Here is a 57,671-nt window from a genome sequence, read left to right as displayed (position 1 = left end):
CCAATGCGTCCAAACGGCGGTTCATCGGTGTAACGATCCGTATCTTGGACGCTTCTACGCTCGGTTGAAACAGCGGAAGAACCACCAGATAGCGATCGTCGCAACGGCGCGAAAACTGCTCGTGTCGATCTTCCATATGCTGGAGCGTGAGGAGGTGTACGATCCACCAGAGGTGAGTGCCTGAGGGCCGCCGAGCCGGCGGCCCTCATGGGCCGGTCGCAGCAGGTATGAGCCACAGCTAACGCGTTCACGTTCTGACCGCCTGCCGGCTGGTCCCTGAGTCATCACCGTTCCTGCTTGTGATTTTCTCTCGTGACCAAGCTCGGCCTCGATCCCGGCGAAAAATATAGTATCTCAGACGTGGTTTGTTGCGCTAGCAGGCTTTCATAGGTGTTGAAATCCTCAGGATTTGATATTTTCACACTCCAAATCGCTCAGTACAGGGGACTCACGTACCGATCTCGGACGCCGATCTCTCCACAATATGTCAGTAGCGGCGTGCAAGATACAGAGGTTGTAGTCATCACAAAAGATTCATCGGTTCAATACACGTTCCGCTGAATCAGTTTCGTAGCAAAGTTCTCACGAGGCCACCCAGTGCATCATCTTCACAGCGACGATGCCAGTCAGCTATCCTGTGTGGAGACATCGGCGGGGTCAGAAATATCTGCGGCGTCCTCACCAGCGCGGAGGAGGATCGCCTCGTCTCGGCCATCGGGACCGAGCGTAACGCCGAGCATCTCCGCGCCGGTGTCTGCTATGTTGACCATCTCTTCCGTACTCGTGGTGTCTTCAATATCCGTGTTCGTGAGTTCGATGCTGACCTCGTACTCCCCCGCATCGGTCCAGACATCATTGTATGCTATCCCGGAGTTCTTCGCATCATCACCCGCTTCCGAATCCTCGGGTGGCACCAACTCGAACGTCTTCTTGAGAGCGGTGTCGCCGTCAGGACTGATGATTTTAATCGATCCGCTGATCTGCTGGTCGGTTTCGTTGAAGACGTTGACCTCTCCGAGAATTAACTCGCCGGCTAGTTCACCGATAGCCGAACATCCGGCCACTGCTGTTATGATTGCTGATCCGCCTGCCGCCAGAAGACGCCGCTTGGTGGTCGATATTCCACCTGAGGGATTCCGAGACGTCATCGTTGACGCTTGGATATCAAGTCCGTAGTGGCTAAGATGGTGCGCTGTGTTTTCAGCTTGAGAAACACCGTGAGGTAACCGTTGGTGTCCGGGCCGCCAAGCAAACGGTGCCGGTAGCCTTGACCGATCCGCGCTTTGTATCTCGCACGGCTGGCGAGACATCTCCCTGAAATGGCAGAACCGTCGGTGTTCGATACGCACTCTTCAGCGACTGCCCGTTTCAGACGAGAATATGTCTGAAGAATAGGATTTCAACAGAGCCTTTTAAGCCCAATCGCTCAGTACAGGGGTAACGCGGATACCGGCCATGGAAGCACTTATTCTTTTAGTGATGCTTAGGTGAGACGATGGCCGATGGCTTTCGAGTTCTACTTAATTCGCTCCACGAGCGCGGATATAGTACGATTACTCGGGACGAGGGTTACGATAAGGAGGCTAGCGGAGTAGTTCCACTTGATCAAGAAGACTGCCTTGAGAAACCCTCTGGTTGGCGTCGATTTCTTCCACAGATATACGATGCTGGGGACATCGACCTTGTGCCGAGTGATATTCGGTACATCGTTGACGCTCATGGATTCCGAGTTGAACCAGTTGGCCGCGACGCAGATTCATTGACAATACTGATACAGCCAGATCTCGCTCAGTAAGCAGGCACATTCTCTCGGTTGGTTCAGGATCTAGGTGGAGAAAATAACGTAGTTCCCGTGCTGACTACAGCCTCTATATTCAGCACGCGGCTTGGGATATCAGCGTCGAAGGATGTCAACAGAGCCTCGTGAGTACATCCCCGTCGCTGACAACCTGCTAGCCGGAAGCTCGTATAGGATTGTGGTCAGTCGGCCGCCAGATACGTCCGACACTCCTGCCGGATCACGTCAAGGGCGACCGGGGGCTCAACCTCGATGACAGAGCCAAACACCTCATGCCAGAGGTGCTCGTGAACACGTGTGGTCAACTGTTCAACTGTCACTGGGGGAGCAATTGTGGCTGCGATCCGATCGAGACACGCTGGTGTTACGAACTCTGTGACAAGCGTCTCAAGCTCTGTCTCATGCGGGACGTTACCGGTCGGGGGAGTGTCAGGCCAGATAACGCCCCGACCGGTCGTCTTGTTGCGGACAACGACACCCGCAGCGGTCCTGTCACCCCACGCAGATGGCGGGACTGTGTAGGTCGTCGGATCAAAATCGCGAGCACGTCGCTCCCGGGCGATGGTGTTGACAGCTTCGAGCCCGAGTGTTTCGAAGATTGTGTCGACAGCATCTGGGGGCCGGTACTGCTCGGCGTCGCTAACCCACACATCGTGGCCCACAAACGGGGGAAGCCGATCCCAATCGTAGGCGAAACCGGTGGTAAACGTTGCGACACCATGAAAGACAACAGCGGACGGGTCAATGTCGGCCGTACGAAACGCCTCCCGATCGAACTGCTCGCGGACGGAGCGGACGGCGAGGCGGTACTGTGGTGGAAGCGCCTCCGGATCGTCATACACCGTGGTTCGGTCGCCGAACTGTAGTAAGCCGGACGGCTGCATCCGAAAGCGCAGGTGGCCGCCAGCAAGATATTCGGTAAGCCAAAGATGGCCCGTGAGCACGCTGTCAGCAACCGCCGCAAGCGACGGAAGCGAGCCGAACTGATGCATAGCTCCGTGTTCACGCACGAGCGCCTTAGTGTACCCACCTCCTACGTCTCTTTAGGGGGTGTCATCGAACTGTTGCTATAGTTTGGCTCTGTTAAAATCTCATTCTTCAGATAGATTCTTAGCTGAAACAGTCGGTCGATGAAGCCTGCGAATTCAGAAATAGGACTTAATAACAGGACCTAGTGGCTGGCCATCATCCAAGTGTACTATCCCCTGCTTCACTACAACAAATCCCGTCTGAAACTGCTGTAATTGTAACGAACCCCGTATCAATACACTACTGACCAGAGTGCGAAATATGTACACTGTACTGACCGCAGGGGAGACAGAAAATATCACTTTCTAAGGATTTCAACAGAGCCGCACGAATCGAATCGACGGTCGAAACACCAGTTCGTGTGTCAGAAGTGCGAGTACGAACTGAACGCGGACTACAACGCGAGCAAGAACATCGCTCGCAAACTTCTCAAGAAACTCCACTCGGGGCAGAAGTCTTCGGGTGGAGGCGCACCCTGTCAGTGTGCGCTAACGTCAGGGACGTTGAACCTGAACGGCGATTTTCACGCCTCCGTTAAATCGACGGGAGAAGGGGAGTTCACTGACAAGCCCACGACTTCAGTCCTGTCTCTTACCCACAAGTTCACTGAGTCCCAAACAGACGTTTCAGACGCTGTCGAGCCCAATCTATTCTCGGAAGATCGAGGTAAGGAGTGATTCGGGCGGTGATATCGACAGTGGGGGGGTTGCTGAATGTGGTAAGTGAGATCAGCAAAAATCGTCCCATAGAAGTGTTAAGCCTGTAGATATCGAGGCTTCGGTCGGATTTATTGACCGCAACAACGACTCGATTTGTGGGTAAGAGACAGGACTTCAGTCGTGGGTCACTGACTTCTGCTGTCGTTTGAGGAATTCGAGGAGCGTCTCGATGTCGTCGGCTGATGCCGACGATTGGCCGAACATGCTCTTGAATCGGTGATCCAGCCCACCTTCTTCGATGAAGGCTTGGGCCTCACTGAGCTGCGACCGGAGGGCATCAGCATCGCCGCGGTGGAGATGCGACTCGACGCCATCGAGGTCGATCGCTGGGATAGCAGCGAGGACATCAACAAGATCCGTCTTCCGGCCGCTATGGAGTTTCGCGGCGACGAGGATTTCTCCATCAGCTGCTTGTGCGGTCGTCGACCGGGTCCCGCCCGAAATCATCGTTTCAGTACTGTGGTCACGTAGATAGTCGAACGACCATTCCGCCTCGGTTTGCCGACAGCCAAGCCCATTCACGAGAATGTCGACGCCGACCGGGTGGGGGAGTCCTTCGGTCCGTTCAAAGACGTCGATTTCCCGATTATAGATGGTCTCTTCCGGTGGAACTTCGAGCTCGGCCGTCCGTTCGAAACGGCGTGCTTCGAGGAATGCCACGACGTCGTCGTAGTCATCCGGGGCGATGACGAGATCTAGGTCGGTCGAGAACCGCGGTTCGAACTGACTGATCGCGTACCCACCAACGAGGACGAATCCGATGTTGGACTGTTCCAGTTCTTCGAGTACTTGGATGAGTGCCTCACTGCGGTCTTCTTGGCTCATGCTCAGGCAGGCTCCATACGATAGTTCGCATCTGTATCGACATCGTCGTACATCCGACCGAGCATGTCGAGTGCGGACTCGAAGGTTGCGTAGTATTCGTTTGCGAACGCCACGGTTTCTTGCAGCGGGATGACGGGTCGTCCATCGACCATCTCGGCCTCGATTTCTGAACGAGGCTCGAGAACGATCTGGATGGCACCGTCGAATTCGTCGGCAGGCTGGCGTTCCTCCGCAGTCGGGATCCCAAATCGGTCGAAGAACGCCGTCCAGGCGTCAAAATCGGACTCGTGGACGGCGATGAACAGCGGATAGTCACCCGGCTCGCGAGCGACCTGATAGCCACCGCGAGTCCAGACGTAGACTGCATCGATAGCGGTGAATGTGTAGTCCATGCCGGCGAACTGCGGAAGGACGTACGCCTCCGGGATTGACGGCGGTGAGGTAGCTGCTGCTGCGACCAGGAACTCGAGCCCGACATCCCGAATCGTCTGATCAAGGAACTGGAGACCATCATCATACGCGACGTAGCCGGCCTCCTCGAGACGGTTCACGACGCGCCGAATCGTCTCCCGGTTCTCGTCGATCTTCCGCGCGACGCCGGAGATGGAATCGCCTGGGTCGAGCGCGAGGAGGACCTTGAATTCCTTCTCACCGCACATTTCATACATTCTATATCTACACAAACTTGTGTAACAGACAAAAGTATTACTCTTTGTGTGGAGTTGCTGGCTGGATCTGGCGAGTGTCCTCAACGAGGTCGTGGATGTACGCTCTGAGTATTTCCATGTCCTCGCGGGCGTCTTCGAGGGTCTTGCCTTTCGCTTTCGCGACGATTTTGTCCTGATCACGGGTGCCAGTTCCGCGAGTGAGTTTCACGGTAATGGAGACGCCGACGTCACTCCGTTCGACGTACTCCGTTCGTGACGGCTGCTCACTGGATCCGGTCGGTTCGTCATTCGAACGAGATGGCTGGGTCTGTTCTGACATAGGTTGCTCTCGGTGATTGCTGTTTAGATGGTTGGTGCGACCGACTCGTCAGGCGTTTCGTGAAGAACTGCGTCGATGTCGCTGCTGGTGAGCCGCCAGCATCCGTTGGGACCTGTACATTCGAGCTGGCTCACGACCTCGGTTTTGAACTCTTGGTAGTGATCGAGGGCGAACGCCTCATCGCCCGTGTAATCGAGCAGAAGAGCGGGTGCGAGTTGGGCCGGTCCGCTGCCACAGTATCCCCATTCGAATCCCGAAGGACTGTGATTCGCCAGCTTGAGACTCCGCTCTGGCGTGAGTTGTTCTTGATCCGATTGCTTCTCGACGATGGCGGTGCCTCGACGGCGGTAACCGACGTAGATGACATCGGGATCAGCCGAGGTCCGTGACTGTACATGCGATCGTGGGTCGCTGATTCCACTCATTGGTTGGTTCGCGGGAGGCTCGTTCGATCACCCCCGCACCCCTCTCGGGGGGCTCAAAAACAGGACGGGCTGCGTTCGACAACGTATTTGGCAGTTGCTACGTACTCTCCAGTATATTCGGATGGCTGTACTGGACGACCTCTCGGGGTTCGAGTTCGAAGACGTGATGGAGGATGTCTTCCGGAACCTCGGCTACGAAAACGTCCGCCAGGCTGAGAAGACGGCTGACGAGGGCCGCGATGTCCTCATGGAAGAGGTCGTCGACGGACAGCGCCGCGCGATCGTCGTCGAGTGTAAGCATACGGACACCGTCGGGCGACCCGTCGTCCAGAAGCTCCACTCGGCGATCGCGACCTTCGACTTCGACGGCCCGAAACGCGGGATGGTCGTCACGACTGGCCGATTCACGAACCCGGCTCAAGAGTACGCCGACCGCCTTCAGCAGAACGACGACCCCCATCCAATTGAACTGCTCGACGGCGAGGACCTCCGAGAGATCGCCGACGAGATCGGCCTCGACCTCTACAACGGGCGCATCGAAATCCTCTGTGACGAAACGCTCCGCCCGTACGATCCGGCCGGCGACGTCGACGCGCCAGTCACGGAGGCGTTCCGCGACATCGAGAACATCGAGGCCGCCGACCTCCCAGAATCCCACTCATCGGTGACGTTCCGCCCGGTGGTCGCGGTCACCGCGGACACGAACGCCGTCTTCGAGACGTCGGTGGGCGTCATCCACCGGATCAACGACCGGACGCGATTCGTTGCCCACGCCGAACGCGGGCAGCCGCAGGTCGTCGACGAGGACGTCGCGACGCTGGTCACCGAGAACCTCCAAGCGACGGTCGAACTTGACTCGGAACAGTTCGGAGAGGTGTTCGACGGCGTCGAGGAGCACCGCTTCGGCCAGACTCAAACGGAGTACAAGGGGTGGGCCGTCGAGCGGCTCCAGCAGCACCACACGACGACGGTCACCTACACCGGCGACAACAACGTCACCTACAACAAAACATGTGAACCGAATCTCTCGGACATCTCCGTCCAGTCGATCGAACCAGTGTACCTCCCCGAAGTTCGACAGACCACCGACATCCAAGAGTACACCTACTCCTACGAGTACTACGCAGCGGGCCCGTCACGAGTGACCGTCGAGGACGGTATCCATCGATGCGTCCACTGTGACACGAGCGGCGTCGACGAGACGTACACGTACTGTCCGAACTGCGGGGCGATCGCCTGCTCCAGCCACACCAAAACGGAGCGCCTGGAAGGCGAGCCGGTCTGTACGGGGTGTGCAGTCACCGAGCGGTTCACACTGAAGACGAAGTACTTCTACGACGACCAGAACCTCGAGACGTTCCGCGAGGAGTACGCTGATATGCCGCTCCACGAGAAAGCGATGGAGAACAAGTGGCTGGCCGGGGGGAGCCTGGTCGCGACGCTGTTGACTCTCATCGGTCTCCTCATTATTGGCGGCGTCATCTGAATTGACTGATTCTCACATCGCTTTCCCAACGAGCAGACTGTTGGACTTGGAGACGACACCTCATCGGAGACTCCATCGTGGCCAATCGATAACGAGCAGATGATCGAGTACCTCGAACAGTACTTTCGGTCACAACAACGGGGGTCAGCTGCGGAGACCACCCTCCAGTCAAAGCGCTCACGACTCGGTCAGTTCCTCCGCCACTACGAAGAGATCCACGGGACGTCCGCAATCGTCTCTCGTATCACCGATGTCGCTGACCAGCCCGAAGAGATTCAGCGCGTCACAGCCGTCTTCGATGTCCTTGATGGCGAACTCGAAAGCAATGATTCGAAGCGCCAGTACCGGTCTGACATCGACGATCTCTACGGCTGGCTTGTCGATCGCGGCTACGGCGCGTTCAATCCCGTCCGTTACGACCACGAATGGGATGTCGCCAAACGCGACAACCCTGCTCTTGCGGGTGCGACTGAGAACATCGAAGAGCAACTGATCGTCTTGGGGCTGTGTGCCTGGGGCCTACGACGGAGTGAATTAGCAACCCTCCACGTCGAGAATGTTGAACTTCAGACTGAGTCACCGTACCTCTCGTTCGACACGAGGAAGAATGGCCCCGGAACAGTGGCGTTGATCTACGGCCAAGATGTCCTTGCGGACCGGATCGCACAGCTGTCGGATCGCCAGGGGTGGGATGGATATCTGTTCCCCTCACCGGATGTTCGCCGTGAGCACGTGACAGGAGAGACACTCAATCGCCGGTTCAAGTCGATCGCTACGCGTGCAGATGTGCGTGTTCGCGGTGAGCTCCCGGCCTCGAAAATGGGACGCCGGTTCTGGTACAGCGCGTACGCTGACGCCGTTGAGATTGTGATCGAGCGCCTCCAGAGTGTCGCTCATGAACAGGGGAGCAGTGACCCAATGGTCGTGTTTCGGAACTATCTATCCGAAGAGAAGCGCCGTGAGTATCTTCGAGACGCAATGTATGACCGGCTTGCTGAGGCGTTTGAGGATGCTGCTAATCAATAGTCTGGAGTTATGGTACCATTCTGCCAATTAGGCTCGGCTCAATGAAATCCACCGCAGATGATGGCTTTCTATTTCCAATCGCTCAGGCCAGAAATTCTGTTTTCCTCTAGAGAAATATAATTCTGACAACATCTTATTCAGGACGGCTACCCGCTTGCCCTGCTGTTGACGTTTCAGCAAATCACAACTTTTCTTTAAGTTGCTTGTGCGCAGTAGATTCTATTGTCGTGGGTTCCGTTCGCTGTAATGAGAGTTGGTGTGGTTGGCCCTCCGTGAGAGACTGTTTGTATCCACCGATTGGAGTGAGTGAATAGCGGATGATCCATCCCATCGCAGAACTCACGCAGTCTGATGAAGGCGATGTGGTGTTTACCAAGGTCCGGCCTTCGTATTCGCCTACGTCGAAGATCGCTGTTGATAGGACAGCCCAGTACCGAAAAGGAGCAAAGACCGATCTGTTTGCCCGCGATGCTGGCACGGCCGACCAATACGGCCGGCGAGGCGAGCGTGCCGAAGCGTACTACGCCCGTCTCTGGCGGTATCACCACCAGTGGGACGCCGATCGACATGGTCGTCGCACATACAAAGATAAAATCGCCGTCACACAGGCACTTGCAGGGGCGCTCCCAGTATCCGTTTATGAACGCCGCGAGGCAGTTGTGTTCGTTTGCTCGCATAGTGGTCGACGGTTTAACCAGTATGGCGGTCTCTCCGCGATGGCACTTGGAGCGTTCGCTGCGATACGTGACGAAGAGATCTCGGCTCGGTCGACGCAAGTGAGCGACCAATTGGAAAATCCGCTTGAGCGACGATTGTCGGCGTCTGACTGTTTCATCGATCTGTGTGAACAGCACGATGTTGATTGGTATGCGGCATATACGAAAGCGAAGGAAATTCGAAATCGCGAGTGATTGTTTATAGCTCCCGACTGAAGTGAGGTGAGAGTAACTGGCGCGGCCGCCATGATGACATGGTGAGGCCAGCCTGGCTCACCTCGGATCTCTTGTGTACCTGCTAACCCCAACCCACCAGTGGCGACGCATAGCCAACCGCACGCATCGACAGCCCGATCAGTCCATGGTCTCGCTCCGAGGACCACAATGACTGGGGATGAGGTCCCCGACGACGGAGCGACAGCTCGGGAAGCACTCGAGATGCATCTCGCCCAGGCACTGACGCGGTGTGAGTCGGCGGCAGTCCGTGATCATCTGGAGGCAGCATTACGGCACTGTCGCGATCTCCCACCGACACCGCTGGTTGAGTGCCCGCTGTGTGGCTGCGTCGGGCTCCCGGAGCGAATCAGGATCCACGACTGTTCAGGGTGTCCCAGCCACGACTGACAGCCGGGTCCCCAGCCGTGTGGTATTTTTGATTGTGTAGTGCTATTAACTAGTACTACTGGCTGTTTTCGGAAGAGAAGATGGCAGTTATTGAGCTGTCGAAACCCCAATCGCCCACTACCTACAAGAAAGGGCTAAAACACCCCTGTCGCATCTCCACACACGATGAATGTCTCACGCGACGAACTCCTCACGCAATTACGGGCGCTTGATTCATACGCATTCGAGAAGTTGATCGCCGATATCTGGGAATACAGAGGGTGGGACACCACCGTCACAAGCCCGTCCAGAGACGGTGGCATCGACGTGATCGCCAGAAAGGACCTCCCCTTTGCCCAAAAGCAGTTCATCCAAGCCAAGCGGTACGCCAGAAGCAACAAGGTCGGGGTTGAGGATGTCCAGCAGTACAGCAGTCTCTACTTGGATAAGAGCCCGGATCGTGACGTCGACGCCGATGTCGTCGCACTCGTGACGACAAGCAGTCTGACCGCGCCCGCCAGAAAGAAGGCGGCCGAGCATAACCTCCGGATCGTCGACGGCGAAACACTCACCGAGATGATCCTCGAATGGGACCTCTCGGAGATCGTCTCTGAATACGTCGATTCTGACGCCGAGTCCGAGTCGGCGTTTCACGACGATATCGACACATCCGTCGAAGCGTACGAAGGTTCGCGCAATTGGACGATGGTCGAAGAGTTCAACGAGATGGCGATGGCCTCAAGTGAGGATATGAAACTCACCGCCACCGCCGACGGCAGCGTGGCCTACACCGTGTTCCACGGGCGGTCACACCAGAACAACCTCGAGGAACGGCGGAACATCCACCATCTCGCCGACCTCGATACAGAGCAACTTGACCGACTGAAGTATCTCGCCAACGACCTCGGGATGCGGTTTTTAAGCGGGGACGGCCCAGACGAGTGGAAAATCTACGACAAAGGCGAAGGGGCAATCGATCCCCACCGGACAGTCGAGATCGGAATGCGAATTTTGAACGGCATCTTCGGGTCGGCGTTTGGTGACGCCAACATCGACGTCGCTGTTGGCAACCGGTAGAGGGTTTCTAGCTCCCGTTTGAGGTGAAAGATGGCGTTCATAGACACCGAAGAGAACCAGTACTCTCGATACATCGAAAACCGACACAGCCAACTCGCAAGCGAACACGGTCGCGACAACGTCTTCATCACCGAAGTCGACGGCGAGGTCGTCACGCTAGTCGGCGACGGCGTCGGGCTGATCGAACCGCTCGAGGTCGCGAGCACGCAGTTCAGCGAGGGCATCGAGATTGACGGCTACCCCGTCGAGCCGGCGCTCGTCCCGCTGTTCGAAGAGCCAGTCTCGTGGTTCGAAGGCAACCACGACCTGTTCGAGCTCGCCGCAGGCGGCACCGGACGGGTGTGTTCGCTTTCGCCTTCCGGTATCGTCTTTCTCGACTTCGGCGATCGCCGGTTCTACGAGGAGCGGGTCGACCGGTATGCGACCAGCGAGACGATTGGGGGCGTTCCCATCGTCGCGACCGAGGCCGACGCAATCGCTAGCGGTAAGCACAGTACGTGGATCTCCACGGACAACACGAGTGTCTGGACGTACGAGTACGTCCCGTTCGTCGAGCCCGTCCAGACGACGGCCCAACTCAGAGCCCAACTCGGATCGATCTGCTCGAACACGCCAGAGTGGGACGACCTCTTCGAGGCGACTGAGTCGGTTTACGAAGACGAGCTGGCAGAAGAACCCAGCGCCGTCGTATGAACACCGAACTGAAAGACATCCTCCACAGCAGTAGCACCTGTCCGTTCTGTGGGCACGAACCGGTCGATTCGAGACTGATCGGGCTCAACGCCGTCGTCTGTGAAGTGTGTAGCGAGAACATCCACCTCCACAGCGCGGCGTACGCAACGATATTCGCAGACGGGACGGCGATCGAACTCTGGGACTATCCGCCGCAAGCAAAAGCGTGGCGCGAGTCGGGGAGCAACAATGTCGTGTTCACCGAACCGAACTTGAGTATCGACGAGCTCACAGAGCAACAACAGGCGGCCATCGCCGCCTTCGTGAACAGCACCCACAGAGACGTGCTCGAACGCCGACCGGTCGAAGATATCGAAACGAAGTACCTCAAAGCGATCCGTCGCGACCGAACCTACGGGGACAGGGGTTCGAGCGAGCGGCAGGTCAAACAATCGATCGACGGTCCGGTGGTCTTAACGAGCCAGCATCTGTACGCGCCAGATCCAGATGTGTTTTGTGAACCAACGGAGACGCAAGCGACCTTGTTCTGAGAGAGCCAAGAAACGGGACAAGCCCGTCATCGCGGCCTCTGACAGTATAGTGTATATCGGATGAAATAAAAATCGTTTCGAAATCGAGTGATAGTTTGTAGCCTCCGAGAAACGTGAAGAGATGTACTCAAAGTTAATTCCGGAGGGCGGACTGGACATCACCCAGCGCCGGCACATCCAACGCGACATCGCCCGGTGGAAGTTGGAGTTGGAGATGGCGAATTCGTTCACAACCAGCGAGTTGAGCCACTACATCTCCGAACTCCAGGAAATGGAGGACACGACGTTGGTCCGGTGGTGGATGGACAACGTGGGCGAATGGGTCGCTTCGCGACGAGACCTCGATGTGCCGCCCGACGTGGACATGGAAGACTGGATCGAAGACCAGTTTGCGGTCCTGATCGACGGCGAAGCGACTGAGTACGGGTTCGTCGTGGATGTTGAACTCCCAGAAGCGTCGTAGAACTCACACAGAGGAATTGGGCGAACAACGACACCACCAACACCATGAATTCCGACAACACACCGACGACCAGCAGCACCGACACCGAACTGTATTTCGACGAGGCGGAGGCGCTCGCCCAGCAGTATCGAGAAGAACGAAACGCGATCAAGCGGAAGGAGGCGGCACTCACAACGCTCAGCAACCGTCTCGAAACAATCGACTGCGATATCGGTGGCGCGACTCTCGATATCGACGCCGACGGCATCATCACCGTCTCGATATCGACTCCACAGTTCCCGGAGGAGGTCAAGTCGATGCTCCACGACTTCCAGTGGCCGCGAAAGTTCGCCACCGGGTACGACACGATGTCCCGCTGTCTCACCTGGAGCCTGAAAACTGATATCGAGACGCTGATCGAAGACCACGAGCGAATCCAGCAGCCGCAGGCTCGCGCCGCCCCGCAGACGGCCTGAGAGTGTTTCTAGACTCCGGGTGAGAGAGATTAGAGTCATGCAAGAAGATGTGAAACAACGGATCTTGGCGAATCGGAGTGCCGTCGTCGACATCTACCTCTCGGGAGGTAACGGTCGGATGTTCTGGCCGTGTCGGCTCCAACCGTTCGACGAGTCGATCCCCACCGTTCGGCGCAGCTCCTCGAAGTACATTATCGACTCCGGCTTCCAAGAGGCAGAATCGAACACCGACGCCCCGATCAACGCCACGCTGGGCGATTTTGTGGGCGAAAACACGTCACGGAGCGAGCCGTCGCGAGACGCCTCGCTTTCGGGACCGGAGATCAAGGAACTCGTCGACGCCGCCTACGAACGACGGGCCGGCTACATTATTCCGAACGACACCGTGAACACGCCGAACGTGGCGATGCGGACGGCGATCGAAGAGACCGCCGAGAAGGTCGAAGCCTTCCTCGACTACGTCGATGAAACCACGTTCCCAGCAACGGTGATCGTCCCCCTCCAACCGAACCACGCGCTCCACTATGCGTATCTCGCCGAACACTACCCCCGACAGGCGAAACGGGGCCACTTCGCGCTCGGCGGCATGAAGAATCTTACACCACACGAGCAGGTCGCGTGTATTCGAGGGTTCCGCGAGGTTGCGGGCTACGAACCGTACGTTCACGCTTTCGGCGTGGGCTCCTCTCGCGTCCTCATCGAGGCTCTGCGAGAAGATCCGGCGTTGCTCCAGTCGGTCGACTTTTCCACACCACAACACCACGCAACTTCCGGCCGCATCGCCGGGACGTCACGCATTCCGATCTACGTCGGGACTGCCCAGGGGACCGACAGCGCCAGTACCTGTGCTCAACTCATGTCGGCAGAGTTGATGGACATCGCTCGGATGCTTTCACCGACGATGACGAGCGACGAGGACGTGCGGGTTCGGTGGGACCAGTTCGAGAAGTACCACAAACGGCTCGAGAAGAACATCCTCGAAGCCAATCCAGAGTTCGAGTGGGAGTTGCTCAAAGAACGACACAACTCGTTCGATCAGCTAGTCGCCTCCAGCAGCGACGACCAGATCGACACAGAGTTGCTCGAGGCCTTCCGGGACAAACTCTCCGACCACCTTAGCCAAGAGACGCTTGGCGGGAGTGGCCCGCAACACACCGGATTCGGAACCGCTTGAGAAGTTTATATCCACCGAGAAAGGTGAAATGGAGCTCAAAGAAGAGAAAGTCACGAGAGTCCAGACAGAAGGTCGGATCGAAGGCATCCTCGACGCCCACCTGTTCGACAAGCACGTCGACAGCGAGACAGACGAATACTGGGGCGTCCCAGCGAAGTTCTTCACCACAGAGGGAGATTCGGTATTTCTCGATGCTGCTGTGGCGGACAAATTGACATGGATGGTCACCGCGCGAGTCGGTTCCACGTTCGAAGTCAGTGCCCTTCCCCAGAAGATCACTGTCGAAGGCGAGGAGTACGGGATCAATCCCGGCTTCTGGGCAGCGTCCATCGACGAATCGCTTGTCCAGTGACCCACACCAGTTCCAATGAACAGACTCACTCAACACATCGCAGACGACGGCGACCGAACCCGTATCGCGTCGCGTTCGGATATCGACGTCTTCGTCCCGAGACTCGACGAGAACAGATTCGTCTCGGACATCGGTGGGGACTTCTGGCCGTACCGCACTGTCAGCTTCGAAGAGGCGTGTACGAACCCGAAAGGAGTCGCCAGAACGCTCCGGCGGACACAGAACGTGCGGCTCGTCGACAACCGCCCACCGGGAAGCAACTTCCCAATCGAATTGTTCGAGGTGGCCAATGAAGTCCACGTTGACGAAGTCCTCCCCGTGAGCTACACCGGTAGTTCAAGAGACGCGATCGCAGACGCCGTCCGGCTGTACGCGAACTACGACTTCAAGACCGAACCAACGCTCATCATCCCGGTAGTTCCACCGTTCGAGATGACTGGAGCGTGTATCGAGCACCTGCTGTACCAGACAGAGACCGGTACTGGCGTTCAAGCGATCAACAATCCGACGGACTTCGCAATTCGAGGGCTCTCGCCGCGGACACAGAGCTATGACCACCTCAAGGAGATTCTCACGACTGTCGAGTCTGCTCTCGAGGGCGGCGTCAACGTCAACATCCACCCCCCCCGTGTGAATACGGGCCTCGTCCGACTGATCCGGAACTTCAGCGGGACGATTAACTCCGTCACGCTCCCGAAGGACGCACAACCGCGCTCCCCGCCCGAGACAACGTCGTACCTTTCGGCGAAGGGCTCGGAGAACCTCACCGACGACACGTGTCCGTTGGTCCAACTCGCTGGCGAGTTGAGCCTGCTCACAAGCGATCTCATCGACAGCGACCAGTTGGAGGCCGCACTCAGCGAGTCGAGTATTCCAACGCTCGGACCGAGACCGGCCGACACAGTCGGGTCGGCAGACCAGCAGTCCACCTTCTCGTAGGAGAGTTTGTACCCCCCAGAAGATGGTGAAGGATGGAATCGATACCTGCCTACCTGGAGGATGTTTTGGATGAAGCGACCAACTACTACGAGTCCGATGAAAATCTCACGCGCGTCGACGCAGCCCACGAAATTGCCCACCAGAACTGGCTGCTGATGGGTTTGGACAGAGGCGATCACGACACGCTCGACGTGCTGCGAGACATTCGGGACATCCACACATTGTGTGCCGACGAGTTCGAGACGTACCGACAGTACCAAGAGTCGGAGTACGCCGACTCGATTCTCGAGGCGGTGGCGCTTCGCTCGCTCGAAGAGCTGATCAACGTCCACCTCCACGAAAACCAGTCGTTCAACTCCCAAACGACAGACTCGGCAGCCACCGCAAAGTAGCGTCCCACTCAAAAGAGAGAGTTTGTAACTCCCGAAGAAAAGCAGCGGAGAAGAAGATCCAAACAGAAATGATGCAAAACACCATCGAAGCCGAACACCTGCGAGAAGCGTACGACGAGAACGAACTTCCCAAGACGGGGACCGTCCGAAACAGCCAATATGAGGCGGCTAACGACGAGACGGAAATCTCGTTCAACGTTGGCGACGTGATCGAGCGACAGAACACGGTGGGCGAAAACACTGCCGTCGAATTCCGGTACGTACTGGAGCTGTACGAACACGGCGTCGTCGTCTGGGTCCTCGACGACGAACGCTACACGTACTACCCGAGAAACTACCTCCGAGAGGACCTCACTGAGTACGAGGTGCGGGTCCACGACGATCCGTGGGGGATTCGCGAGGCCGACGAGTAGATCATGTCCGCAACCAAATCCACGCAATACGGCCGCGGCGGACCGTACCCCGGAGACTGGGACCACTTCGACCCACTCAACGGCGAGCCGCCGGGGCTCTGGGAGGTGGCCAAACACACCGTCGGTGGATGCGGCACACCGGAGGTCCCCCGGCGAGAAGTCGCCATCTGGACTCACCCGACAGCGGGAACGCTTCGTGTCATTAAAGAAGCAATCCCCGACGGCTCGTACGTCTTGATGAAGCCGGACAGCGAACAGACCCGTGGGAGTCGCGAAGACATGTTCGACAGGGCAGCCTGGTTGATGCGCCGACCAGTCGACTAACCAAATGAGCTCATCGTGGACAATCTCGATCCGGCCGCCGTTCGCAGACGACTGTTGGGCGATCCTCAGAGCCCGATTCGTCGACGCACAGTACTGGGAGGCAGACTCCAAACAGGACGCGATCGACCGGCTCAAAGCCGGCATCGGCGAGCCACGGGACGTGCCGGGCGAGAACCCCCCGGTGACCCGACAGACGGTCGCGATCGACGCTCACGAGGACTTCGCGAACAGCATCACTCTCGATACCCTGTTCGAGGACCAAGTCGGACTGGGGAGTTTCGGACAAGCTACGACCGAGAAGCCGTGGCACGAGAGCCAGCCCGAACGCGAGCATATCGAGCCACTCTACGACTCCGAAGCCGTCCTTCACGCAACTGACGGCAACGGACCAACCGGACATCCGTCCGGCTGGAGCTGGGACTACGCCATCTGGGCAGCTCACGATACGGAGAACGTGTTCGACGTCGTGCTCCACCGGCCAGAGCGGTACGAGTGGACGACGACGACCATGGAGACCTCAGAGTTGCTCCGGATACTCCAAGGCCGGTGGCACACACAAGGGAGTGCCCACCTCAAGCAGTTCTACTTCGAGCAGTCGACGGAAGACGCCGACGACCCGTATCTCGCGTGGGAGCCGGGCGGAATCGATATCGTCCCCCGCACAGAGACACCGTTCGATGGAGGGTGGGACTTCTGTCCCGGTGTGCCGATGAAACTCAACGGCTGGAAGTACGACCCCCACGCCTCCCTCTCGCGTGAGGTCTGGCGAAGCGAGATCGGGCCCGAGCGCAGAGTCGAACTCCACCACACCTACGGCGAGTATTCGTTCCTGAAAGTGTACGACAGTCGCGTCTCTGGGGCCGACGCGGCGATGATCCCGGATGGGTTTGACACCAAGGTCCAATCCACCACCTCAGCCAGCGATCTTCGAGATAAGGCCGTCCGCTGGATGCGACAGCACAGTCCCGGCGGCGTGGCTCACCCAGCGTTCGACGACCGACTCATGGAGACGCCAAACGGGTGGGGCCTTGATCAGTCACCGGGCGTTCGGTATGGATCCGAGTTCCACATCCGCTACCGGAACGCGGCCACAGAGCAGGACGCCGACACGCTCATCGAGGTCGCGGGTGTACCCAAGGGGACGAACTACACAGTCAGACTCATGCAACGCGAAGACGGCGTTATCACGACGACAGACGACTCCCGGATTGACGTCCAAGAGAACTATTCGGCTATGAATGGGCGAAGGCCAGCAACACCGACCTGTTTCTAATTTAGTGCTGTTGTGGTTCCCTCGTCGTTTGTGTCTGAGATTCAATGCTCTAGGAGAATTATTTTTAACCACCGGTGGTAGGTGAGGTATGATTTAAGACACAATTAAGAACAGAAGCAAATTCCAACTGTAGAAGCGCTCAAAAGGCAAAATAACCAATTTCAAATTTGTGACACTCATATAAAAGTCACAACTGATTCTCTTCAACTCACGCACGAGCCCTAACGGAACCCTCCGGCGCTAGGACGCCGGAGGAATCGTGCTGCCGGCCAATGACAGCAATCAATCAAAACAGGGTCAGGAGTGATAACTCTGCTTTTCAGAGGACTTCACTCGACACCGGCCCACAGACACACCGCGTTGCACAGTCCAGTTCTACAATCCCGCTGAACCATCGCCACCGAAACACCGGTCAAACAATCACCGTGGGGGCGATCTGAGTGACCGATGCTACTGACGATCCGACCGTTTCTGCCATCCCGATGGATCCAGACAGTGCGTTCAACGCAATCGCGAACAGCCGTCGTCGCCGCGTCTTGCTCTCACTCTCACAGTCACGTGGAGAGATTTCGGCTGATGATCTGGCCGTCGAAATCGCTGCCATTGAGAACGCGATCGACCCCAGTAAAATCGGGAGCAACGAACGCACCTCGGTCTACATCTCGTTGACTCAGTCGCATCTCGAGACGCTCGATGAGTGCGGCGCAGTCGCGTTTGATGACCGATCGAAGTCCGTCGCTCCTACGGACGCGACCGAACCGCTTGCCGAACACATCCGTCGACTCCAGACTGCGTGTTACAAGCCGGACTCGGAGGGCGCCTAATGGCTGACTCCCAGCGTGAACTGGAGACGCTTAGAGAGATCGACTCCAACTTCCACCGGCTGTTCGAGGCTGTCAACGATGGTGACGACGTCGTTTCGATGCTGGGTGGCGATCCACTCGCAACTCTGCGGCGGGCACGGGCACAGATCGACGCCGCACTGTTCGCGTCTCACCGCGGTCGCGATGACGTCACGCTTGCTGACGACGGGGCCTGCCTGGTTCAATGGAACCCACAGAGTGCGCCACCGCGTCGCCTCCGGTTTGAACCCGACAGCACAGGCGAGTCCTGGACACGCCGTGAACTCGAGTGGACTGGCACGGGGTGGCGCTCCTGTGGTAGCGACCGTGTCGAGGACGTCGCGATACGCGCACCAGCAGCCGCCCGGTACCCTGATCCCGTCGACCCGACACCGCTCGAAACGATGGTTGAGTGGATCCGTGACAGCTGGGCGCGTCCAGACCCACCTGCGCTCGTGTTCGCGAAGACGGCTACAACTACACAAGGTGTGGTCGTCTCTGTCGACGGCGAGCTCCGCTACCGCGAGCGCGACAGCCCACAGTGGTATCCTGCGACGACAGACGAGTTCTACCACCACCTTCGCACTCACGGACAGCCAACGCTCCGACCGCTTTCAGAGACCGCACTGACTCGCCACGATTTTACTCCCAGCCCGCTCTCTCAATGACGGACCAATCACTCTCGCTTCCACCGGGCTTCGATCGTGGACTCACCAAGCTTATCGACGCGACTGAGGCGTTCCGGGACGCTCTCTCAGATGAAGAGACACTCACGACCGTCCAAACTGTCACCACACGGCGGCGGTTGTTCCTCGCGTTGTACGCGCTCAAAACGACTCGTCGACAGATTGGGGATACGGAGCATCCCCCGTCCCAAGACGATTATGAGGTGGTGACGTGGGATGGCCCTGCTCAGGCACTCTATCATATCGAATTACGTCTCGATCGGCTGCTTGAGGATCTCTCCATTCAGGGGTACGACCACACCTCACAAGAGTATTCGATCGAGCAAACACTCGAAACGATTCGAGACCACATCGTCATCCTTCAGGACGCACTTTTTGAGGAGTCGACGGACAACACCACGAAGCTTGAGAGGCTCTCTACTCACCGATCTGTCTATGCAGACGTGGCTGGGCGTGGGGTTGGCGATGGGCGATGGCTCGAGTATCAACTCCAGAGCGCGTTGATGCGGTGGGGGTATCGAGCAGAAACGCGCCAGCACCTGTTCGGTCTTGAGGTCGATGTCGTCGCCAGCCGAAAGCCAAAACAACAGAAGCCGACTGATTGGATCGTTGCGCAGTGTAAAGACTGGACAAGCGACACGATCACGCCATCGACGATCTTCCGGCTGTGTACGATAGCGTTTGCCTGCCGAGCAATGCCGATCCTCTGTCATACAACCGAGATCACACCTCGGGCTGAGGAGCTCGCCCGGCAGTTCGAAGTTCGAATTCTCGATCTACGGGATCTTGAACGGGGTGCGCTTCCTGCGCCTCAAGTGTACAAGCCGACGACTGAACTCAACAAATGGCCTCCACAGTACAACGCTCGTGTTGATCGGGGCACTCTCCCCGCGATGTTCTCCTACGGAGAGCCTGGCAAACGGTTCAGCTACGTTCCTGGCTTTACTCCTGTGGGGATGGACTACGGCTACGAACCGATTGATACCGATCGAGACGACGATACGCATCCTGCAGCCGGACACTGAATAGTTAGTTCATGAGGGTGTCATAGAAGACTTCCCACGCCCTGAACCAGAATCGCTCAGTACAGGGTATACACCTCACGTTCAGATTGGAGAGGTCTACTGTTGAGTGCGGATGAACTGAACTGTCTGATTTGAGAAGCTGTAATCAGATACTTTCCATCCCGAATCTAACCACGCATAAGAGTGCGGTTTGCTGCCATTAGACCACCACGCGTCGAATTTGTGGGCTGACTTTGGAAGACCAAATCCGAGAATTTCCTCGATCTCTGAGAAGCTAAGCTTGAGATGATTCTCGTCTACCGTTTGTAGGTACTGCTTCAATGGCAGATATTTGCCTTGATACCCGGTAGTATCTTGATATGACCCATTTATCGCTTGGGGGCTTCCGCTGGACTCCCTATTCCACGGCGGATTGATGTGCTCTACCAGCTCTGATTCGAGTTCTGATCTGTTCTCCGTATCTCGGTAGAATAGGGATACAGAGTTCCCTGCAATCACTTCGTCACGGATGTGTGTATTTATTCGACAGTTCGTTTCCTGCCCCCCATCGAAACAATTCCGTGGAGATATAGTCCCATATCCCTGATTGAACCGAACCGCTAAGTCTTGAGTTTCGCCAACATACATGATCTCATTGCAGCTACATAGTACGTAGACACCGGATTTTCCGGTCCATTGGGTTGGGATTGAGAATCTACAAAATGGCCCCCATCCGTACCTGTGGACATATGATGAATTTGCTTCTCGGTACCTTTGCTGTGGCGTCAGCGCCTCAACAACGCCATTATTTGACCGCTCCGGTTTAATTTCAGAGACATAGTTGAAATGATGTTCATTAACGGTCAGTGTAAATTCCGACATTATTGTGGGTACTCACAACGGCTACAAAATATCTGTTGGTGAATAAGATACGAGAGTCTTGTCTATGCAAGCAGATTCTTATGGCTAATTCGGCTCTGAGGTTGTGAAATAAAACCACCGTGACAACTCTTCTATGCGCGGTGTTCAGATAAGGATTGAAAGGTGAGGCGGTGCGTTTTCAAAGTGATCTATGCCCGAAAACGACCGCCTCAACGGCTGTTTAGACGAGATCAACTTAGAGTTTGTGGAGCGAGAGGCAACACCGCGGCTGTTGATGAAGCTCAGTATTCAGCTTCATTTAGCAGGATTATCGCTTTCGAATACTGTTTCGTTTCTTGAGGTATTCGGTGTTGAAAGAGTGCGCTCCACCGTTCACAACTGGGTTCACAAAGCCGATCTACAGCCGGAATCTGGTCGGAGCCCGAATCACGTTGCGGTTGATGAGACTGTGATTCGACTTGATGACGAACAATATTGGCTGTACGCTGCGGTTGATCCGGAAACGAACGATCTGCTTCACACACAGCTTGAGCCGACGACAAATAACGCTCTCGCAGATCGGTTTTTCGCTGATCTCCGTGACAAACACGACGTGGATGACGCAACCGTTCTCGTAGATGGATCAGCTTCACTTCAGCGAGCCTGTCGCAAACATGGCCTCGATTTCAGATACGAACGACATGGAAATCGGAACAGCGTCGAACGTGTCTTTCGTGAGGTAAAACGCCGAACTACCAGTTTTTCAAACTGTTTTAGCAACGCCAAAGCAGAAACTGCTGACGAGTGGCTCAGATCATTCGCTTTCGCATGGAATCAGCTTATCTGAACACTACGCTTCTATGACACCCTGAGTTCATGGCTTTTCGGTTCGTCAACTACACCGATTTGGAGGTCTTCGAACGGGTGTCTACGCGGAACCGTCGTGGAACCGTTCGATCGGGATATCGGAGACATCGTCATAATCGTCGTCATCGCCAACGAAGAGCGTCGCGTCGACATGTTCGAACTCAGATACCACACCCAGCGCGAGGTCGATATCTTCGGTTTGGTCTTTCAACCCATGAACTGTCATCGCCGATCCCCCAAGGAGAGACACCGTCACGGACTCCGACAGCCAACTGTCGAATTCTTTAAGAAACGCTTTGATCGCCTCGCTACCACTGAATACAGTCATGCGACCCCGTACTGATCTTTGAGCGCCCTGAATTCTGCTTCACTCGGGAGGGCGGCAGGAAGGTCGTCTGTGGTGTCGAACTCTCCGTGGAGTGTCCGATACATCGCAGCCACTGTCGACTCCAGACTGTACCACTGCGCAGTCTCTGTCAGCGTCTCTTGATCGATATCCAACGTCTCGATAAGGAGCATCGCATAGCTGACGCGACGAGACCCCCTATCAAGGAGGAGCGTGTGGCACACGACGTTGGCAGGTGTGAGCTCCTCGTCGGGCGCATACCAGAACGCGGGTTCGCCGGCGAGGAAGAACTGCAGGCCGTACTCCACAAACCGAGCAAGCCCGGTCAGTTGCCAGTCGGTGGCGGCCTTGAGTGCTTCCGTATCTTCGGCTGTCTGTACGCGGACGAGTGCTCGCTTCGGATCACACCATTTGACGGTCGCACTCGGTGCAAGTCCTCGGACGCGCGACCGGTGTTCGTGCCGGACGACTGCACGAGCGAACGTCAGCAGCGGCGAGAGGTCCTCACTTAACGCATACTCCGGGCCCGATGGGGACAGCATCGCGCGATGCTTGAGTGGTGACAGCGCCTTGTGGACACCTTGCCGGGTAATACCGAGTCGCTCGGCGATCGCGGACACGTGTCGGGGCTCGTCGAGATACCAGCAAACCCGGAGTGTGGCCGGCGAGAGGAGGTCGGGCCACTCGACGTGTCCGAGTTCGGATCGAAGGGCCCGGTATGCTTCGACGACCGGGTGGTCTGTGAGGGAGACTTCCCGCTGGTTGTTTGGCCCACGGTGTTCGGCGAGCAACCCCGATTCGAGTAACTTGTCGAGTACGTCGTAGAGATGAGTCTGCGAATACTCAGTGTCCATCACGAGATCAGCTGCTGTTGCTTCCCGGCCGGTGCTCAACGCGTCGATGACGGCGAGTCCGGCCTTCGTAAGCATCTCTGTCCACTCTAAGCACTATACCTATAAGTACGTTTTTTGATTTAGGTTGACGAAATCTGATCCACTATTGCTACCTCTGTCATAGAATCATCACCAGTGACCAAATTCACGGAGAGGAGACGAGCACGCAAGACAAATTGCGGACAAATACACCGACATCATGCCCCCCGACAGCAGGAAGGCTGCGGACGATACACTGCTGATTCTATCTTTCGTGAACGACGGCGAACTAGAATCAGACGCGGTTTAGCTGAATGTAGGCGCTAAGCCCCCGTCCTCAATGAGCGAGCAACGCGAGCGAGTAGGGCGGGGATCATCCGTGTTCGGTTAACACTCTCAGTAATATTCTACGCGTTTCGGGATCGCCTGAGTCGGGCGTACGCGACGGAATTGATCGGTTCTGGTTAACAATCAGAAGCTCCGCTTCTGACGACACCCTCAAGGAAGCCGCGTCAGCGGCTGAGTAGGGTGGGGTAGTTCACAGTGATTGAACTAGGTGATACTCTAGTAGTCTCCCCCATTCGATCCATGACTCAAAGAATCACTGATTCACTGATCGGCATCCTCCCCTGCGAGTTCGCGAATCTTCTCTTTCGTCTCTTCGCGGTACTCTCCAAATGCCACTTCGAAAATCGCTCGGTAGAAGTGTTTGTTCTTTTCCAGGGTGATGCCATCCCGCTTCAGCTGCTTTTTGAGCCGCGTGAACGTGACCTCGATGTCTTCACTCTGTTCCGGTTCAACGTATATCGTGGCTGAATCCCAGTCTTCTCGGATGTTCAGAGGGCCTTCATCAGCGTCTGCTGCTTCTCCCGTCGCAGCCTCCGTTGTGGCAGTAGCCTCCTGCTGTTCTGATTGCTCTGTAGGAGCACCTGGTGTTTCGCGGTCGTCTCTTTCTGCCGCCTCGTCTTTCTCGTCGGCTTCGGCTTCTTCCTCTTCTGGGTCTTCTGATGGGTTCTCAAACCGCTCATCCATTCCTCGGGGCATAATTACACCTCCACCTGCGTTTTGTCGAAGGCTCGTTCCATGGTTTCCGCAATTTCTTCGAACAGGTCGCGCTCGACCTGTTGGTCGTTTGCGTCCTCCCATTCGAAGATATCACACCCATTGTCCCAGGCACGCTGAATTGCTACGCGCATTGGGAGTTTAAATATCGGCGCCAGTGATGCGTATGACTCATCAAAAGCGGCAAGGAATTTCTGTGACTGCCCATCGTCTCGATACATGTTCGCTAGCAACCCGACGATCGCAATCTCGATCTGTTGGTTGGTCTCAATCGACTCCAGCTGGTCCCAGAGGTCGTCGAGGGCATCACGGGATGTCGCCTGGGTTTGCGCAGCCAGGAAGACGTTCTGTGCCGCGATAAACGCCGCATCTGTCAGAACTGAGAGATCCGGTGGGCAATCAATCAGAATAAAGTCGTAATCGTAGCCGTCGTCCACCAATTCTTCGAGCGCAAGTTTCAACGACAGCCGAGCACCTGCGTCGTCCATCCAATCTCGGGCAAGCCCCATATCCTTGTGGCTCGGCACAAGATCGAAATTCAGGTGCTCGTACTCGTCGCTATGGACCATAATTTCTGACAGCGTCGTGTTGTCTGTGCGCGGATTGTCGACGAGGACGTCGAGAAGATTTGCGTCATCGGTTGCGAGCCTATTCGGAAGATCGTTTTTTGGGCTTGAGGGATCGTTGTCGTCGCCCGGTCCCAGTCCAAGGCCTTTCGTCATGTCGGCCTGTGGGTCCATATCGATCGCGAGGACATCGTGATCGCGAGTGGCCAGTGCCGCGGCACTGTTGATCGTTGCTGTTGTCTTTCCCGTTCCGCCCTTCTGGTTGCCGAAGGCGATCGTGGGAATGCCAGTTGATGATGTGACGCCCCATCCCCGAGGTGGTTCGGTCATAATTTGATCATTGATTCAGTGATTCATAAATCCACGTCAGACATCTAAACTCGTTCTGGGAATACTAAAGTGCCGTATTCTGTGGTATAAACTGCTAACAGGCGCTTATAGGTTGTACTTGGTGAAAGGTCAAAGAATCACTGATTCATTGAGTCAACGCATTCTGGAATCCTTGCTTGTTGATTCCTTGGGGATTGGAGCTTGCTGCTGGCAGTTACTGAATCAGTGACTCTGTACTTCTCGTGGTAGGTAATCCATTGAATCTATATCTCTTTGATTCACTGATTCATTGATTTAGTGATTCAGATATTCTCAGCGCTCCTCTATGATTCACTGAATCCTAAAATCAATTACTCAATAACTCTTTGATTCACTGATTCTGTGATTTACTGAGATATGGAGCTCAAGCATTCACCGATAACGGACACGGATGAGACCCTTCTGGCGTTCAGTCAATCCTCTTCGAAGGCGGCAGCTAGCTGGTCCCGCATATACTCTCGACGAAGCTTTCGGGCCCGTGAATCTGAGAGATAATTCTGCAAGACGACGTCGGCACTCGCGCTTCCTTGTTCGGCCGCAATCTCGTCAAGGCTTCCGAGGACGACGTCCAGTGACGAGGAATAGGCGTCATACCAGAAGCGTCGCCCCATCTTTGGCGAGGGTGATACACCACCAATCTCGTCAGGAAGACTCGCTTGCTCAGCGAGCTGAGTGAAGCGGTTCCAGACTGTCCACCGGGAAATCGAGCCGCCTGAGGCGTGTGGCGACGGAAACAGGTAGCCATTCCAGTCCTCGTAATCGGCGAACATCGCGAGGCGGTCTTCGAGTATCTCTTCACCGTAGAGGAGGGATACCTCGCCGGGCCCGTTCTTCCGCTCTTCGAACGTAATATACGGAATTTCGTCGATAGAGGCGTCAAGAACGAATTGACGCGCTCGTAGGTTAGCCACCTCATTCGGACGAAGCCCCCATGCACACAGGGCAAGTACCAGGAGGCGGTCCTCCTGGTCGTCTGCCGCCTTGTAGAGTGCGCGAACGTGCTCGGTGGCGAGACATGGCGTATCCGAATCGTCGTCATTGCCGTTCGACCAGTCAAACTCGTCGTCGAGGCCGTCAGCGGGGTTCACCGCAGCCCATTTCCGACGCACCAGATGCGCATACCAGTTCGAAACAGCGAGATGAATTCGGCGTTTGGTTTGCCCACCGTCGAGATCTTCGTGTAGGCGGTCGAACGCTGCCCAACACGTATCGACTGCTTTGTAGGCTGGGATATCACCATCCCGAGCAACGGGGGTCACGAGGTCATCGGTGCCATTCTCCTCGCAGTAGGCGGCGACATAGCGGTTCAATCGGTAGCGGAGGGTATCGATTGACGATTCTGCAAGGCCCTTGCGTTCTCGCCGTGACGTGAGGAAGGACTCAAGTGCCTCGATTGTCCGTTCGTGGTCGGTTGCCCAGTTGTAGCCCGATTCTACGGCGTCGAGCTCGAGGTCCTCGCGCCAGAACTCCGCGAAGGTTCTGTCGTGATACTCCCGTAGGGCGTAAAGGAGCGGTCGGAATCCGTGGTCGCGGAGCCAGCTGTGTGTCGGTTTCTCTCGTTTTGGATCGAGTCCGTCTGTCTCCATCACTGGAGCGACGACAGCCCAATACGCGTCGAAGAGTTCGTCGAGATTGAGGAGGGTCCACGACACATCGTCGACATCTTCCCAGTCCCGGTCGGTTTCCGGGGTTGTTACGTCGCTCACTGTGTTGCCCTCCACGCTATCCGCTGTTCGTGGCTATGAATCGGGGAGAAACGCCTCGCTGAGTCGATTCCCAATTCTAAGTCCGGCATTTTTGGATGGTAGCGTGTTTCTCACAGTTATAGTATAGGTTTTGGGTACAAACAGACTGTTGGAGTCTGTGTGAACACCGAAAATAGATGCTGAATTCGGTCGCTATTGTATAAATCCTATGTTGCTATACAAATAAAGTAGCCGTGAGTCGCCACAGCTTCGGGAAAATCTCCGCCAATTCGGGATCAATCTCCCTATGAGGTGCTATGTTCTGCCCATTCTGGGGGAAGTCATCGAGCTACCACGGGAAATTGCGTGTTTTTGATCCGCCTACAGAGCGTTGCCACTCCCAATCGGCGAACCTGGTAGTGAATCCGTCGCTCAGTCAGGCGGCACCGAAGCGACCAACTCGACATACCGGCCTGCCGTCAGGATCGGCGCGTGGTTCACGTCACCGTCGAGGCCTCTCTTCAAACAAGTATTGGGGGGCGATGGCTGCACAGCCTATTGACTTGCCTCGGCTAACCCATGTAAGCGACATCAGAACATCAGCCAGTCGTCCTTCTCGTCTTCTTCCGGAAAGAAGCTCTCCGCATCGGGTAGCAATGGGTTTGATCCGTTTTCGATGCCGGGGCCAGCCAACCCGACTGCGCTTTCTGACGGCTCCGTAAACTCGCCTAAGCCCACCATCTCCGCCCCGGTTTCCGCATCCATCACGGGTTCCTCGATCGACACTCCGGGCTCCCAGTCGGACACTCCCAACTCGAGTTCTGGCTGTTCAACCGGTTCCACCACTGATTCTTCAAGCTCGGAGACCCCCGGGTCGACGTCCCTCAGTCCGAAAGGATCGGCATCCCACTGCGGCGGCTCCCACCGCGGCGGTGAACGATTCAACTCTTCATTGACTGCCGGCTCTTTAGCTACACCCACATTCTGCAATCCGATCGGTTCCTCGTCCATGGCCGGCTCCCAGCTAAGGGAGCAACGGTCACTGGAACGTACGTCGTCAAATGTGTCCATCTTTTCACGGCTACCGTAGCTGCTAGTGTCAGCTGCTGTCGGGCGATGATTCTCCAGTTCTGAGCCGAATTGCGGATCTGCCTCCACTGGATGCTGCCGTCTATTAGTGGCTGTAAGCGACTTATGACGACGGTTCACGCGCCTGTCTTGGTCACTATACCGAGTCTCATAGGTATTGCGGAGTGCCGATTTCCGGATGGTGGCGGTGTCGTCCGTCCGCCGACGAGCGTGGTTGTCCGCTGCTGTCGACGGACGCCCACTGTCGTTCGAGTCTGCGGTACAGGTGCTAGGTGGAGTGGGTGCGAGGAGGGCCTTGAGGAACGAGGAAATCTTGATCTCGATTGGGCTGCGGACCAGCTCGTGGCTCACGGCACTTGGCCCGACATCGATCTCGATGAGATCCGGGACTGGGTCAAGACTGATGAAGTCTGGTCCCCAGTCGACGTCGAGGTAGCTGAATCTGGTGTCGATCTGGACGAATTTTACCTCGCGGCTTGAGTCGACCGGCGTGAAATACTGGTTGTCGGTCCCAGTGGATGAGCTCCGGCTTGGTGAAGCTGTGGAGGTGAGGAGTTTGTTCCGGCGAGTCCACGCTCCCGCCGTTTTCCTCGTCTGGGAGGAATTGGTGTACGAGCCTGTTCGCTGCGTCGACTGGGTCTTCTTAGGGAGGTACTGCGGACGTTTCACTGTGGTCGACGACAGGTTCGGCTTCTCTACTGATGTTGGCGGCTCCGAAGGATCTGTGTCGTCGCTCGCTGTTTCCGGCTCCTGATCGGTTGATTCTGTGTATTCGGCTGTCTGCGATGTATTAACTGGCTGTGAGTCGGTCTGCTGCGTCGCTGAAGCTGTCGTGGACTCGCTGGACGTGCTCGAATACGTGGGCTCGGGAGCAGGCTGTAGATGTCGAGGAGACGGCGACGATACCACTGTATACGCCATCATTGCTGTCCCGGCGACGATACCAGTGACCGCGTACCAGAGGCCGGGTGGAGAACGCAGAGCGTCCACGAACAAGAGGGCTGCCCCGCCGAGGACCACGAACAGGGCACCAAGACGGCCGAAAACCGTCATTTCCATACAATACGTCAAGTTAGCTTAAATATCTGCTCCCAATACAAACCCCCTGTCGTCTCCTGGTACCTCGACCCATCACGACTTCCACCAGGGGCGGCAACCGACAGGTCCCTAGTTCTGTTCTCACAACCGATTAGGTAGCGACCTAGCATAGGAGCAAGTACAACCAGTACGGAAGTTGGATGATTCCCTCTCCGAGATCCTCAATAGGTTGTCTGCCTCGAACCGTATCACCAGCGAGGATGAATCCAAGTGGCACGTCGTACGCTTCTTTGAATTCTTGAACGGCTTCGAGCGACCCCTCACGCTCACGTGACTGATACGCTAGCCCAATCGGGACAGGAGTGCCATCCACCTCGAAGACAAAGTCGACCTCACCCTCCCGGCCGCGCCAGTACTGGACAGCTGGCGGTTCATCATTACCTTGCACAGCGTTGATCCCGTAGGCAAACCGCATCGTGTGGTCGAACGCCGCGACGCGGGCTAGGTCGGCCTCGCGGTCAAAATCGTTGCGGACGGTCGAGGCGTCGCCGTCGGCGAGCGCGGTCACCAGCCCTGTGTCACGGAGGTAGAGTCGCACCGACCGGGGCCGGCTATTGTCGTACTCGGTAACGCCGGTCAACAGGTACAGCTCTGCCAGCGCGGGAAGATAGCTATCGGCGATCGTCCGCCGGTCGACGTCGAACAGTTCGACGAGGTCCTGATACCGGAACGGCTCAGCACCCCGGTTTCGGGCGGCGAGCGCGCAGAGGCGTTCAAGATCTGCGATCGTCTGAATCGATTCGAAGCCGGGAACCTCCTGGTAGAGGGCATCGCGAACGTCCTCGCGCAGCTGCGCGTAGTCATCCACCGTCAGGTCCGCTGCCGACTCGGTGGCGCCGTCAAGATCGTAGCTGATGGTCCCGCCCATCGCGAGATAGTCGACGACTTGTGACTGGATGCGTCGTTCGACGTCTGCAACCTTCTCGTACTTCTGTCGAAGCTCTGCGACGAGTGACTCGATCTCGCCACTCCGGAGAGCCGCTGGCAGGCTGTTCTCCCCGGTTCGCAGAGAGGTGGGGCTCACGCGAGTGTCTTCTTCCTCAAGATCTGGATACAGCGTGAAGAGGTAGTCCCGGAACTTCTCAGGGAGAATGGGCTGGATATCGTAGTCTTCGGCCGGCATCGCGACGCTTTCGAGTTCCCGTTCGACTTGAATGCCGGCGCTGGCGGTCACGACGACGTGTCGTCCCGGGACGTCCTCGAGCAATTCTGCGACGGGGACGCCCCACCCGTCGATGGTCGGCTTGTTCGGATGCTCGATCTGGTGAACATCGTCGATTAGGATGAAGTGTGGGTGGTCTGCTTCGATGCGGCCGAGAACCCTGCTCTCGTAGTACCGAACTGCGCGTCGTAGCTGTTCGTCCGATTGGAGTTGGTAGAGCGGATCGGCGTCGAAGGGAAGATAGAGGAATCGTTCCGGATCGTCGCCAGTCTCGATGCGATGGTGAATGAACTGGTGGAGGAGCGTGGTTTTGCCGACCCCCCGCCGTCCGACGAGGCCGAGAAGCGGTTGGTCCTCGAACTGGCTGCCGGACTCGTCGGGACGGGCGAGATGATAGAAATCGCTCTTTTGCCGTGCCGGGAGTGAGAATGGTTCTGTCCCGTGTTCCCACCACGGATTATGGTCGTGAAGCGCCCGGACGAGAGCGTCACCAGCGTCGATGGGCATGGGTTTGTTGACTAACCCACGACGCCCTTCGCAATGATTGTTTCGACACAATACTCGACAGCATAGCGGTTGTTTTCTGTAAATAACCAATCTTGTAGGGGCGTATACCTCTCCCATATCGTTCTAAAGAACACTCTGATGAGTCTTATTTTCGTAATACAATCTATACCTTGCTTGTTAGCGAAGCATTTATCACACTCTGTCGCATATCGGTGGGTGTGAAAGGTAGGAAAGGCTCATCGTAATGGTGGTTACTCTCCCTGTCGATACAGGGCGAGCGTCCACGCTGCCGTCAACCACCCGTTGGCTGTCCGGGGTATGACAGGCCACACAGACACCATGGATACGATGTACGCGGACATAGAGGACGGGCAACGTCACGACATCGCAGTCGAATTCATCACCCGGCGAGCCATCGACTGCGACGGAGAACACGTCCACCGGTTGCTGGTTGCCGATCAATCTGGGCGGCAGTTCACGGTACTCGCCACACCTGACAGTGAGACACTGCTTGACCTGAAGACTGGAGCAACTCACCACATCTCGGGACTACTGGGCGCTGTCCCTGTCTCCGAAGCAAACGGTCGTGGTGATGAGTGCCCTGACTGTGGAGGAGCGCTTCGACCGGGGCAGACTGTTGACGCACCTGGGTCTGCCGTCACACAGGCGGCATCACAGCTCTCGCTCGGGGATACGTTCGGAATCATCGATGCCGAGGCGACTATTCATCGGGTTCGTGACGACCGATCGCTCGTCGATGACTGGGCGCCGATGGATACCGACGAGACAATTTCCCCACCCGACTACGTTTGTGAGTCCTGTGGGCGCCACGTCGACGTGTTCGAACTCCAAGACTCTACTGAGGACCATCGGATCCTCGAAAATCAGGCGATTGAGAGCGCATCTCCCGCGCCAGCAAGCGCGGACATAGCGAGCTCAGAGACACTCGGACTCGCCGCTGGTGGGGCAAAAGACGTGGCCAACTTTCGACAAAACGTCGCGAACGGCTATACGCCACAGCCGGAGGCGATCAGCGACGAGGGGCTGTTCTACGACTATCACTTCGAGACGGGCACGCGGGCCGAATCGGAGGCCTTGTTCGCGCCGCGCTATTCGGCCGCCGTGAGCGACCACCCGATCAGTGGGGAGACAGAGCGGTACCTATCGGTAGGACTGGATTCGACGCTGTCGGTCGATGAGTTCGAGCGGCCGCGGCTGGACCTCGTTGCCGTCCTCGATGTCTCCGGGTCGATGGATAGCGCCTTCGACGCGTACTACTACGACGAACACGGCCGCAAGCACGAAGCCGAGGACGCAGCGTCGACGAAACTCGACGCGGCGACACGGTCGCTGTGCGCGCTTACCGAGCAGCTTCACGCTGAGGACCGTTTAGGCGTTGTCCTCTACAACCACCGTGCCCACGTCGCGAAACCGCTCCGTGATGTCGGCACGACGGATATGCCGGCGATCCGTCGCCACATCCGTGAGATCGCTGCTGGCGGCAGTACGAACCTCGCGGACGGGTTCGAGGCGGCCGTCGACATGCTAGTTGATGGGACGCCCAGTCCTAGCGTCGAGCGCCGTGTCGTTTTCATGACCGATATGATGCCCAACACGGGAGCGACGGGGGACAGCGAACTGACGCAGCTGTTCGCGGACGCGGCTGCTGAGGGCGTCCACACAACGTTCGTCGGCATGGGACTGGACGCGAACGCGGAACTCACTGACACCTTGTCGGGCATCCGCGGAGCAAACCACTACTTCATCCACTCGGCCGCAGAGTTTGAGCGCCGGCTAGGCGAGGAGTTCGATTACATGGTCACCCCGCTGGTGTACGACCTGAATCTTGACCTCGAGGCAGACGGCTACGAGATCGAGGCGGTTCACGGATCGCCGTCCGCGGACGCCGCGACCGACCGCCTGATGCACGTCGGGACGCTGTTCCCCTCCGCCAAGCAGGACGGCGAGGCTCGGGGCGGCGTCGTCCTTGTTCGCCTCAAGCAGACGAGCCCGGACGCCGACTTGGATCTGGTCGCCTCGTGGACGGAACGGGACGGTGGCGAGTACACCGAGCGCGCCACTGTCAAGGTTCCTGACGAGTCTGGGACGTACGCGCACGAAGGCGTCAGAAAGGCGGTTGCGCTGGCCCGGTACGCTCGTGAACTCCGGACGTGGACGGCGGACATTCATGACCGCGCTGACGGCGCGACCGGTGTCGACGACTGGCTACTCCCTACCCAGCGCGGCCAGCACGAGCGTGAGTCCGTGCCGTTGGTTGTTCCTGACCGATACACTGAGCGGTTCGACCAACTTCGTAGCTACCTCACAGACGAGATGGCGGCTGTGGATGATGCGTCGATACAACAGGAGGTGGAACTTTTAGAGACACTGTGTCAGCAGGCGGCCGCGACGCCACAGGAGGTGCGTGACTGATGCTCGTGTTCGCGTTCGACCGAGACTGGACCGTTGACGTGAATCCACATCCCCACCATGACGCCGTCCCGCTAGCGTGGGTACGCTATCTTGCCCACGAAACGGCACACGCGGTCTACGCCATCGGGAACCAGACGCTGGCTGCGGAAGCCGCAATTCCGGGTGTCGTCGACATCGTCGGTCGCCACCCCGACGATTGGGACGAGTGGCTTGGCAAGAAACAGCCCGACGGTCGGTACGAGCAGTTCCCACTCCGGCGCGAGCGGCTGTCACTCATCGCTGACCTGCACCCGGATGCAGACGGCTACATCGCTGTCGACGATCTCGATCTGAGTGATGTTGACGAGTGGGATCACTACCATGCCTGGGAGTTCGTCCCCGCAGTCAAACAGGGACAGATTCATTCCGATCTCCTGTGGGTTCGTGATATCGTGACCGACGGTGGGCTCCCTACGTCCGCCGGGATTATGCCGTCGGACGCGTCGATGCTCTCGTCGTTTCTCGACGACTACACCGATGCGGCCGGATTTGAGATCACATATATAGACGATGGGGCCGAACGAAAGCGGCTCTGTCATGATGTGTCGATGGATGCTGTGGCGCTCGAACGACCTTCAATAGCACCAGCACTCCAGTGTACTCCGCTCGCACCAGGTAGTGACCAGTTCACAGTCCCCGTCGACGCGATTGAGTTGCTCTCTGTGGTTGAACCGCCCCCGGAGCTGTACACGGCTGACGCAGCGATGCCTGCCGAGGAAGCACTGGGACTTCGCCGCCTCGCTAGTACGCATCCGAAGGAAGTCCGTGTTTCATCGCTGCTCTCGATTTTAGACCACACCGATGGTGATAGGAGACAAGATGAAAACGCACTCCGAGCCCTGCGTCAAGTCGCCCTAGTGCGCCCAACAGAGTGTACGCCAGCCATTCCAGTCCTCCAGACGTTCTTGGCAGAAGAAAATTGCTCCGCACAAGCGGATGTGTTAGCCATCCTCAGAGCCATCGGCGATACCGACTCAGGGGCAGTTGTTCCACTCGCTGATGATATTGTTCCATATCTCTCCTCAAACATAATCTCTGTCCGGCGTGAAGCAAGCAAATGTATTGCGACAATTGCTGATGAATGTCCTGAAGACGCTGTGGACGCGGTTCCGGCACTCGCGGCGATCATCGAAGATGAGGCTAATTCACTCCCGTACGCGGTGTATGCCCTCTCGCGGATCTCACGTGAGTATCCAGAAGCAGTGAAACCAGTTGCTGAACCACTCGGCGAAGTCATCCTTGATGACTCGCTGTCGGACACTGTCCGATTAAACGCGACTGCTGGGCTCGGTCGGGTCGTCGGTGAACACCCGAGTATTGCCGTCGAGATTGTTGACGATGTTGCGACCCTGTTTAGCGCTGAGAATCCACAGCTCCGCAATAACGCAATCGCGCTGATTGGCGATGTGGCGATTATTCACACCGACGTCGTTGAGCCGTACACTGAAGCGATCGCTCCCTTGCTAACGGTTGACGACACGTACACTCGAATCAACGCAAGTGGTGCGTTGAGCCGCGTCGCTGACGATTTCCCAGAATCGGTTGCGCACGTCACACCGACGTTTATTGAGTTGTTGGCGGATGATGACCCACGGGTCCGTGAGAACGGCTGCTGGGCGCTTGGGTATCTCTCTGCCAACGAAGCGACCGCGGAGCTTGAAGATCGCGCCCGTGAGGATGACAACGCAGATGTCCGCAAGCGGGCATCATGGGCGCTCGCCCAGATCAACCAGTGATGCTTGTCTTAATGATCCGATCGCTGCCCCTGTCGACAGCGTTCACAGGTATAGAATTATACGACCAGACAGGCGTCGTAATTCTATGACAATTGAGAATAAGGCAGCGGGGTGTCTCCTTGGGCTGGCTTGTGGTGATGCTCTCGGTCGGCCGGTCGAATTCAACAGCGCCGAACAGATCGCATCCCGTCACGGCGAAGTGACAGAGATGCTCGGCCAGGGTACGCATGGCCAGCCACCAGGGACGATCACGGACGATACCGAAATGGCACTCTGTATCTCGGAGAGCCTTGTTGATCGACGTGGTTTTGATCCACCTGACGTGGGAGATCGATTCGTCAACTGGCTCGATTCGAACCCGTTTGATATCGGATTGATGACGCGCGATTCTCTGTCTCAGATTAGACAGGGCGCGTCGTGGGAGGAGGCTGGCTCGACTGTCTGGAAATCGCGACCGGAGGGGTCCAACGCGGGCAACGGGAGTGTCATGCGGTGTGCGCCGTACGCGATCGCGTTTCGACACTTCGAAACAGAACTCACCCACGTCAGTCAGCTTTCGTCGGCGATTACACACGCTGACCCGCGCTGCCGGTGGGGCTGTGTGATTCTCAATCGGACGCTCGCTAATCTGATTCGCGACAAACGCGATCCGCTCCACACTGCGCTTACGGATACCCATGCGGCTCCCAACGAGCTTCGAACGGCACTTACACAGGTCCGAGAAGTGATTACTGGCGACCGTGATTCTGCTGCGTTTGAGGCCCAGCTTGGAACCTCAGGGTATGTGGTCGACTCGCTTCAGGCTGGGCTCTACTACGGTTTGACCGCAGCGTCCGCCGAAGCAGCGATCGTTCAGGCTGTAAATAGTGGTGGCGACACGGACACCATTGGTGCGATCGCCGGCGCTGTCGCTGGTGCTCGATTTGGGGCAGCTGACATTCCGAATCAATGGACCGACGCAATCGAGGAATCCGACCGCATCAAGCGATTAGCACAGCGGTTGCTGACGATCCGGATGCGGATTCCTGGCAAGCGTTGTACGACGATGGATGATGGAACTCTCACCTTCAGGGAACGTACCATTGAGGGACCTGCGTACATTTCCGCTAGCGAATTTCAGGAGGCGACTATTGGACACCGTCCACACCCTGCGCCACATCGTAGTATCAGAACTGCGTATCATGAGTTGACACCCGCGACGGCGGCGATGCTTGACTGGGAACGGCGAGCGTACGCGGTTTTCAGTGATCGGTGTTCCGCATATACTGGCCCACGGATCAACATCGATGAGGAGTCAGGCTTCTCCCAGCCGTCGCTCGTCCCTGTGCCACAATACCCGTTTGTCGACGCTTTCGATGAACTTCCCGAGCAAGACCAGAAACGAATCAAGCGCGATGGGCAGGCCGCAGCGGACGCCTTCGTTCGAGCGTACGTGGCATTCACAGGAATCCGGCACCCGATAACAGCAAACGAGACCGAAGCGGTCGGCATCAAACGTCTGGATCCGATTGCGGGGGCGACGCGAGTGTTAGTAGGGACGTTCGCTGAGGCCGGTGAAGCGTTGTTGGGAACCTTCGAGAGTGGCGGCTACGACTCGCCAGCAGAGATCGAGGCAGCCTTCGACGCCTCTGTCGCTGAAGAGGTCATCGCTAACCGCCCAGGTGCTGTCTCTGAGGTTGCTGGGATCTTCCCCCAACTGGCAAGCGGGACGGGAGCTATCTTGGATCATCTTATACAACTTCGGCTCTCGGAGCGGCAACAGACGTCACAGGACGTCAATCCAGGGGATCAGCTTACACAGCTCCGTGATACAGCCAACACGATGGTCGGAGAACTCTACGTCATGTACGAATCGCTTCGGCGTGTGGCAGTCCGGCATCCGGAACTCGAGCACAGGCAATGGCAAGCCAGCACCACTCAGTTGGGGGGTCGCTGAGCGATGGTCGATGCGTGGCTCACAACGATGAGCACGAACTTGGAGGCGGTCATCAACCCCCTTATTGCGGCCTGTGAAGAGGGATTTCTCCCCGACGAACTGTACGTGCTGGAGAATCCCGGGGTCGGTGACCAGTTCGACGACATCACATCGATGATGGAGCGTGTAGTCATCGAATACAGTGGTGAAGATCCCGATCTCTCTGTGACGCAGCTTGAGACGGAGACAGATTTCCAAGGGATTGTCGAGCACTTCCGTGAACCAATTGCCCAGATACAGGCCGATGGGGGTACGGCGGCGGTTGACGTCACGCCCGGTCGAAAGTTCATGTCGGCGATTGCGTTTCAGGCGGGGATTCAATTCAAAGCCGAACACGTTTTTTACCTCTACGTTTCGAACAACCGCTTCTACGGCCGATTGTATCCCGACGTTCCCAGACCAGTGGTCGAACTCGTCGACTTCCAAGAGGTCTTCTAATGAAGCTTGCTCGCCGCCACATCACGCATCTCCTCAACGCGTTGTACACGGAGGGCATTACGTCGGTTAGTGTTCGGCACCCGTGTGAGGAGATCGGAGAACTCCTTGAGATCGACCTTTCTGATCCCGTCGCAACCACGGTCCGATTCACCCAGGGCGCGCTCACGTACCAGGATTCCCGCGAGGAACTCCACACGACGTATGGCGAACAGGCTTACGACGACCTGCCTGACAAAGAGACCTACATTCGAGCGCTTGTGGCTGGCGGTCTCATCGACATCGAAAATCGCGAGGATGTGGCGACGTTCTTCCGCCGGCAGGGGTATCCCGACCTAGACGCTGGCCATCAGCCCGTGGCTCTGGGCATTGATACGAATCTCCTTGCGTGGCGGATGCCGGATGTACTCAAACTGGATCCGGAGCGATACAGTGACGAAAACGGACGGAGTCCAGTCAATGGCTTCGCTCTCGCGACGGGTATTTACGAGGAACTCAATTGGCATTACAACCACTACGAGACACGAGCTCTCGAGGATGCGTTCGGGCCCGAATTCGCACGGTTAGACAATCAGCCAGCAGGAGCGAATCGTGAAGGATTCCTCGGGCTCTACGAATATCGACATCTTCGTGATCAGCGGTACGCGGATACGATTGAGAGTGAGACGGGCGACGAAGCGATTGTCGACGCCTATGCTGAGTACGATCAGGATAGTCGAAAGCAAGTTGTTCTCCTCAGCAACGACCACGGATTCGTCGATCTAGCTCGCGAGGCAGGGGTACTCGCCCACCACGTGAGTTTCCCGGTTGACATCCCACGGAAGGTGACCGTAACTTGGGACGAACTACAGGACGTGCTCTATACGCTCTCGGTGCTGTTCGGCGTGTTGCGACTCCCAAAGGTAACACTGTACGGAGTGTGGAACGGCAAATCCGGGGAGGATTGGCAACGAAAGCGGCTGGATGTCGATTGCCGAAGCGAGAACGTTCGTGAGAAACTGCGACGTGATCGCGCACTCACAACCGAATATGAGGCGACGAGATGAACTGCCCCGTAGATTGATGTATCCGTAGCTGCCTTTCCAGGTAGTGTCAATTCGTGTCAGAAACACGTTCTCTATTCTCTGGTCCTGATCCAGATCTGGTTACTGATAGAGCACTCACGTGGGCTGCCAATACTGCGGGTGAACACCCAGAAAGCATTCTCTGCCTCACTCAGTCCCGGGAGCGCGCAAACTCTCTCCAGCAGCGTTGGCGAGAGGGTCACAACGAGATTCAGTTCTTCTGTACGACGCTCGACGATTACGTGAGTGAACTGTACGAGCGCGTGACGGGGAATCTCGCGAATAGCACGCTCAGTCGTGTCCAACGGTTTCGGCTTGTCGAGGCAGCCATCGAACAGTACGGCGAGCACGTAACTGATGGTCCATTCGCAGGGATCGAATCCCCCGCGAACGATCTTATTGACCAAGTACAGGGCCTGTTTTCGCTCTTGGAATACGCGGGCTACGATAATCCAGACGCAATTGAACACGCACTACAGGTTGCTGGTGCGGCTGGGAGCGAGTCAGTCGACGCCGCTGAACTCTATGGCTCGTTCAGAGAGACTGACCCGTCCACCGCAGACAGCAGCCTCACGGAGCAAGCAACCGCATTCTCTGGGCTATACGCCGAATACGAACGCCTCCGAAGTGAACTACACCCCGACTGGCAGGGCGTCGTTGCGGAGCAGTATCTCACACTCCTTGACAATGACCAGCTGCTCACGACGGTTCCGGACTCGGTTGATGCTGTTATTCTTGATGGACTCACGCGTCTGGCACCCGCTGAACGAGAGGCTGTCGCTCGTCTCTCACGGGCGTATCCCACTGTCGCAACGCTTGCGCTCACACATGAGTCATGGAACGGTGTCGGCGTCGACTCAGGTGTAGAGCGGGCACTCGATGTCTATCAGGCATTAGATTTCGAACTGGAATACCAGACGCCGAGCTACACCAATGAGGATCGGTTGGCGGCAGTGCGGAGTCTCTACGATCATACCGCGGAGACACCCTCGTATCGTGACGAGGATGTCGGTCTGACGTTCACTGAACCCGCAACAGAACGTGACGAGGTCCGAGCCACGGCTCGCCAAATTCGGAGCTTGCTGGATGATGGTGTCGACCCGGCGGACATCGGTGTCGTCGTTACCGACCGGGCGACGTATCGAGGGATCCTGTCTGAGGTCTTTTTGACGTACGACATCCCTTTCACCTTCGTCAACGAGATTGGTATCGAACAAACCTTGGTCGGCGGCGCGGTGGAGGCACTGCTTGATCTAACCGACGAAGAGGCACAAACGAGTAGTCTTCTGGACCTCGCCTCGAATCGCCTCGTCACACTTGACGCGTTCAGTATTGATCTTGACGCGCTGTCGGGTACCGCTGCGAAGGCGCCTGATCAGGCGCTCGACCGTCTTCTCGAAACGTTAGAGAAGGACGACCACACGGCGACTGCCGACGGCATTCGCGACCTGATCACAACAGTCAATCCCAGCGAGGGTGGACTTGCCGAATTCACGTCGAGACTTGAGGACGTTCTGGAGAGACTCGCTGTCGAGGACGCTGTCGACACGTACGCTCCATCCGACGAGGCGACTGGCTCGCACCGTCCTGCGTACGAACAATCCGCTTGGAGCGCTGTTGAGCGCGTTCTCTCGTCGTTCGACTCCGTCTCGCCATATCTCGCGGACCAACAGCCTGCGCGACGTGTTCGTCGTGCGTTACTCGCTGAACTCGTTAAGGGGCCCCGCCAACAGCAGGGGTACGTTCGGGTGTATCCGATAGCCGAAGCCGAGATGGCGTCGTTCGATCATCTCTTCACACTTGGACTGACGATGGGCTACTTCCCAAGTGAGTCTGATACGATGGCGTTCTTTGAGGCAGTCAACAATGCTGATGAGGAATTCAGCCGCGAACACTCCGGTCGACGCGCACGATACATCCTTGGAACACTACTCACCGGCTCAAATCGGGTCACTCTCTCTATTCCGCAGCACACTGTCGAGGGATCCGAACACGTCTCCGCACCCGTTATCTCCGAACTCGAACGGTACGTCGAACGAACCGACACCGAAGATGGTGACGAGGAACTCCCGCATATCATCAGTGAAGACATCCAACAGTCCTACAGGGGCTGGGCAGTCCGTGAGTCGTTCGAAACACCTGAGCGGGCGACTGAACCGCTCACAACTGCCGACGGGCTGACAACCGATTCTCGTGCGTTTGCGACGCAGGGGATAACCTGTTCGTGGCGTCGATCACAACCCGGTGTGACCGACCATGAGGCGCAGCTCGGGGACATCGTCGATACCGTGTTCCCCGAAGATCGGAGAGAACCGTTCAGCCCGAGCGCACTGGATGACTACGCCCGTTGTCCGTTTGTTTTCTTGATGAAGCGCGTCCTCGGCTACGAAGAGGACTACGGGGACGAGGCAGGAATCACCCGTGCCGACCGCGGCACCTACGTCCACGGCGTGCTGGCGGCCTTCTATAGACGGCTCCGCATAGGAGATGACCAACCGATCGACCTCACAACGTTCGAGCCCGATATACTGGAGTCGACACTACTCGATGTCGCACTCGACCATCTTGCCGACATGGGCGAGGTGGAAACCCCGTTCGAGCGCAGAACGATTGGTCGATTGCTCGCTGGACTGGGTGACCCAGCCCGAAATCCGTATCATGGATTTGGTGGCGAAGCAATGGCGGGCCTGTTCGCTCGCTTCCTCGACACAGAGCTTGAGCGCCAAGCCGACGTGGCGACGCAACCGACCTACTTCGAGGGAGCCATCGACATTGATTACGACGACGTGGAGAAACTCTCCGAAGATCCGGTGACAATTGATACGCCAGATGGACCGGTGGACGTCCGAGGAATCACCGATCGCATCGATAAGACAGACCGTACACCGCACCGGTTCCACATCCGTGATTACAAGACTGGAAGTACGCCAGGGCGATCGGATATCACCGGTGGCACGAAGCTCCAGCTCCCGCTGTACGGACTCGCTTTCGAGACAGCCCTCGAAGCGCGGACTAGCGACCCCCACGAGGTCGTCGCCGGATCCTACTACAAGCTCAAATCTCCCGACGATATTGACCCAATAGCTGGAGAACTGACCTCGAGAGAGGCTGTGGATACTGACTCGCCCCCACTGGCACCGCCACTGTCCCAGTCTTGGCGGCTCCCATTCGAGACTCGGGCGGAATTCTCTCGGTTCATCCGCGATGTCACACCCACCCGCGTCGGACGGATCGGGACTGCTATCGAGAACGGTGCGTTCCAACCGACGCTCCTCTCAGAGAATCACGCGAACTGCGAGAACTGTACATTCCGACACAGCTGTGACGTGCGGCATCACCACCAGCGTGACACTATCGAGGAACTTGATGGCCGTGAGCATTACATCTCCGAACGAGCCCGAAACGAGGACCTGGATCTGGATGCCTACCCTGACGGGGGCGATGTCTGATGGTTGACTTCGAGCAGCTTGAGGACGCACAACGGCGAGCTGTTCTCGCTTACGACCGGAATTACGCGGTCACCGCTGGTGCGGGAAGTGGGAAGACAACGACGTTCGCCGCGCGGTATCTACAGTTGCTTGAACGCACAGAGACCGACCCGCACTCGATAGCTGCCATTACGTTCACCGAGAGCGGGGCGATGGAACTCCAAGAGCGTGTTCGAGAGTCTGTCAGCGACCGGCTCGCGAAGGTCGACGGTGAGGCCTACGAGGAGTGGCGTGAGTACCACGACGCGCTCCCCGAGGCGTACATCCACACGATTCATGGGTTCTGTGCGAGACTTCTGCGTGAGTACGCGCTTGAGGCCGATGTTCCGGTCGGGTTTGATGTAATCGAGGAAACGGCTGCCACCGGTCAACAGCAAGATACGGTCGAGCGCTTCATCGACCAGCATCTTGAGGACGACCGGCTGGAACTCCTCACAGACATCTACTACCGCGACCGGCTTGAGGAGTTGCTGACTGACCTTCTTCGTGAGCACCACCAAGCTCGCAACTGGGCCGACAGTTGGGCAGATGCGACGCCAGAAGACTACGTGGAGTATGTTGGTGAACGCTACTGTGCGATTGATATCGACGCTGCGCGGAAACACTTAGAGAGTGCTGAGATCCAGACCGCTCTCGAGGACATCTATCACGTTGCGTCGAGTGAGTCTGCGGGTAGACAACGGATTGGGATCGCTCAGAATGTCGCGTCCGCGGTAGAGACGCACGGGCTCGACATCGAGGCAATGGACGACACCGCGGTTCACGATGCGATGGCAGCTATCTGTGAGGCGCTGACGAGCGACGGCACGCCGTACTACGGGAAATTCAAAAAGTGGCCGTACTCCGGGCATGATGACTGGGACGACAAGAACGCACGTCTATACGATGAGGGTACGACCACGCTGGTGGAACGATTATCCGTCGAGTCGTGGGCTACGGCAGATCGCCTCGACGTCGATCGCAACGCCGCACAGTACTACGTTGCTTTCGCATCGTTCTATCAGGACCTCCACGACACGTACCAGCAGCGCAAGCGTCATGAGTCGTCATTAGATTTTGCTGACCTCATCGACGCAGCAATCGACCTCCTCGAGTCGAATGAGGCAATTCGGCACTCCCTTCGTGACTCGTTCGACTACGTGATGCTGGACGAGGTACAGGATACGGATCCACGGCAGTGGGAGCTCGTACAGTTACTCACCTCACTGGACGACGACTACGACACGTGTAATGTCTTCGTTGTGGGGGACGAGAAACAGAGCATCTTCCGATTCCGGGGCGCCGATGTGGCCCAGTTTAGCCGCGAACGTCAGCGTCTCGAGACTGCGAATGAAACACAGGACCTCTCCCCACTCGAAGACATCCATCCGGTCGATGGTGACGGGGGTCTCGACCGGAATTTCCGATCGGTACCGGCTGTTCTCGAACCCATCAACGACCTATTTGACAAGCTCTTCGGTGTCATTCCACCAGCGTACCAGGACGCCCCCACTGGAATCCAGTCGGATGACACGAGTTTCGAGCCGTCGCCCCAGCGTCTCACGCCCGACCGAAATGATAGTGCGGGGGTCAGCACCGGCGCGAGTTTCGTCGTGGTGCCGGAAGAAGCCGATACTCGCGAGAATGTCCTCTCCACCGGTCATACGCTTCAGGATCTCCCAGCGGATGACACCGAACTCGACACGCGCGCACTGGCGGCTGAAGTCGCGGCGGTACTCGAAAACGATACGCAACGCTACGAGACAGTCGGCTTCGAAGACGGCGAACCAGTCGAGGAGCCAACCTCACTCGAGCCATCGGACGTTGCGATACTGCTCCGTAAACGGACTCACCTGAAAGAGTACGAGCGTGCGCTCGCGGCATTGAATATCCCCTACACTGTCGCCTCGGGAATCGGTTTCTACGAAAGCGCCGAGATCGTCGCACTCCGAAACCTGTTCCGAGTGCTTTCGGATCCGAGCGACGACTTGGCGCTGTACAGCCTGTTGCGGTCGCAATTGTTCGGATTCGAGGACTCGCGCGTCGTCTCACTCTGGACGGGTATCGACCGGGACCACATCGGGGACGGTGAACTTTGGGACGCACTCGCGTCGACCGATGATGATCAATTAACGGCTGCTCAAGAGAACATCCAGCGGTGGCGGGCCCTCGCCGGTGTTACGGACGGAGCGACCGTCGTTGAGACGTGGGACGCACTCCTTGGTCGAATCATCGCGGATACGGGCTTCATCGCAAGTCTCGCGACGGACGAACGCGGCCAGCAGGCTGTTGCGAACGTCGAAAAGTTCCGAGCACGGCTTCGGGGCTGGAGTGAAGATGGACTCCAGACGCTGCCAGCTGTTGTCGACCGGATCGAGCGGGAGGTTGAGCTGTCGACGCGGGAGGGAGAAGCCGAAGTTGCCGAAGACGCCGATGGGGTTCGGATCATGACGATCCACGACGCGAAAGGTCAGGAGTTCCCCGCGGTATTTGTTCCAGGGCTATCGAAGGACTTCAATCTCAAAGTCGGCTATGGGGAAGGTATCGCCGAGTTCGAGACTATCGAAAACCCCGATGATGGACCGACACCGCTCCTTGGCATTCGCGGTCCTGGTGTCGAGGACGGCTTCGCACAGGAGGATACTATCTTGAAGCGGCGGTTGAAATTCGCCCGCAAGCGTGAAGCCATCGCTGAGGAGAAGCGGATCCTCTACGTCGCGATGACACGCGCTCGTGACCACCTGTATCTTGTTGGAACGGCGTCTGCTGACGACGGGTCAATGGCGAGCCTTGAGACGGGTGACGCAGATGATCCCTCGAACTGGTACGATTTCCTTGGGTCGCTACTTGTCGATGATACGGCGACAGACGCACTCGACGCCGATGGTGAATTTGCTTGGCACGGGGAATCTGAGGTTCCGCTCACGATTCGTCTTCCGCGAATCGAACACCAACTTACCAGTGGGGAGGACCGCGAAGCGCCCCCTCTGTCAATCGATATTCCAGAACTTGAGTCGGAGCCGGAATACAGTATTCCCGCATCATATCTGGGGTCGCTCATTCAGGACGGCGCACCAGGCGACATCGTCGTCGACCACTCAGGGAGACACGTCTCATACGTTCCAGCAGACGAACGGGATGAAGAGAGTTCTGAGGAGGACTCTTCTCCAGAGTATCTGCCACGGGCCGTGTTCGGTAGCACGCTCCACAAAGCCGTAGAGCTGGAGATTGAGCCAGATAACGCGGAGAGACTTCGAGAGTTGCTTGAGCAATTCACCGTCCAGGCTGACGTTTCACTCGACCGCATAGCTGAAAGCGATCTCTCCGAACTCCAGCGTCATCTCCGTGTGGCACGTGACTTTCTGGACGATCTCGACGCGCCCGTAGCGACTGACGAACGGCGGGTCCATGCGACGCTTGAGAACGGTGAGACGTATGGAGATATTGACAATCTCATCGTCACCGATGACGCCTACCACATTGTCGACTACAAGACGAACAAGATTACCGACGAGGCGTCAATCGACGAGAAAGCTCAGCAGTACAAGTGGCAGATGCTTGCTTACGCAGTCGCGTTGTACCAGAATGATTCGACGCGAGATGTGAAGGCGACATTGCTGTTCACAGAGGTTGGGGAGCCACGAACGTTTTCTTGGTCTTCAGATGAACTCAACAGACAAGGAAATCGCCTGAATGAGGACATTTGTAGAGTACTGGAACTTAATTAGCGGGTCAGTTGTGTTTATCAAATCACCTATTAGTCCTACTCGTGAGCATGGTGTGTATGCCAATCAGGGTTCCCGTGGATCCTCGAAAGTGGAGAACTCGATTTCGTCGAAGTAGCAGATTCTGCTGGCCTTGATGAAGGCTCCGGACACCCTCAAAGTGATGATGGAATCCTTCAAACTCAACCGGCTGCGCCTTGGATGGGTATGGACGATCCCCAAGAAATCATAGTCGCCTTGTTTCAGCAATATGTTCACTGCTGAACGACCCGAGACGGAAGCGATACAGACCTTGCTGAGCAGATTTTCCGCCGGAATACAGGCGACCTGTGGTCTCTCGCTGCCGACAAAGACTATGACAAGCAATCGCTTCATGAAGGATTACGCGAGCTCGGGATCAGGCCGCTAATCAAGCACCGCATCTTCGCAGCGTACGACCACGCACACAACCCAGAATCGACGATACCCGCTACAATCAGCGCTCTATGGCCGAAACCGTGAACTCGGCTGTGAAGCGCTCGTTCGGCTTCGCCGTGCGAGCGCGATCGTGGTTTCGTGAGTTCCGCGAAATCGCGCTGATGTGTGGTCTATAACCTCAAGCGCTTCGTCAAACAGTGAATCTCTACGCCTCACAGTGATTTAACACAGCCATTCAAATATGTTATATAGCGGTGTTACAAGTATTATTTGATAGTTCAAAATGGTTTAATCTCGGTCGCGAGGTTAAAATAGTATAGAGGCCTATTCGAAGATCGACTATAAGAAGTCGTCAAGTCCTGTATCGACCAGATCTTCTGTATCTTCTTCCAGTTCATGGGTCAAGTCCTTACTATTCGGGACTTCAAAAATCAGTTCAGGGTTGGACTGATTGACCTCTGAAAGAACCGACTCAACCTCTTCATGAATTGGTGTGTCTGGATTCGATCCGGTAATAGTACACCATGCTCGCGCTCTGGTGAGAGCAACAAATAATTCATTTCGCCGATTAAGTTCTTTCCCGCGCCAATCTTCTTCAGTTGTCGAGTCTACACCGAGCACGTACACAGAGGCTGCTTCGTTACCCTTCGCCCGATTAATAGCTGAGACAGTAACTTGTCCAGGTGACGAGAATACTTTGGAACCATCTTCAGAGGTATTGCCATTCTCTTGCCAGACGGCATTCGTCTCGATCTCGTGTTTTTCAAGAAGATTACTGAGATAGTCGTTAACATAATTGCGATTCTTTTGTCCGCTTCTGCGACTACGTGACAAGGGAATCACGAGAATCTCTTCAGGTTTCAGCCCTCCCTCGAAAATATCTTCTCGGATCTGTTTGGCCACCCATTCGATTTCGTCTGCCTTTGATGCAAACGAGTGGTGACATAGCAACCGGTCAGGCTCAATTGTATCTTGTAGAGGGTGTGGTGAGTTCTCTTGAGGACGTGAAAGGCGGGCCTCGCTACCCGTTTTACGGAAGTCAGCATCAATTTCGTAACCAAGATTCTCCCACCCATCCTGCCTGGTGATCATTTGGACTGGCCCCCCATCACGTTTCAAACCCATCCCGAGCGCATGTGCGGTCATGAGGAGCGATCGGTGTGCACGATACGCTTTCCGCATAATGTAGGTTTTCTGAGGTCCGTTCTTGTAGGTCCCACTCAAATCTAACAGAGGGTCTCCGTCAGTATCTGTTCCAAAGAGGTTTTTTGGGCTGGGGGCTTCTAAGCTTCCAAGGTCTTGGGCTTCGTCGTAGGCCCAAATGAGACGGTTATCCGCTGTGAGTGCCTCTCGACACATGTTGAGAAAATCAGGCCCGAAATCCTGTGCTTCGTCGATAAGGATCGCATCCCAGAGATCAGGAATGTCTCCTTCTTCTAAGACCTCAGCGGCGACAGCTTCCTGAGGGTCGTCAGCATCTGAGAAGATAGCTTGCGCTTGTCCAAAATTACGGAAAGAGACATTCTCCACCTCATTAGCAATCCGATAGTACACACCATCACCAGTTTGGCTTCCACCCCAGCCGTGGATAATATCGATAGATGCATCTGATTCTTTGAGTGACTGGCCGCTAAACTGCTCGTAATACCGATCCACAAGCGTCGTGATATGACCGTATAGACTCTTCGTGCTGAAGGTGAGGGCAATCTGAGGATTTTCCGAAGAACTGGGTTTCCACCCGTTCGGATCACTAAGCATTCGAGCTGCCTTCATAGCGACAAGAACGGTCTTCCCGGATCCAGCAATTCCACGAATTTGCTGCGGACCTGGTGGAATTTGGAGACCAATCTTTTGTTGTTTTTCGTCAAGTCCCCGGATCCCAGTCGTAACTAAATCATAATATTCTGCTTTGGTTTTAGGGTCATCAGAGACCTCTCCATGTGATCCGCTGATCGGCTGACCACAACTCAACACACCTCTTGCGGCATCGTACTCTGACTTATTGAGTGGATCTAGGTTTGGGAGTGATTCAAGTCGATCACGCAATGTCACTTTCCCCAATTCATCTCCCGTGATTACTCGTGGAGCTGATGGCCCGACAAAACCTCTATTCTCCCATTCTTCCCGTTTGACATGCGGGAGAACGACCACCGGAGTCATCGACACGGTACACTGTCCTTGGTTATCACGCAATTCCGGCTCCCTCTGGAAGTACGAGGTCAAAAAGAATCCCTGATTTCGTGCTTGCTCAAGTGGAGTCGCAGTTCGTTGGGTCATGTTCTGGAGGACCCATGTGTCGCCTTCAATTCGATCGATATGCTCTATCGTGTACCCCTTACATTCGATGACGACGAGGCCCATTTCCTCGTGGAGTAGCACAAAATCTGGTTTACGATCAAATCGGCTACCTCCCTTCTGTATAATCGGATACTGGTGGTAGAGGACCCCGCGTTCGCTTGAATTAAAACAGCGTTTCAGCTTATTCCAAGCGGTTATCTCTGCCTCGCCGCCTGGATCTGACTGAGAAACAGATGATGCTGAAATAAACTCCATAAATTAATAAGATTTTTGAACTATTAAAAAGATGATGATTCTGTTTCTTACTAATGTCGCAGTTATTGGAGTTTGTGAAGTTGTATAGGCACACGATCACTCCGTATCGATAGTCGTACAATCAGCACACTATATGTGAAATCTCTCTGTCATAAACTGTAAGCGTCTATTAGCGCAGAATAGAATCTCAACAGATATTGTTCTAAGAAAACGAGTGAATCGCTAACCTATTGCCGCCAGATGAATCTCAGAAACTCTCATCGATCATTTCGTCATTTGGAATATCTTCCTTCCGAATTTTCGCATCACAGCCCTTACATAGTGCCTTTCCCTGATCAGCCCATCCATAGTCCACCCATCTATGTTCATCGTCGTATGTACAATCGTCTGAAACACCTCTTGGATATTTTGAAGCCCCGTATCCATTTTGTGAGTCAATATTCTTGTTATCGTCTCGTTCTGGTGATTCTTCCAAGGGCACATCGTCACGGTTTGTAGGGCCTAAGAAACCCACGTTGTCATACAAGAACCGAGTTCGATCGGTACTGTACATCCGATTGATTCTACACCGGGCACAGAATTGGAATCCGTCTATATCCCTCCACTGGTGATTACACTCAGGAATCGGATCCTCCCATAGCAGATCCTCTTCATCAAACTCACCTACCCGGTACAAGTCACCTGGCAAGTATGCAAGATTACTATTAGAACTGAAACCCTCCTCCAAACGCTCGTATTTGAATTCGGTTTCAGAGAAGTCCTTCGGATATGCCCAGAAGATACTGTAGCCTTTTTCAAGATAATCTCTTGTTGTTTCTGGGATCGATTTTCCCTTATTCCTAAACTGAACCTCGATAATGAGACCAGAGTCAAAAAGAGGGTGCTGCTCTTCAAAACAAACTAACGAGTCCGCTACTCTCCTTTTGACAGTCGACGCCGTTCCATTCACATCTAACATTACCTCAGGTCCACACTGTGAATACTGACCAGAAAATACGTCCCTTAGTTTGGACACCGCCATTGATTTCATTCTCTTATGCTCCTCAGATTCCCCACCAGTACATGAGCCCGAATTGCTAAGATGGAAAAAATGCCGTACATGGTCCTCATTTGAGGGTTGGCGAGGACGCATACCACCACCACAAAATGGACAGACAACTGTAGTTTTGTCAGGGACTTGCTCCGGAATCACCCTCTCTTGATTCAGCTCTCCGATAAATGGCATAGATGCGTGCTCTGTTTCGAAGTTGGTAAGCTCTTGGCATCTCCAACCTCTCTGTGTTACACACGGCCCGGCGCAAAGTCCCTCAAAACATCGGAATGGCGTTTGAAGGGATATGTTCCTCGATTTGAAAGGATTTACACTCGCGACCTGCGGTGTGTCGTGGAGAATCCCGAGGAGACACGTTGAATTCCTCGATGTACATGTTGAACGCTGGGATTGTTCTGAGTGTCGCTGCCGGTGTTGATGTCATCCCAGTTGTACTCAGTGACCTCGGTGGGGGTCACGTCGAGGGTCCGTGATTAATGCGGATCTATCCTCCGACACCTATGGATCGGTGTAGGGTTCGGATCCCCCACTGAACGGATCGCGGTACTTGAGCAGGGAGGACAGGTTCTCTGCTGTGTGTTTCATCAAGACTTGTTCAATTCGTATTTGCTGTGCCTGTGGGGTGGAATCAAGACGGAGAAGGTTGGGCGTGGGTACTTGGGTCCTATACAGATACAATACGAGGACAGAGAGTCTATCAGTCAGATGTCGTCGATATGTGCGATCACCGTTCCATGCGATACGTCTCCGGTAGGAGACGTTACGAGATATGATTCTCCTTCGTTCCCTTTGTCCAAGATATACTCTCCGCTGGATGATGTGACGACCGGGTTTCCTGAATTACTAATTCGGTCAACGGTCACCAACTCCATATTGTCAAATTCGACATCCTCGATTTCATTGTTAATTCGGGCAGCAGCTTCTTCAATCGTATGTGGCTCATCAGCTGCTTTGTATATCAAATATAACAGTGGATATGACGGGAGCAATTCACTGTCGGCAACATCAGTATTCAACTCTGATCTCGAGCTCATCTCAATCCTAACAGAAGACTGTAGTTGTTGCTCCCAGTCAGTGAGCATTGATTCGAGTTCCTGAATGGGTCTGTCGCTAAGACTCTCGCCCTCAAAATTGGGAGACATAATTTCACCGAAGTGGTTGCTTTTGACCCAGATCGGAAACGTGATTGGCTTGAATTCGACCTCGTTTTCTGGGAGTATCCAGTCCAGCATGCTCTTCATTCGAAACCTGCCACCGATTGTTGCGTCTTTGTTTTCGTACTCTCTTATGAACCTATCTTCGACCTTACAAATCTCACATTCACCAGTCGAGTATGTAATTTGAACACGATAATCCCAGTTGACCTCTTCTCTGACCCTTTCGTCTCGAATGTAGATTTTTTCGCCAGTACGATCTCGCGAAAGTTCGTATTCTAAACAGCCATGATCGTCGAGTTGGACGCTATTTTTGACCCTATTGGGATGAGTAGCAAATGTTTGGGCTGAGCGTAGCATATATTTTTTCCAGTTATAACCATTTTCGGTTGATACTACGGTTGATTCCTTGATTCCCTGTGATATTAGCCATTCTTTAGTACCTCAAACGATGATTCTTGGTGACTCGCAGTAGCGGAATTAATACGGTGTTACTGCGACCTCGGACGAGCTGTTGATCGAGAGAACTACTCTACTCACCGATACGTCACTGTACCGGTCGCGTGCTTCACGCGTTTGACCGACTGCTCTTCAACGAGATATTCTAACCGATTCTGCACGGTCCCGCATGCGGGTCGTAGTCGTCCTCGAACTCCACAACGAGATCGGCGACGACCTAGCAGCGGTTGACGACCATCTCATCGAATTACACGGCGAATATGTAACTCTCTGAGGATTTTAACAAAGCCAATTATACTATTTCTGCGCTACGTTACATGCTCACCCGCCGCGTTGACAAACTGACCTGCGACGCCGTCGGGGCGTACATGGCGCTTCCTAGAGATATTTGTCCCCAACAAGCAGAGAGCGCACTACGCGGCTGGAGGCGGCTCGTGACTGGGTTCTGGTGTTCGTCCTCGTGTACACCGCCGTCCGTGTCGGTTTACTCCCGCAGAACCCGAACTATTTGCGCCCGCACGGCGTCCATTGTGAAGACCTGACACTCGACTACAGGAGATATGGATGTCTATCCGACCACTCGCAAAAACTATCAAATATCATCTATGACGACTTTTCACCGGCGAATAATGAAATTCTCATAACAGAAAATACGACACCAACTGGGAGGTATAGGAGTACATCTGTGAGATTTAGTCCAAGTAAGGTTACAACCCAATCTGTCACAGGGACATTAGTAAATATTCCAAGAAGTGTGATAACAGCCAAGAATAATGAGATACTGCCAACAACCATCAGATATATTTTTGTAAAATTTTTCTCAGATAATATAGAAACAATAAGTCCCAAAGTGGATGCTAATAATAGGAAGCTATCCAGGATAGGATTACCACCAGTCCAAGGAGTGTTCGGGACGGAATCAAATGGAAGAATCTCCATTACAATGAAAAGCCCCAAAATGGCCCCCACAGAACCTATAATAATAGAGTGTATCAGCGTCGTATCCTTTTTGGCTGATTTGGATGAGTGTTCATTTTTCTCCAGCGTGCCCGTCAGTAACTGACGAGAGAATAAAATCCACCCAATGGCATAGGGAACCCCACTAACTGTGATCAATACTGTTGGTAATGAATTCCCGAGCGAAGTAGAAACATATGGGATAAACGCAACTGGAGCACCCAAACCGAGAAGTCCCGCAGTCAGAGATGGAACTGCCTTCGATATTCTGAGATAATTTGCAAGTAATCCAGATCCCAGTATGATCATAATCGCCCCTGCTACGGCTGGTACTAAGAGGATAAATGATAATGCGACACTCGTCGGTAGAAGGATATAGCCGACCATTCCGGTCAGAGTTAATATGAAACCAACCACATTGAGGATTACACCTGTATTCCGATCAGTTGTAAGTCCTCTTTCTTTTCCTTGGTAGACGCTAACACATCCAAGTGATAAGAGTAGCGGAGAGATCATGGCAATTCCAATATACTCTGGTACTGAGTAAGCTACCCAGAGTGTGACAGGAATAAGAGATCCCCCGAGTGCCATCAGAGTCGATCCTTGCTTGTTATTTAGTCTGAACATATACTTGTAAAACTATTATCTTACTCTCTTGAAAATTTTTTGGTACGATTGTAATTTTAGTATTCTATATATAGATCACTATATGCTGTTAAAATAACAAATTATAACAAACTATTTACTACAAGTTAGAACTCAAATGTTTTATTTTGTTTCGACATCAATCCTCATTGACAGCTGTTCTGTCTTGTTGTCTACTGATAGATCTCTGCTAAATGTGTAAGTTCCAGGTGGAAGGTATGGATTTCCTTCACGAGCCCATAACTGATATTGCATCCGGTATGATTGATCTTTCTGGAGGGTTGTCGATACGTCTTGATTGGGATCATCGGGATATATCTCATCCTCAGTAACAAACCATTTTCCATCCTTATTCTCCCAAGAATTCAGGCTACCCACCAAAACCGCATGTACGTTGCCCCTGTTCCGTTCTCCTTTGATAGCATTTACTGAGTTCTCGCACGTGAAAGAAAATATAGTAGATTTATTACTAGTGTTGTTGAGATTTAAGCCGATTTCTGCCGTATATTCTTTGTTAATTTTATTTCTGGCCCCCCAAATTGTAGCTTCTAAATTGTCACCTGTGACGCTGTAATCTGTCACACTTACTGTTCGGTTTGGGTTGCCGGTTTCTGCCGAACTGCCACCTGTTGCTAGTGTAACGCCGATCCCACCAGCCGTCACCTGTCGAAGGTATTTTCTTCGATTCATCAAAACTAACGAGAAACCGTATTGTAATATAAATATGCTATTCGTACAATAATTCTTCTTCGCAAAGATTTTTATTGTTATAGAATATATCTGGTTGTATGAAAGTAGGTGTTTATCGAACAGATGAGGATGATGTTAATGATGCGATGGTCGATAGCGCAATCAATTCGCTCAACAATCTCGCAAACCAGCTCAGTACGGATGAACCGATAAACGTGGAAAAAGAGGAAGAGGTTTCTGGTTCATGGAACAACATTTCCACCTATGATGGATATCTAAACGAGTTTGATAATCAAGTCGACTTTTCAATTGGTGAGACAGGGGTTTTGATATACTATCGACAAGTAATTGATGGAACTCCTCTTTCGGCTGAGGCAGTGGCAGGGAAAGCTTCTGTAGTAGGCGGAGCGACTCAATTTAACCCAGAGTATTGTGTGGTTAATGGCGGAATGTATTCTCTTGATAAGGTTACTTATGAAAATTTTGTCAAACATGAATGGTTACATCTTCATGGTGCGGAGCATAGTGATGGAACTCAGTATAACAAGATCTATGGAAGGGCAAACTCACCTATGATTACTGGATACGCAGAACCTATCAGAGGTGGTAACCAAATACCGGATAACCCCTGTGATATAGATGAGGTGAATACAACTCTTGCCCATAACGAACAGATATCGTCATGCGTTGATGTGTCGTCTACAATTGATGAGAATTTCTAACTTTCGCAAACCCGAATCATAGTAAATCAACTGTATTTTGATTCAGAACAGATAAGTTGGACAGAAGGCACGCATCAGATCCTAAACCCCGAAACTGTGATTGATAAATAAGCAGTCTTCAGCGACCGGCTGTTTCAGGTAACAATCTATCTGAAGAATGGGATTTCAGCAGGGCCGTTATTTTATAAGTTAAGAAGCGCTGATCTGATGTATGACCGATCACCCACCCGACGACGCCGTTCCTGTCTTGGAGGATTCGGGTGGGCCGTACACGACTGCGGATATCTCTGAGCACGTCTCAAATACCCGTCAAAACCAGCTTTCCGCTGCGCTCTCCCAACCAGATGATTACTCTGGGAAGTCCGCGGAGCTAATAGAAGCCATCGAGCAAGCGCGTGCGGAGTCCTACGCGAATCGGGATTCAATCGCCGACCAGCTTCAGTACGAGGTCGTTGACGTTGTCCCGCAAGACAATCTCATCAACTCCTCATTCAACGGGGTGGCGATGATGCGGGCATACATTCTCAAGATGATCTCGGACGACATCAGCGGGTTCGACTCTCTTCAGTGGTATCTTGAGCGCAACCCCGAGATTGCTTCCGGATTCGGGCTCGAGGACGGCAAGGTACCCAACCGCACGACATTCTCCACGCAATGGTGGGAGCGCTACCGACCGGCCTTCCGTGAGCATGTCCGGTTCGCAGCTGCTCGCATCGCTGCGAAGCTGAAGGGCCACGACTTCAACCTCGTCGAGGACATCGACGAACAGATACACGAGTTCCTGCCAACGGAACCCGAGGAAGACACAGAAATTCCGGACGAGCACCGGATCGAGCAACAGACGCGCGACCGCGTGTTCAACGAGTACCGCAAGCTCTTCAACGAGGTTATCGACTACGGGCGGGGGCCGAACAAGAGAATCGACGCCGACAAGCTGACCGAGCAGGCGACATTCACGAGCCGGCGCAACGAATCGGTGACCGGCGGCAGAGACGTGTACGTGTCCGAGCACCGCGTCACCGACGACGATTACATGTGCTCAGAGGCGCTGGCGAAGCCGCTCCGAAACTACTCTCGAAAGCTCGCCGAACTCAACTACGCGCGCAACAACGCACTGGTTCCGGGCGAGACCTCCTACGACTGGTCGGTCAACCCCGAGGACCGCGACTTCGGCGAAGGTGAGTCGTGGCACAAGCGCACGGAGCACGGGATCGACAAGCAGGTGGAGATGCTGAGGGAGCGCGGGATGCTGGACCGGCCCGTGGACATTTGCATCGACGGGACGGCCCGCGAGTACCACAACCGCAACGACACCGACGTTGAAGAGCCCGACGGTGTCCTCCACCGCTATCCGAAGTACGAGACCGGCTACGCGTACGAGGACATCACGCTCACCGCCATCTACCGCGGTCGTGCCATCGTCCTCGCGTCCGTCTCGAAGGTGAAGGCGGACGAGCAATACCAGTGCGTGCGCTACCTCATCGACCGGGCTCGCAGCCTCGTGAATGTCAACAACGTCTACGCCGACAGCGAGTACGGCACCCAGAGAATTTGCTCGTACATCACCCACTGCGGCCTTGACTACGTAATTAAGAAGCGGAAGACTCGCGGCGCAGTCAAGCGCTTCCTCCATGAAGAAGCCGAGGGACGTGCCGATTGGACGGACTACGAGATAGAGGGTGCCGACCACACGATGCACAAGACGACGCTGCTCGCCTTAGAGAAGATCACGCGCTCGGTTACGAAGAAGGGCGAGAAGCGGAAGGCCGGCGAGACAAACGACGGCACCTCACAGACGACGCTGCCGGGTATGAACGGACCAAACGAAGAGGACGACAAGGGTGAAGACGACGGGGCTGAGGTGGAGTACGCGGCGTTCATCACAAGCTTGGACGTAGAGGCTCGCGGGCTCCATCCGAGCGGTACCGGGCCGCGACGCGCTGAAACGACTGCGTTCGGCGTCGGCCAGCTCTACCGGAAGCGGTGGAGCATCGAGACGGCGTTCCGCGACATCAAGCAGAACTTCTTGGCGAACCCACGGAGTCGGTGCCTCGGCGTCCGGCGGTTCTTCTTCATGCTGTGCCTGCTGCTCTACAACTGCTGGGTGCTGCTGAACCTCATCGTTGCGGACGAGATGGACCACCGGGACAACGAGGAGATCATCTGGCGCAAGAAGATATTCATCATCGACATGCACAACGAGGTCTTCCCCGACATCGAGTTCGGCTAGCCGCCCCGGTCTGCCGCCGCGTCAGCCCCGATCACGAGCCGCGACGCTCGCGGTTCACCGTCGTTTTCACCGTCAACTTTTCAGAATATTTATATAGACCACCGCCACCGGCAAATCTCGGCTCGCTCAGCGGGGCTTCACCTTTCTACAACGCCCTCAGAGGCTCCAATCATCCTATCGTTTGAGGTACTAAATTAGAAGATGTTCGAAAGGGCGTAAATGCGAATACCTGTGAGGGACATGGGCGGTCAACTGCGTCTGGACGAGGATATAACGCTGAACGCCTCGTTAATGCCATATTTGACAAGTCTGGCACCGCTTTCCGCGGGGCAATTGACTCACATATTGATACTTATGTCCCTGGTGAGATTGGCTACGATATTGAAGTCAAATCCTGTGTCGCTCGGTATCAAAGTAATACCAACGAATCGGGGCGGTACGGGCAATTTCGAATCTGGAAGCACCACCACGATGAATTACTAGCTGAAGCCTCAGAGTATGATTCAATAAGGCCGGTATACTTTTTTGTCGTGTATTCAGTCATATATGGAATCGAAGAAGAAGTAGGGAAATTACTCGTGCCTGCTGAGATAGTTGACGGTGCGCTTGATAACTGGTCTCTCGAAAATCACGTGACGATGGGCGAACAGAAAACCCGTCAGATCTCGTGGCACCTCCTACTGAGGCGATTAGGCGTATCGGCAGATCGATTCAAATCCAAGGACCTTATCGACCTTACAAATGAGTGACTCACGACTCACTCCAGTTGCGTTCGACATCGAGACCTCTGGATTCGATGCGGACGCTGTCATCACCGTCGCTGGGTTCGCGCACGGTCTCGGTGAATCGCTTATTCTCAATACTGGCGGCCACAGCAAGGTGGATCGAAACACACTGGTGAGAGCGCTTGATGAGGAGTCAACTGGGACAGCCCAACTCGACGTCGTTGATGACGAGGGCGAACTCCTCGAGGCGGTCGCGTCGTTTGTCACGAACCAACTCGATGGTGACACCCACTACGTGACCGCATTCAATGGTGAGACGTGGAACGGTGGGTTCGATCTTCCCTTCTGTCGGACGCGATTTCTCCAACATGGACTGCGGTGGCCCTTTGGTGACATCGCGTACGCCGATATGATACAGGTGGTTGACCGCTTCAATACACAAGATCAGACTGATCTCGTTGGGGTGTATGATGTCCTTG

At 55.4% G+C, this 57,671-nt stretch carries 49 protein-coding genes and 3 pseudogenes (1 of these 52 running past the window's edge); 32 read left to right on the top strand and 20 right to left on the bottom strand.

Annotated features, from left to right (window positions below; translation table 11 throughout):
• Positions 1-184 carry the 3' portion of an IS110 family transposase gene (locus EXE41_RS11280; RefSeq protein WP_137691060.1) on the top strand. Its footprint begins 824 nt before the window's first position, so the window shows 184 of its 1,008 coding nt (coding positions 825-1,008); the start codon falls outside the window, past its left edge; it ends in the stop codon at positions 182-184.
• 442 nt (positions 185-626) lie between these two features.
• Here the strand turns inward: EXE41_RS11280 and EXE41_RS11275 are convergent, their stop codons facing one another.
• Entirely contained in the window at positions 627-1,064 is a 438-nt protein-coding gene (locus EXE41_RS11275; protein WP_137691059.1) for a hypothetical protein, read from the bottom strand.
• 916 nt (positions 1,065-1,980) lie between these two features.
• Positions 1,981-2,790 (bottom strand): hypothetical protein, encoded by an 810-nt coding sequence (locus EXE41_RS11265; RefSeq protein ID WP_137691057.1) that lies wholly within the window; start codon positions 2,788-2,790, stop codon positions 1,981-1,983.
• A 363-nt stretch (positions 2,791-3,153) separates the two neighbouring features.
• Here EXE41_RS11265 and EXE41_RS11260 point away from each other — a divergent pair.
• Positions 3,154-3,414: pseudogene (locus EXE41_RS11260) on the top strand (zinc ribbon domain-containing protein); the annotation flags it as partial.
• Between the two features lie 246 nt (positions 3,415-3,660).
• On the opposite strand, the gene EXE41_RS11255 reads toward EXE41_RS11260, so the two are convergent.
• The 4 genes from EXE41_RS11255 to EXE41_RS11240 are packed head-to-tail and all read right to left on the bottom strand — an operon-like array spanning position 3,661 to position 5,783.
• A complete protein-coding gene (locus EXE41_RS11255) occupies positions 3,661-4,371 on the bottom strand; it encodes a nucleotidyltransferase family protein (protein ID WP_137691056.1) in 711 nt (236 codons plus the stop codon).
• A 2-nt stretch (positions 4,372-4,373) separates the two neighbouring features.
• Positions 4,374-5,039: a helix-turn-helix domain-containing protein gene (locus tag EXE41_RS11250; RefSeq protein WP_137691055.1), complete on the bottom strand. Its 666-nt coding sequence runs from the start codon at positions 5,037-5,039 to the stop codon at positions 4,374-4,376.
• Between the two features lie 37 nt (positions 5,040-5,076).
• Positions 5,077-5,358 (bottom strand): hypothetical protein, encoded by a 282-nt coding sequence (locus tag EXE41_RS11245; protein ID WP_137691054.1) that lies wholly within the window; start codon positions 5,356-5,358, stop codon positions 5,077-5,079.
• A 23-nt stretch (positions 5,359-5,381) separates the two neighbouring features.
• The gene (locus EXE41_RS11240) at positions 5,382-5,783 is read right to left on the bottom strand and encodes a DUF6166 domain-containing protein (RefSeq protein ID WP_137691053.1); all 402 of its coding nucleotides are present in this window, start codon (positions 5,781-5,783) and stop codon (positions 5,382-5,384) included.
• A 121-nt stretch (positions 5,784-5,904) separates the two neighbouring features.
• On the opposite strand from EXE41_RS11240, the gene EXE41_RS11235 reads away from it, so the two are divergent.
• The 17 genes from EXE41_RS11235 to EXE41_RS11150 all read left to right on the top strand — a co-directional run bounded on the left by EXE41_RS11235 (position 5,905) and on the right by EXE41_RS11150 (position 20,252).
• The gene (locus EXE41_RS11235) at positions 5,905-7,269 is read left to right on the top strand and encodes a restriction endonuclease (RefSeq protein WP_137691052.1); all 1,365 of its coding nucleotides are present in this window, start codon (positions 5,905-5,907) and stop codon (positions 7,267-7,269) included.
• Between the two features lie 99 nt (positions 7,270-7,368).
• Positions 7,369-8,295 (top strand): site-specific integrase, encoded by a 927-nt coding sequence (locus tag EXE41_RS11230; protein ID WP_137691051.1) that lies wholly within the window; start codon positions 7,369-7,371, stop codon positions 8,293-8,295.
• Between the two features lie 317 nt (positions 8,296-8,612).
• Entirely contained in the window at positions 8,613-9,206 is a 594-nt protein-coding gene (locus tag EXE41_RS11225) for a hypothetical protein (protein ID WP_137691050.1), read from the top strand.
• Between the two features lie 594 nt (positions 9,207-9,800).
• Positions 9,801-10,691 (top strand): restriction endonuclease, encoded by an 891-nt coding sequence (locus tag EXE41_RS11215; protein ID WP_137691048.1) that lies wholly within the window; start codon positions 9,801-9,803, stop codon positions 10,689-10,691.
• A gap of 30 nt (positions 10,692-10,721) precedes the next feature.
• Positions 10,722-11,384: a hypothetical protein gene (locus EXE41_RS11210; protein WP_137691047.1), complete on the top strand. Its 663-nt coding sequence runs from the start codon at positions 10,722-10,724 to the stop codon at positions 11,382-11,384.
• Positions 11,381-11,914, top strand: coding sequence for a hypothetical protein (locus tag EXE41_RS11205; RefSeq protein ID WP_137691046.1), 534 nt, complete (start codon positions 11,381-11,383; stop codon positions 11,912-11,914). Before EXE41_RS11210 ends, EXE41_RS11205 begins: the two co-directional genes overlap by 4 nt.
• Before the next feature lie 121 nt (positions 11,915-12,035).
• Entirely contained in the window at positions 12,036-12,377 is a 342-nt protein-coding gene (locus EXE41_RS11200; protein ID WP_137691045.1) for a hypothetical protein, read from the top strand.
• A 44-nt stretch (positions 12,378-12,421) separates the two neighbouring features.
• Positions 12,422-12,832: a hypothetical protein gene (locus tag EXE41_RS11195; protein ID WP_137691044.1), complete on the top strand. Its 411-nt coding sequence runs from the start codon at positions 12,422-12,424 to the stop codon at positions 12,830-12,832.
• Between the two features lie 64 nt (positions 12,833-12,896).
• The gene (locus EXE41_RS11190; protein WP_137691043.1) at positions 12,897-14,006 is read left to right on the top strand and encodes a hypothetical protein; all 1,110 of its coding nucleotides are present in this window, start codon (positions 12,897-12,899) and stop codon (positions 14,004-14,006) included.
• Positions 14,007-14,034: 28 nt separating this feature from the next.
• Positions 14,035-14,358, top strand: coding sequence for a hypothetical protein (locus tag EXE41_RS11185; protein WP_137691042.1), 324 nt, complete (start codon positions 14,035-14,037; stop codon positions 14,356-14,358).
• 15 nt (positions 14,359-14,373) lie between these two features.
• A complete protein-coding gene (locus EXE41_RS11180) occupies positions 14,374-15,297 on the top strand; it encodes a hypothetical protein (protein ID WP_137691041.1) in 924 nt (307 codons plus the stop codon).
• A gap of 32 nt (positions 15,298-15,329) precedes the next feature.
• Positions 15,330-15,689 (top strand): hypothetical protein, encoded by a 360-nt coding sequence (locus tag EXE41_RS11175; RefSeq protein ID WP_137691040.1) that lies wholly within the window; start codon positions 15,330-15,332, stop codon positions 15,687-15,689.
• A gap of 71 nt (positions 15,690-15,760) precedes the next feature.
• The gene (locus EXE41_RS11170) at positions 15,761-16,102 is read left to right on the top strand and encodes a hypothetical protein (protein ID WP_158294414.1); all 342 of its coding nucleotides are present in this window, start codon (positions 15,761-15,763) and stop codon (positions 16,100-16,102) included.
• Between the two features lie 328 nt (positions 16,103-16,430).
• Complete coding sequence (locus EXE41_RS11165) at positions 16,431-17,699, top strand: hypothetical protein (RefSeq protein WP_137691038.1); 1,269 nt, start codon at positions 16,431-16,433, stop codon at positions 17,697-17,699.
• 482 nt (positions 17,700-18,181) lie between these two features.
• Positions 18,182-18,523 carry a hypothetical protein gene (locus EXE41_RS11160; protein ID WP_094583343.1) on the top strand — a complete coding sequence of 114 codons (342 nt, stop codon included), beginning with the start codon at positions 18,182-18,184 and terminating at the stop codon, positions 18,521-18,523.
• Positions 18,523-19,209, top strand: a complete 687-nt coding sequence (locus tag EXE41_RS19640; protein ID WP_241987231.1) for a hypothetical protein — start codon at positions 18,523-18,525, stop codon at positions 19,207-19,209. Before EXE41_RS11160 ends, EXE41_RS19640 begins: the two co-directional genes overlap by 1 nt.
• The gene (locus EXE41_RS11150; RefSeq protein ID WP_137691037.1) at positions 19,206-20,252 is read left to right on the top strand and encodes a restriction endonuclease; all 1,047 of its coding nucleotides are present in this window, start codon (positions 19,206-19,208) and stop codon (positions 20,250-20,252) included. The genes EXE41_RS19640 and EXE41_RS11150 overlap by 4 nt, the downstream gene beginning before the upstream one ends.
• A gap of 96 nt (positions 20,253-20,348) precedes the next feature.
• Here the strand turns inward: EXE41_RS11150 and EXE41_RS11145 are convergent, their stop codons facing one another.
• Complete coding sequence (locus tag EXE41_RS11145) at positions 20,349-21,113, bottom strand: GIY-YIG nuclease family protein (protein WP_137691036.1); 765 nt, start codon at positions 21,111-21,113, stop codon at positions 20,349-20,351.
• A gap of 190 nt (positions 21,114-21,303) precedes the next feature.
• Between EXE41_RS11145 and EXE41_RS11140 the strand changes: the two genes are divergently transcribed.
• Positions 21,304-21,939, top strand: a complete 636-nt coding sequence (locus tag EXE41_RS11140) for an IS6 family transposase (protein ID WP_137691035.1) — start codon at positions 21,304-21,306, stop codon at positions 21,937-21,939.
• A gap of 156 nt (positions 21,940-22,095) precedes the next feature.
• Here the strand turns inward: EXE41_RS11140 and EXE41_RS11135 are convergent.
• The 7 genes and pseudogenes from EXE41_RS11135 to EXE41_RS11105 all read right to left on the bottom strand — a co-directional run.
• Positions 22,096-22,287 (bottom strand): annotated as a pseudogene (locus tag EXE41_RS11135) (hypothetical protein); the annotation flags it as partial.
• Positions 22,284-23,234: a winged helix DNA-binding protein gene (locus EXE41_RS11130; RefSeq protein ID WP_137691033.1), complete on the bottom strand. Its 951-nt coding sequence runs from the start codon at positions 23,232-23,234 to the stop codon at positions 22,284-22,286. The pseudogene EXE41_RS11135 and the gene EXE41_RS11130, both read right to left, overlap by 4 nt.
• A 552-nt stretch (positions 23,235-23,786) precedes the next feature.
• Positions 23,787-24,209: a hypothetical protein gene (locus tag EXE41_RS11125; protein ID WP_199240876.1), complete on the bottom strand. Its 423-nt coding sequence runs from the start codon at positions 24,207-24,209 to the stop codon at positions 23,787-23,789.
• 14 nt (positions 24,210-24,223) lie between these two features.
• Positions 24,224-25,135, bottom strand: coding sequence for a ParA family protein (locus EXE41_RS11120; protein WP_137691031.1), 912 nt, complete (start codon positions 25,133-25,135; stop codon positions 24,224-24,226).
• Between the two features lie 452 nt (positions 25,136-25,587).
• Entirely contained in the window at positions 25,588-26,880 is a 1,293-nt protein-coding gene (locus tag EXE41_RS11115) for a site-specific integrase (RefSeq protein ID WP_137691030.1), read from the bottom strand.
• Between the two features lie 570 nt (positions 26,881-27,450).
• Positions 27,451-29,001, bottom strand: coding sequence for a hypothetical protein (locus EXE41_RS11110; protein ID WP_137691029.1), 1,551 nt, complete (start codon positions 28,999-29,001; stop codon positions 27,451-27,453).
• Positions 29,002-29,149: 148 nt separating this feature from the next.
• On the bottom strand, positions 29,150-30,715 hold the full coding sequence (locus tag EXE41_RS11105; RefSeq protein ID WP_158294413.1) for an ATP-binding protein: 1,566 nt from the start codon (positions 30,713-30,715) through the stop codon (positions 29,150-29,152).
• Between the two features lie 318 nt (positions 30,716-31,033).
• Between EXE41_RS11105 and EXE41_RS11100 the strand changes: the two genes are divergently transcribed.
• From EXE41_RS11100 to EXE41_RS11070, 7 genes are all read left to right on the top strand, one after another.
• Positions 31,034-33,148 carry a VWA domain-containing protein gene (locus EXE41_RS11100; protein WP_137691027.1) on the top strand — a complete coding sequence of 705 codons (2,115 nt, stop codon included), beginning with the start codon at positions 31,034-31,036 and terminating at the stop codon, positions 33,146-33,148.
• Positions 33,148-34,923, top strand: coding sequence for a HEAT repeat domain-containing protein (locus EXE41_RS11095; RefSeq protein ID WP_137691026.1), 1,776 nt, complete (start codon positions 33,148-33,150; stop codon positions 34,921-34,923). The genes EXE41_RS11100 and EXE41_RS11095 overlap by 1 nt, the downstream gene beginning before the upstream one ends.
• 85 nt (positions 34,924-35,008) lie before the next feature.
• Positions 35,009-36,859 carry an ADP-ribosylglycohydrolase family protein gene (locus EXE41_RS19950; RefSeq protein WP_137691025.1) on the top strand — a complete coding sequence of 617 codons (1,851 nt, stop codon included), beginning with the start codon at positions 35,009-35,011 and terminating at the stop codon, positions 36,857-36,859.
• Positions 36,860-36,862: 3 nt separating this feature from the next.
• Positions 36,863-37,336: a hypothetical protein gene (locus EXE41_RS11085; RefSeq protein WP_241987230.1), complete on the top strand. Its 474-nt coding sequence runs from the start codon at positions 36,863-36,865 to the stop codon at positions 37,334-37,336.
• Positions 37,336-38,379, top strand: coding sequence for a hypothetical protein (locus tag EXE41_RS11080; RefSeq protein WP_137691024.1), 1,044 nt, complete (start codon positions 37,336-37,338; stop codon positions 38,377-38,379). The genes EXE41_RS11085 and EXE41_RS11080 overlap by 1 nt, the downstream gene beginning before the upstream one ends.
• 260 nt (positions 38,380-38,639) lie before the next feature.
• Positions 38,640-41,846: a PD-(D/E)XK nuclease family protein gene (locus EXE41_RS11075; RefSeq protein ID WP_137691023.1), complete on the top strand. Its 3,207-nt coding sequence runs from the start codon at positions 38,640-38,642 to the stop codon at positions 41,844-41,846.
• Positions 41,846-45,592: an exodeoxyribonuclease V subunit beta gene (locus EXE41_RS11070; RefSeq protein ID WP_137691022.1), complete on the top strand. Its 3,747-nt coding sequence runs from the start codon at positions 41,846-41,848 to the stop codon at positions 45,590-45,592. Before EXE41_RS11075 ends, EXE41_RS11070 begins: the two co-directional genes overlap by 1 nt.
• Positions 45,593-45,655: 63 nt before the next feature.
• On the opposite strand, the gene EXE41_RS20020 is transcribed toward EXE41_RS11070, so the two are convergent.
• Positions 45,656-45,964, bottom strand: coding sequence for a hypothetical protein (locus EXE41_RS20020; RefSeq protein WP_394348111.1), 309 nt, complete (start codon positions 45,962-45,964; stop codon positions 45,656-45,658).
• Here EXE41_RS20020 and EXE41_RS11065 point away from each other — a divergent pair.
• A pseudogene (locus tag EXE41_RS11065) lies at positions 45,854-46,207 on the top strand (transposase); the annotation flags it as partial. The gene EXE41_RS20020 and the pseudogene EXE41_RS11065 sit on opposite strands and share 111 nt — an antisense overlap.
• Before the next feature lie 138 nt (positions 46,208-46,345).
• Here the strand turns inward: EXE41_RS11065 and EXE41_RS11060 are convergent.
• From EXE41_RS11060 to EXE41_RS11040, 5 genes are all read right to left on the bottom strand, one after another.
• On the bottom strand, positions 46,346-48,559 hold the full coding sequence (locus EXE41_RS11060; protein WP_137691021.1) for a nuclease-related domain-containing DEAD/DEAH box helicase: 2,214 nt from the start codon (positions 48,557-48,559) through the stop codon (positions 46,346-46,348).
• 247 nt (positions 48,560-48,806) lie between these two features.
• On the bottom strand, positions 48,807-49,784 hold the full coding sequence (locus EXE41_RS11055; RefSeq protein WP_137691020.1) for a hypothetical protein: 978 nt from the start codon (positions 49,782-49,784) through the stop codon (positions 48,807-48,809).
• A gap of 527 nt (positions 49,785-50,311) precedes the next feature.
• Positions 50,312-51,124, bottom strand: coding sequence for a hypothetical protein (locus EXE41_RS11050; protein ID WP_137691019.1), 813 nt, complete (start codon positions 51,122-51,124; stop codon positions 50,312-50,314).
• Between the two features lie 702 nt (positions 51,125-51,826).
• On the bottom strand, positions 51,827-52,771 hold the full coding sequence (locus tag EXE41_RS11045; RefSeq protein ID WP_137691018.1) for a hypothetical protein: 945 nt from the start codon (positions 52,769-52,771) through the stop codon (positions 51,827-51,829).
• Between the two features lie 177 nt (positions 52,772-52,948).
• Positions 52,949-53,515 carry a hypothetical protein gene (locus tag EXE41_RS11040; RefSeq protein WP_137691017.1) on the bottom strand — a complete coding sequence of 189 codons (567 nt, stop codon included), beginning with the start codon at positions 53,513-53,515 and terminating at the stop codon, positions 52,949-52,951.
• 98 nt (positions 53,516-53,613) lie between these two features.
• On the opposite strand from EXE41_RS11040, the gene EXE41_RS11035 reads away from it, so the two are divergent.
• The 4 genes from EXE41_RS11035 to EXE41_RS11025 form a co-directional block, all read left to right on the top strand.
• Positions 53,614-54,237 carry a hypothetical protein gene (locus EXE41_RS11035; RefSeq protein WP_137691016.1) on the top strand — a complete coding sequence of 208 codons (624 nt, stop codon included), beginning with the start codon at positions 53,614-53,616 and terminating at the stop codon, positions 54,235-54,237.
• Between the two features lie 211 nt (positions 54,238-54,448).
• Positions 54,449-56,467, top strand: a complete 2,019-nt coding sequence (locus EXE41_RS11030; RefSeq protein ID WP_137691015.1) for a transposase — start codon at positions 54,449-54,451, stop codon at positions 56,465-56,467.
• A 530-nt stretch (positions 56,468-56,997) separates the two neighbouring features.
• Entirely contained in the window at positions 56,998-57,216 is a 219-nt protein-coding gene (locus EXE41_RS19080) for a hypothetical protein (protein ID WP_158294411.1), read from the top strand.
• Positions 57,209-57,671 (top strand): hypothetical protein (locus EXE41_RS11025; protein ID WP_137691014.1); only part of this gene is annotated, 463 nt, incomplete at its 3' end. The genes EXE41_RS19080 and EXE41_RS11025, both read left to right, overlap by 8 nt.

The sequence above is a fragment of the Halorubrum sp. SD690R genome (genome assembly GCF_005435035.1).
Classification (GTDB): domain Archaea; phylum Halobacteriota; class Halobacteria; order Halobacteriales; family Haloferacaceae; genus Halorubrum; species Halorubrum ezzemoulense.
Note: the sequence above shows the minus strand (reverse complement) of the source record. Positions and strands in the feature narration are given on the sequence as shown.

What these genes read in the sequence shown, in the direction of transcription:
- EXE41_RS11085 (WP_241987230.1), top strand. Translation starts at nt 36,863, where the DNA reads ATGGTCGATGCGTGGCTCACAACGATGAGCACGAACTTGGAGGCGGTC.
- EXE41_RS11175 (WP_137691040.1), top strand. Translation starts at nt 15,330, where the DNA reads ATGGAATCGATACCTGCCTACCTGGAGGATGTTTTGGATGAAGCGACC.
- EXE41_RS11095 (WP_137691026.1), top strand. Translation starts at nt 33,148, where the DNA reads ATGCTCGTGTTCGCGTTCGACCGAGACTGGACCGTTGACGTGAATCCA.
- EXE41_RS11035 (WP_137691016.1), top strand. Translation starts at nt 53,614, where the DNA reads ATGAAAGTAGGTGTTTATCGAACAGATGAGGATGATGTTAATGATGCG.
- EXE41_RS11185 (WP_137691042.1), top strand. Translation starts at nt 14,035, where the DNA reads ATGGAGCTCAAAGAAGAGAAAGTCACGAGAGTCCAGACAGAAGGTCGG.
- EXE41_RS11105 (WP_158294413.1), bottom strand. Translation starts at nt 30,715, where the DNA reads ATGCCCATCGACGCTGGTGACGCTCTCGTCCGGGCGCTTCACGACCAT.
- EXE41_RS11195 (WP_137691044.1), top strand. Translation starts at nt 12,422, where the DNA reads ATGAATTCCGACAACACACCGACGACCAGCAGCACCGACACCGAACTG.
- EXE41_RS11160 (WP_094583343.1), top strand. Translation starts at nt 18,182, where the DNA reads ATGGATCCAGACAGTGCGTTCAACGCAATCGCGAACAGCCGTCGTCGC.
- EXE41_RS11130 (WP_137691033.1), bottom strand. Translation starts at nt 23,234, where the DNA reads ATGCTTACGAAGGCCGGACTCGCCGTCATCGACGCGTTGAGCACCGGC.
- EXE41_RS11180 (WP_137691041.1), top strand. Translation starts at nt 14,374, where the DNA reads ATGAACAGACTCACTCAACACATCGCAGACGACGGCGACCGAACCCGT.
- EXE41_RS11265 (WP_137691057.1), bottom strand. Translation starts at nt 2,790, where the DNA reads ATGCATCAGTTCGGCTCGCTTCCGTCGCTTGCGGCGGTTGCTGACAGC.
- EXE41_RS20020 (WP_394348111.1), bottom strand. Translation starts at nt 45,964, where the DNA reads ATGAAGCGATTGCTTGTCATAGTCTTTGTCGGCAGCGAGAGACCACAG.
- EXE41_RS11170 (WP_158294414.1), top strand. Translation starts at nt 15,761, where the DNA reads ATGCAAAACACCATCGAAGCCGAACACCTGCGAGAAGCGTACGACGAG.
- EXE41_RS11200 (WP_137691045.1), top strand. Translation starts at nt 12,036, where the DNA reads ATGTACTCAAAGTTAATTCCGGAGGGCGGACTGGACATCACCCAGCGC.
- EXE41_RS11060 (WP_137691021.1), bottom strand. Translation starts at nt 48,559, where the DNA reads ATGGAGTTTATTTCAGCATCATCTGTTTCTCAGTCAGATCCAGGCGGC.
- EXE41_RS11240 (WP_137691053.1), bottom strand. Translation starts at nt 5,783, where the DNA reads ATGAGTGGAATCAGCGACCCACGATCGCATGTACAGTCACGGACCTCG.
- EXE41_RS11255 (WP_137691056.1), bottom strand. Translation starts at nt 4,371, where the DNA reads ATGAGCCAAGAAGACCGCAGTGAGGCACTCATCCAAGTACTCGAAGAA.
- EXE41_RS11225 (WP_137691050.1), top strand. Translation starts at nt 8,613, where the DNA reads ATGATCCATCCCATCGCAGAACTCACGCAGTCTGATGAAGGCGATGTG.
- EXE41_RS11140 (WP_137691035.1), top strand. Translation starts at nt 21,304, where the DNA reads ATGCCCGAAAACGACCGCCTCAACGGCTGTTTAGACGAGATCAACTTA.
- EXE41_RS11040 (WP_137691017.1), bottom strand. Translation starts at nt 53,515, where the DNA reads ATGAATCGAAGAAAATACCTTCGACAGGTGACGGCTGGTGGGATCGGC.
- EXE41_RS19640 (WP_241987231.1), top strand. Translation starts at nt 18,523, where the DNA reads ATGGCTGACTCCCAGCGTGAACTGGAGACGCTTAGAGAGATCGACTCC.
- EXE41_RS11110 (WP_137691029.1), bottom strand. Translation starts at nt 29,001, where the DNA reads ATGACGGTTTTCGGCCGTCTTGGTGCCCTGTTCGTGGTCCTCGGCGGG.
- EXE41_RS11120 (WP_137691031.1), bottom strand. Translation starts at nt 25,135, where the DNA reads ATGACCGAACCACCTCGGGGATGGGGCGTCACATCATCAACTGGCATT.
- EXE41_RS11145 (WP_137691036.1), bottom strand. Translation starts at nt 21,113, where the DNA reads ATGTCGGAATTTACACTGACCGTTAATGAACATCATTTCAACTATGTC.
- EXE41_RS11215 (WP_137691048.1), top strand. Translation starts at nt 9,801, where the DNA reads ATGAATGTCTCACGCGACGAACTCCTCACGCAATTACGGGCGCTTGAT.
- EXE41_RS11030 (WP_137691015.1), top strand. Translation starts at nt 54,449, where the DNA reads ATGACCGATCACCCACCCGACGACGCCGTTCCTGTCTTGGAGGATTCG.
- EXE41_RS11045 (WP_137691018.1), bottom strand. Translation starts at nt 52,771, where the DNA reads ATGGCACTCGGGGGATCTCTTATTCCTGTCACACTCTGGGTAGCTTAC.
- EXE41_RS11250 (WP_137691055.1), bottom strand. Translation starts at nt 5,039, where the DNA reads ATGTATGAAATGTGCGGTGAGAAGGAATTCAAGGTCCTCCTCGCGCTC.
- EXE41_RS11205 (WP_137691046.1), top strand. Translation starts at nt 11,381, where the DNA reads ATGAACACCGAACTGAAAGACATCCTCCACAGCAGTAGCACCTGTCCG.
- EXE41_RS11055 (WP_137691020.1), bottom strand. Translation starts at nt 49,784, where the DNA reads ATGCCATTTATCGGAGAGCTGAATCAAGAGAGGGTGATTCCGGAGCAA.
- EXE41_RS11050 (WP_137691019.1), bottom strand. Translation starts at nt 51,124, where the DNA reads ATGCTACGCTCAGCCCAAACATTTGCTACTCATCCCAATAGGGTCAAA.
- EXE41_RS11150 (WP_137691037.1), top strand. Translation starts at nt 19,206, where the DNA reads ATGACGGACCAATCACTCTCGCTTCCACCGGGCTTCGATCGTGGACTC.
- EXE41_RS11210 (WP_137691047.1), top strand. Translation starts at nt 10,722, where the DNA reads ATGGCGTTCATAGACACCGAAGAGAACCAGTACTCTCGATACATCGAA.
- EXE41_RS11080 (WP_137691024.1), top strand. Translation starts at nt 37,336, where the DNA reads ATGAAGCTTGCTCGCCGCCACATCACGCATCTCCTCAACGCGTTGTAC.
- EXE41_RS11235 (WP_137691052.1), top strand. Translation starts at nt 5,905, where the DNA reads ATGGCTGTACTGGACGACCTCTCGGGGTTCGAGTTCGAAGACGTGATG.
- EXE41_RS11230 (WP_137691051.1), top strand. Translation starts at nt 7,369, where the DNA reads ATGATCGAGTACCTCGAACAGTACTTTCGGTCACAACAACGGGGGTCA.
- EXE41_RS11245 (WP_137691054.1), bottom strand. Translation starts at nt 5,358, where the DNA reads ATGTCAGAACAGACCCAGCCATCTCGTTCGAATGACGAACCGACCGGA.
- EXE41_RS19950 (WP_137691025.1), top strand. Translation starts at nt 35,009, where the DNA reads ATGACAATTGAGAATAAGGCAGCGGGGTGTCTCCTTGGGCTGGCTTGT.
- EXE41_RS11070 (WP_137691022.1), top strand. Translation starts at nt 41,846, where the DNA reads ATGGTTGACTTCGAGCAGCTTGAGGACGCACAACGGCGAGCTGTTCTC.
- EXE41_RS11100 (WP_137691027.1), top strand. Translation starts at nt 31,034, where the DNA reads ATGACAGGCCACACAGACACCATGGATACGATGTACGCGGACATAGAG.
- EXE41_RS11125 (WP_199240876.1), bottom strand. Translation starts at nt 24,209, where the DNA reads ATGGATGAGCGGTTTGAGAACCCATCAGAAGACCCAGAAGAGGAAGAA.
- EXE41_RS11165 (WP_137691038.1), top strand. Translation starts at nt 16,431, where the DNA reads ATGAGCTCATCGTGGACAATCTCGATCCGGCCGCCGTTCGCAGACGAC.